55 protein-coding genes and 1 pseudogene (2 of these 56 cut by a window edge) are annotated in these 55,209 nt (G+C 65.3%); 25 read left to right on the forward strand and 31 right to left on the reverse strand.

What is annotated here, in order from left to right; translation table 11 throughout:
* Positions 1-380, reverse strand: the start of a protein-coding gene (locus AO057_RS10400) for an NADPH:quinone oxidoreductase family protein (protein ID WP_057675621.1). 595 nt of this gene lie to the left of the window's left edge; only the first 380 of its 975 coding nucleotides appear in the window; its start codon is at positions 378-380; the stop codon falls past the left edge of the window.
* Positions 381-513: 133 nt separating this feature from the next.
* Here AO057_RS10400 and surE point away from each other — a divergent pair, with 133 nt between their 5' ends.
* The 5 genes and pseudogenes from surE to AO057_RS17505 form a co-directional block, all read left to right on the forward strand.
* Complete coding sequence (gene surE, locus AO057_RS10405; protein WP_057675622.1) at positions 514-1,284, forward strand: 5'/3'-nucleotidase SurE; 771 nt, start codon at positions 514-516, stop codon at positions 1,282-1,284.
* Complete coding sequence (locus tag AO057_RS10410; protein WP_057675624.1) at positions 1,281-2,102, forward strand: protein-L-isoaspartate(D-aspartate) O-methyltransferase; 822 nt, start codon at positions 1,281-1,283, stop codon at positions 2,100-2,102. The genes surE and AO057_RS10410 overlap by 4 nt, the downstream gene beginning before the upstream one ends.
* A gap of 11 nt (positions 2,103-2,113) precedes the next feature.
* A complete protein-coding gene (locus tag AO057_RS10415; protein WP_057675626.1) occupies positions 2,114-2,983 on the forward strand; it encodes a peptidoglycan DD-metalloendopeptidase family protein in 870 nt (289 codons plus the stop codon).
* A gap of 28 nt (positions 2,984-3,011) precedes the next feature.
* Entirely contained in the window at positions 3,012-3,986 is a 975-nt protein-coding gene (locus AO057_RS10420; protein ID WP_082605509.1) for a sigma-70 family RNA polymerase sigma factor, read from the forward strand.
* Positions 3,987-4,164: 178 nt separating this feature from the next.
* Positions 4,165-4,323, forward strand: a pseudogene (locus tag AO057_RS17505) (3'-5' exonuclease); the annotation flags it as partial.
* Between the two features lie 17 nt (positions 4,324-4,340).
* Here AO057_RS17505 and AO057_RS10425 read toward each other — a convergent pair.
* The 17 genes from AO057_RS10425 to AO057_RS10505 form a co-directional block, all read right to left on the reverse strand.
* Positions 4,341-5,426: an HD domain-containing phosphohydrolase gene (locus AO057_RS10425; RefSeq protein ID WP_057675628.1), complete on the reverse strand. Its 1,086-nt coding sequence runs from the start codon at positions 5,424-5,426 to the stop codon at positions 4,341-4,343.
* On the reverse strand, positions 5,416-8,235 hold the full coding sequence (locus AO057_RS10430; protein ID WP_057675629.1) for a PAS domain-containing hybrid sensor histidine kinase/response regulator: 2,820 nt from the start codon (positions 8,233-8,235) through the stop codon (positions 5,416-5,418). Before AO057_RS10430 ends, AO057_RS10425 begins: the two co-directional genes overlap by 11 nt.
* A 51-nt stretch (positions 8,236-8,286) precedes the next feature.
* Positions 8,287-10,041 (reverse strand): methyl-accepting chemotaxis protein, encoded by a 1,755-nt coding sequence (locus AO057_RS10435; RefSeq protein WP_057675631.1) that lies wholly within the window; start codon positions 10,039-10,041, stop codon positions 8,287-8,289.
* The gene (locus AO057_RS10440) at positions 10,038-12,572 is read right to left on the reverse strand and encodes a putative bifunctional diguanylate cyclase/phosphodiesterase (protein WP_057675632.1); all 2,535 of its coding nucleotides are present in this window, start codon (positions 12,570-12,572) and stop codon (positions 10,038-10,040) included. Before AO057_RS10440 ends, AO057_RS10435 begins: the two co-directional genes overlap by 4 nt.
* A gap of 31 nt (positions 12,573-12,603) precedes the next feature.
* A complete protein-coding gene (locus AO057_RS10445; protein WP_057675634.1) occupies positions 12,604-12,792 on the reverse strand; it encodes a hypothetical protein in 189 nt (62 codons plus the stop codon).
* Positions 12,793-12,802: 10 nt separating this feature from the next.
* Positions 12,803-14,335 (reverse strand): methyl-accepting chemotaxis protein, encoded by a 1,533-nt coding sequence (locus AO057_RS10450; RefSeq protein ID WP_057675636.1) that lies wholly within the window; start codon positions 14,333-14,335, stop codon positions 12,803-12,805.
* Between the two features lie 274 nt (positions 14,336-14,609).
* On the reverse strand, positions 14,610-14,999 hold the full coding sequence (locus tag AO057_RS10455) for a roadblock/LC7 domain-containing protein (RefSeq protein WP_057675638.1): 390 nt from the start codon (positions 14,997-14,999) through the stop codon (positions 14,610-14,612).
* A gap of 28 nt (positions 15,000-15,027) precedes the next feature.
* Entirely contained in the window at positions 15,028-15,570 is a 543-nt protein-coding gene (locus AO057_RS10460) for a hypothetical protein (RefSeq protein WP_057675640.1), read from the reverse strand.
* Between the two features lies 1 nt (position 15,571).
* The gene (locus tag AO057_RS10465; protein ID WP_057675641.1) at positions 15,572-16,771 is read right to left on the reverse strand and encodes a globin domain-containing protein; all 1,200 of its coding nucleotides are present in this window, start codon (positions 16,769-16,771) and stop codon (positions 15,572-15,574) included.
* An 8-nt stretch (positions 16,772-16,779) separates the two neighbouring features.
* A complete protein-coding gene (locus AO057_RS10470) occupies positions 16,780-17,181 on the reverse strand; it encodes a roadblock/LC7 domain-containing protein (RefSeq protein ID WP_057675643.1) in 402 nt (133 codons plus the stop codon).
* 91 nt (positions 17,182-17,272) lie between these two features.
* The gene (locus AO057_RS10475) at positions 17,273-17,680 is read right to left on the reverse strand and encodes a hypothetical protein (protein WP_057675646.1); all 408 of its coding nucleotides are present in this window, start codon (positions 17,678-17,680) and stop codon (positions 17,273-17,275) included.
* Between the two features lie 173 nt (positions 17,681-17,853).
* Positions 17,854-18,261, reverse strand: coding sequence for a hypothetical protein (locus AO057_RS10480; RefSeq protein ID WP_057675647.1), 408 nt, complete (start codon positions 18,259-18,261; stop codon positions 17,854-17,856).
* A gap of 56 nt (positions 18,262-18,317) precedes the next feature.
* The gene (locus AO057_RS10485) at positions 18,318-19,667 is read right to left on the reverse strand and encodes a phosphatase domain-containing putative toxin (RefSeq protein WP_057675649.1); all 1,350 of its coding nucleotides are present in this window, start codon (positions 19,665-19,667) and stop codon (positions 18,318-18,320) included.
* Positions 19,664-20,248: a GTP-binding protein gene (locus AO057_RS10490; RefSeq protein WP_156404533.1), complete on the reverse strand. Its 585-nt coding sequence runs from the start codon at positions 20,246-20,248 to the stop codon at positions 19,664-19,666. Before AO057_RS10490 ends, AO057_RS10485 begins: the two co-directional genes overlap by 4 nt.
* A gap of 15 nt (positions 20,249-20,263) precedes the next feature.
* Positions 20,264-20,632 carry a hypothetical protein gene (locus tag AO057_RS10495; protein WP_057675651.1) on the reverse strand — a complete coding sequence of 123 codons (369 nt, stop codon included), beginning with the start codon at positions 20,630-20,632 and terminating at the stop codon, positions 20,264-20,266.
* Positions 20,633-20,950: 318 nt separating this feature from the next.
* Positions 20,951-21,553 (reverse strand): ANTAR domain-containing response regulator, encoded by a 603-nt coding sequence (locus tag AO057_RS10500; protein ID WP_057675654.1) that lies wholly within the window; start codon positions 21,551-21,553, stop codon positions 20,951-20,953.
* The gene (locus tag AO057_RS10505; protein ID WP_057675656.1) at positions 21,550-23,454 is read right to left on the reverse strand and encodes an MASE1 domain-containing protein; all 1,905 of its coding nucleotides are present in this window, start codon (positions 23,452-23,454) and stop codon (positions 21,550-21,552) included. The genes AO057_RS10500 and AO057_RS10505 overlap by 4 nt, the downstream gene beginning before the upstream one ends.
* Before the next feature lie 83 nt (positions 23,455-23,537).
* On the opposite strand from AO057_RS10505, the gene rlmD reads away from it, so the two are divergent.
* Positions 23,538-24,974: a 23S rRNA (uracil(1939)-C(5))-methyltransferase RlmD gene (rlmD, locus tag AO057_RS10510; RefSeq protein WP_057675658.1), complete on the forward strand. Its 1,437-nt coding sequence runs from the start codon at positions 23,538-23,540 to the stop codon at positions 24,972-24,974.
* Between the two features lie 96 nt (positions 24,975-25,070).
* Here the strand turns inward: rlmD and AO057_RS10515 are convergent, their stop codons facing one another.
* Positions 25,071-25,430 carry a hypothetical protein gene (locus AO057_RS10515; protein ID WP_057675660.1) on the reverse strand — a complete coding sequence of 120 codons (360 nt, stop codon included), beginning with the start codon at positions 25,428-25,430 and terminating at the stop codon, positions 25,071-25,073.
* Positions 25,431-25,548: 118 nt separating this feature from the next.
* Complete coding sequence (locus AO057_RS10520; protein WP_057675662.1) at positions 25,549-26,247, reverse strand: Bax inhibitor-1/YccA family protein; 699 nt, start codon at positions 26,245-26,247, stop codon at positions 25,549-25,551.
* 190 nt (positions 26,248-26,437) lie between these two features.
* On the opposite strand from AO057_RS10520, the gene AO057_RS10525 reads away from it, so the two are divergent.
* Positions 26,438-26,845, forward strand: a complete 408-nt coding sequence (locus AO057_RS10525; RefSeq protein WP_057675664.1) for a GlcG/HbpS family heme-binding protein — start codon at positions 26,438-26,440, stop codon at positions 26,843-26,845.
* A 44-nt stretch (positions 26,846-26,889) separates the two neighbouring features.
* Here AO057_RS10525 and hemP read toward each other — a convergent pair whose 3' ends face one another.
* The 8 genes from hemP to AO057_RS10565 all read right to left on the reverse strand — a co-directional run bounded on the left by hemP (position 26,890) and on the right by AO057_RS10565 (position 34,197).
* Positions 26,890-27,096: a hemin uptake protein HemP gene (gene hemP / locus AO057_RS10530; RefSeq protein ID WP_057675666.1), complete on the reverse strand. Its 207-nt coding sequence runs from the start codon at positions 27,094-27,096 to the stop codon at positions 26,890-26,892.
* A 14-nt stretch (positions 27,097-27,110) separates the two neighbouring features.
* Positions 27,111-27,521 (reverse strand): ExbD/TolR family protein, encoded by a 411-nt coding sequence (locus AO057_RS10535; RefSeq protein ID WP_057675668.1) that lies wholly within the window; start codon positions 27,519-27,521, stop codon positions 27,111-27,113.
* 4 nt (positions 27,522-27,525) lie between these two features.
* Positions 27,526-28,236, reverse strand: a complete 711-nt coding sequence (locus tag AO057_RS10540) for a MotA/TolQ/ExbB proton channel family protein (protein WP_057675670.1) — start codon at positions 28,234-28,236, stop codon at positions 27,526-27,528.
* Between the two features lie 22 nt (positions 28,237-28,258).
* Positions 28,259-28,882 (reverse strand): energy transducer TonB, encoded by a 624-nt coding sequence (locus tag AO057_RS10545; protein ID WP_082605511.1) that lies wholly within the window; start codon positions 28,880-28,882, stop codon positions 28,259-28,261.
* 184 nt (positions 28,883-29,066) lie between these two features.
* Complete coding sequence (locus AO057_RS10550) at positions 29,067-30,188, reverse strand: alpha-hydroxy acid oxidase (protein WP_057675675.1); 1,122 nt, start codon at positions 30,186-30,188, stop codon at positions 29,067-29,069.
* Complete coding sequence (locus AO057_RS10555; RefSeq protein ID WP_057675677.1) at positions 30,185-30,868, reverse strand: Fe2+-dependent dioxygenase; 684 nt, start codon at positions 30,866-30,868, stop codon at positions 30,185-30,187. Before AO057_RS10555 ends, AO057_RS10550 begins: the two co-directional genes overlap by 4 nt.
* A 23-nt stretch (positions 30,869-30,891) precedes the next feature.
* Positions 30,892-33,174 carry a TonB-dependent receptor gene (locus AO057_RS10560; protein ID WP_082605512.1) on the reverse strand — a complete coding sequence of 761 codons (2,283 nt, stop codon included), beginning with the start codon at positions 33,172-33,174 and terminating at the stop codon, positions 30,892-30,894.
* A gap of 201 nt (positions 33,175-33,375) precedes the next feature.
* Positions 33,376-34,197 (reverse strand): posphoenolpyruvate synthetase regulatory kinase/phosphorylase PpsR, encoded by an 822-nt coding sequence (locus tag AO057_RS10565; protein WP_057675679.1) that lies wholly within the window; start codon positions 34,195-34,197, stop codon positions 33,376-33,378.
* 216 nt (positions 34,198-34,413) lie between these two features.
* Here AO057_RS10565 and ppsA point away from each other — a divergent pair, with 216 nt between their 5' ends.
* The 12 genes from ppsA to dnaB all read left to right on the forward strand — a co-directional run bounded on the left by ppsA (position 34,414) and on the right by dnaB (position 46,229).
* Positions 34,414-36,804, forward strand: a complete 2,391-nt coding sequence (gene ppsA / locus AO057_RS10570) for a phosphoenolpyruvate synthase (RefSeq protein ID WP_057675680.1) — start codon at positions 34,414-34,416, stop codon at positions 36,802-36,804.
* Positions 36,805-36,999: 195 nt separating this feature from the next.
* Complete coding sequence (locus AO057_RS10575) at positions 37,000-37,296, forward strand: hypothetical protein (RefSeq protein WP_057675682.1); 297 nt, start codon at positions 37,000-37,002, stop codon at positions 37,294-37,296.
* Positions 37,293-37,880 carry a tetratricopeptide repeat protein gene (locus AO057_RS10580; protein ID WP_057675684.1) on the forward strand — a complete coding sequence of 196 codons (588 nt, stop codon included), beginning with the start codon at positions 37,293-37,295 and terminating at the stop codon, positions 37,878-37,880. The genes AO057_RS10575 and AO057_RS10580 overlap by 4 nt, the downstream gene beginning before the upstream one ends.
* A gap of 134 nt (positions 37,881-38,014) precedes the next feature.
* Positions 38,015-38,275, forward strand: a complete 261-nt coding sequence (locus AO057_RS10585) for a DUF4212 domain-containing protein (RefSeq protein ID WP_057675686.1) — start codon at positions 38,015-38,017, stop codon at positions 38,273-38,275.
* A 2-nt stretch (positions 38,276-38,277) separates the two neighbouring features.
* Entirely contained in the window at positions 38,278-40,404 is a 2,127-nt protein-coding gene (locus AO057_RS10590) for a sodium:solute symporter family protein (RefSeq protein WP_057675688.1), read from the forward strand.
* 102 nt (positions 40,405-40,506) lie between these two features.
* Positions 40,507-42,438: a DUF294 nucleotidyltransferase-like domain-containing protein gene (locus AO057_RS10595; RefSeq protein ID WP_057675691.1), complete on the forward strand. Its 1,932-nt coding sequence runs from the start codon at positions 40,507-40,509 to the stop codon at positions 42,436-42,438.
* Positions 42,435-43,085: a 3'-5' exonuclease gene (locus tag AO057_RS10600; protein ID WP_057675693.1), complete on the forward strand. Its 651-nt coding sequence runs from the start codon at positions 42,435-42,437 to the stop codon at positions 43,083-43,085. The genes AO057_RS10595 and AO057_RS10600 overlap by 4 nt, the downstream gene beginning before the upstream one ends.
* A gap of 113 nt (positions 43,086-43,198) precedes the next feature.
* The gene (rpsF, locus tag AO057_RS10605; RefSeq protein WP_057675696.1) at positions 43,199-43,564 is read left to right on the forward strand and encodes a 30S ribosomal protein S6; all 366 of its coding nucleotides are present in this window, start codon (positions 43,199-43,201) and stop codon (positions 43,562-43,564) included.
* 13 nt (positions 43,565-43,577) lie between these two features.
* A complete protein-coding gene (gene priB / locus AO057_RS10610; protein ID WP_082605513.1) occupies positions 43,578-43,877 on the forward strand; it encodes a primosomal replication protein N in 300 nt (99 codons plus the stop codon).
* A gap of 12 nt (positions 43,878-43,889) precedes the next feature.
* Positions 43,890-44,171, forward strand: coding sequence for a 30S ribosomal protein S18 (gene rpsR, locus AO057_RS10615; protein WP_057675697.1), 282 nt, complete (start codon positions 43,890-43,892; stop codon positions 44,169-44,171).
* Between the two features lie 13 nt (positions 44,172-44,184).
* The gene (gene rplI, locus AO057_RS10620; protein ID WP_057675699.1) at positions 44,185-44,637 is read left to right on the forward strand and encodes a 50S ribosomal protein L9; all 453 of its coding nucleotides are present in this window, start codon (positions 44,185-44,187) and stop codon (positions 44,635-44,637) included.
* Between the two features lie 179 nt (positions 44,638-44,816).
* On the forward strand, positions 44,817-46,229 hold the full coding sequence (gene dnaB / locus AO057_RS10625) for a replicative DNA helicase (RefSeq protein WP_057675702.1): 1,413 nt from the start codon (positions 44,817-44,819) through the stop codon (positions 46,227-46,229).
* A 65-nt stretch (positions 46,230-46,294) separates the two neighbouring features.
* Here the strand turns inward: dnaB and AO057_RS10630 are convergent, their stop codons facing one another.
* From AO057_RS10630 to AO057_RS10640, 3 genes are all read right to left on the reverse strand, one after another.
* Positions 46,295-47,980 (reverse strand): PhoH family protein, encoded by a 1,686-nt coding sequence (locus AO057_RS10630; RefSeq protein WP_057675704.1) that lies wholly within the window; start codon positions 47,978-47,980, stop codon positions 46,295-46,297.
* Between the two features lie 182 nt (positions 47,981-48,162).
* Entirely contained in the window at positions 48,163-48,654 is a 492-nt protein-coding gene (locus tag AO057_RS10635; RefSeq protein WP_057675706.1) for a peroxiredoxin, read from the reverse strand.
* Between the two features lie 128 nt (positions 48,655-48,782).
* Positions 48,783-49,157 (reverse strand): Mth938-like domain-containing protein, encoded by a 375-nt coding sequence (locus AO057_RS10640; RefSeq protein WP_057675708.1) that lies wholly within the window; start codon positions 49,155-49,157, stop codon positions 48,783-48,785.
* 89 nt (positions 49,158-49,246) lie between these two features.
* Between AO057_RS10640 and AO057_RS10645 the strand changes: the two genes are divergently transcribed.
* From AO057_RS10645 to moaD, 6 genes are all read left to right on the forward strand, one after another.
* On the forward strand, positions 49,247-50,476 hold the full coding sequence (locus AO057_RS10645) for a pyridoxal phosphate-dependent aminotransferase (RefSeq protein WP_057675711.1): 1,230 nt from the start codon (positions 49,247-49,249) through the stop codon (positions 50,474-50,476).
* Between the two features lie 45 nt (positions 50,477-50,521).
* A complete protein-coding gene (locus tag AO057_RS10650) occupies positions 50,522-51,847 on the forward strand; it encodes a homoserine dehydrogenase (protein ID WP_057675713.1) in 1,326 nt (441 codons plus the stop codon).
* A complete protein-coding gene (thrC, locus tag AO057_RS10655; RefSeq protein WP_057675715.1) occupies positions 51,844-53,259 on the forward strand; it encodes a threonine synthase in 1,416 nt (471 codons plus the stop codon). Before AO057_RS10650 ends, thrC begins: the two co-directional genes overlap by 4 nt.
* Before the next feature lie 65 nt (positions 53,260-53,324).
* Positions 53,325-53,861 (forward strand): molybdopterin-guanine dinucleotide biosynthesis protein B, encoded by a 537-nt coding sequence (gene mobB, locus AO057_RS10660; protein WP_057675717.1) that lies wholly within the window; start codon positions 53,325-53,327, stop codon positions 53,859-53,861.
* Positions 53,858-55,105: a molybdopterin molybdotransferase MoeA gene (glp, locus tag AO057_RS10665; protein ID WP_057675719.1), complete on the forward strand. Its 1,248-nt coding sequence runs from the start codon at positions 53,858-53,860 to the stop codon at positions 55,103-55,105. Before mobB ends, glp begins: the two co-directional genes overlap by 4 nt.
* A protein-coding gene (gene moaD / locus AO057_RS10670) for a molybdopterin converting factor subunit 1 (protein WP_057675722.1) crosses the window boundary here: on the forward strand, positions 55,102-55,209 show its 5' portion. Its footprint extends 144 nt past the window's final position; 108 of the gene's 252 nt are visible here — the first part of the coding sequence; its start codon is at positions 55,102-55,104; the stop codon falls past the right edge of the window. The genes glp and moaD overlap by 4 nt, the downstream gene beginning before the upstream one ends.

Genomic DNA, 55,209 nt, shown 5'->3' on the forward strand with positions numbered 1-55,209 from the left:
GAGGTGGCGTAGGTCATGATGAAGGCCGCCGCATCGGTGAAGGGGAAACCCGCGGGCAGCGGCAGGCACAGCGCAGCCGTCGCCAGGGTGTGGGTGCCGAAGCCGCCGGTGCCCGAGAGGCAGGCCACGTGCTGGCCGACCTTCAGGTTCGTGACGCCCTCGCCCAGGGCTTCGACCACGCCGGCGTACTCAGCGCCCGGCACGAAGGGCAGGGGCGGCTTGATCTGGTACTTGTTCTGCACGATCAGCAGGTCGGGGAAGTTCAGGCTGGCGGCCTTGATCGCCACCAGCACCTGGCCGGGACCGGGCTGCGGGGTGGGTTGTTCCTTCCACTCGAGGGCGTCCACTCCGGTGGGGTCGGTACAAAACCATGCGTGCATTCCGTGTCTCCTGTTTTCGTGCTGAAGTGCGTCGGGCATGATACGTGCAGCGCTATTTTTCGTGTTGTCTCTCGCGTGACGCAAGTCAAGACGGACAGGCCGGCCACCTACAATGGGCCCAGACATGCCAACCATGAAAATCCTGATCTCCAACGACGATGGCTACCAGGCGCCCGGCATCGTGGCGCTCTACGAGGCGCTGAAAGACGTGGCCGAGGTCGAGGTGGTGGCGCCCGAGCACAACAACAGCGCCAAGTCCAATGCGCTGACCCTGCATTCGCCGCTCTACGTGCACCGCGCGGCCAACGGTTTTCGCTACGTCAACGGCACGCCGGCCGACTGCGTGCACATCGCCCTGACCGGCCTGCTGGGCTACCGGCCCGACCTGGTGGTCTCGGGCATCAACAACGGCGCCAACATGGGCGACGACACCATCTATTCCGGCACGGTGGGCGCGGCCATGGAGGGCTATCTCTTCGGCATCCCGGCCATCGCCTTTTCGCAGACCGAGAAGGGCTGGAAGCACCTCGACGCCGCTGCCGCCCGGGCGCGCGAACTGGTCGAGCAGATGATCGCTCACCGCACCGGGGACGCGCAGCCCTGGCTGCTCAACGTCAACATCCCCTGCCTGCCGCAGGCGGAACTCAAGTCCGTCAAGGTCTGCCGTCTGGGGCGGCGCCATGCGGCCGAACCGGTCATCACCCAGACCAGTCCGCGCGGCGAGACCATGTACTGGATCGGTGCGGCCGGCCCGGCCATGGACGAGAGCGAAGGCACCGACTTCCACGCCACCGCCCAGGGCCACGTCTCGGTGACGCCGCTCAAGGTCGACCTGTCCGACCACGAGCGCCTGGGCTACTGGGCGCAGTCCATGGCACAGCGCACGGGCAAGGGGCCGGCATGAATGCGCGTCCGCGCCCCGGCTTCCCGGTGCGGCTGGATCGACCGGCCGCCGCGGCCGCGCGCCCCGCTTTGCCAGCGGCGCAGCGCAGTGCGCCGGCAGCCCTTGCGCCTGCCGCTCAGCCGCGTCCTGGACGTGCTGCCCCCACGCCGCAGGGCCTGGGCCTGGACTCCCAGGCGGTGCGCCTGGCCATGGTGAAGAAGCTGGCGGCGCAGGGCATCACGGATGCGCGCGTGCTCGAGGCCATGGGCCGCATCGAGCGACATCGTTTCGTCGACACGGCGCTGGCCACGCAGGCGTATGAGGACACCAGCCTGCCCATCGGCCTGGGCCAGACCATCTCCAAGCCCGGCGTGGTGGCGCGCATGGCCGAACTGCTGCTGGCCGGCCTGGACCCGCGCAAGGGCGAGCCCATGGGCCGGGTGCTGGAGATCGGCACCGGTTGCGGCTACCAGGCCGCCGTGCTGAGCCTGCTGGTGAAAGAGGTCTACAGCATCGAGCGCCTGCGCGGCCTGCATGAGAAGGCCCGCGAGAACCTGCGCCCGCTGCGTCTGCCCAATGTGCACCTGCTGTTCGGCGACGGCATGGCCGGTTTTGCCCAGGGGGCGCCCTATGCCGGCATCATCGCGGCGGCGGGCGGCGAAGCGGTGCCGCAGGCCTGGATCGAGCAGTTGGCCGTGGGTGGGCGCCTGGTGGCGCCGGTGGCCAGTGCTGCTGGTGGCGCCCAGGCCTTGCTGGTGCTGGACAAGACCGCGGCCGGGGTCCAGCACACCCTGCTTGAGGCAGTGCACTTTGTCCCCCTAAAATCGGGCATCGCATGAAGGAATCATCTATGACGGGCTATTCGCGACGAGCAGGGTTGTTGGGTTTGCTGGTGGCTGGCATGCTCCTGGTGGCGTGCGGCACGAGCCCGACCAGCCGCGCCCCGGTCGAGGAGCGGCGCACCGCCGTGTCCAGGCCGGTGATGGATCCCAATACCGTGGCTGTCAAGCAGCCGCCGGGCTTCGAGAACGCCGGCAAGGTGGGCTACTACACCGTCAAGCCCGGCGAGACGCTGATCCGCATCGGGCTGGAAACCGGGCAGAACTGGAAGGACATCGCCCGCTGGAACAACCTGGAGCAGCCCAACCAGATCGAGGTGGGGCAGGTCTTGCGCGTGACTCCGCCGGCCACGGCCGTGGCCGCCACCACCGAGAGCAATGGTGTCGTGACCCGGCCCATCAGTTCCGCCAGCATCGCTTCGGGCCAGGTCCAGCCTGGCCAGACGTCGAGCGCAGCGGCCAAGCCGTCGGCCGCAGCAGCGGCCGCAGCGGAGCCTGCAGCGGCCGCCGAATCCGGTCTGAGCTGGATCTGGCCGGTGCCTGGCCCGGTGCTGGCGGGCTTCGACGAGCTGAAGAACAAGGGCCTCGACCTGGGGGGCGCGGCTGGCGAACCGGTGCTGGCCGCGGCTGAAGGGCGTGTGGTCTATGTCGGCGCCGGCCTGCGCGGTTACGGCAACCTCATCATCCTCAAGCACAACAACACCTACCTGACGGCCTACGCGCACAACAAGACGCTGCTGGTCAAGGAGGACCAGGCCGTGCGCAAGGGCCAGAAGATCGCCGAGATGGGCAACAGCGATGCCGACCGCGTGAAGCTGCACTTCGAGGTGCGACGCCAGGGCAAGCCGGTCGATCCGCTCAAGTACCTGCCGCCACGGTAGGTCCTATCGCAAGCCGTGAGGAACAGTCATGCCCCGACGCTCCCTCCACGGTAAAGACGACGCGCGCAACGCAGCGTCGCTTGACGGCCGCGCGGCGGCCTCTGCGGCCGACCCCGACGCTCCCGCCCCGGCCGCAGCCGAACTGGCCGCCGATTCCGGCGACGCACTCACCGCCTATCTGCGCCATGTGCGCCGCACCGAGCTTTTCACGCCCGAGCAGGAGTACGAGACGGCCGTGCGTGCGCGGGCTGGCGACTTTGCCGCGCGCCAGAGCATGATCGAGCACAACCTGCGCCTGGTGGTCAGTATCGCCAAGCTCTACCTGGGGCGCGGTGTGCCGCTGTCGGACCTGATCGAGGAGGGCAACCTCGGCCTGATGCACGCGATCGAGAAGTTCGAACCCGAGCGCGGTTTCCGCTTCTCCACCTATGCCACCTGGTGGATACGGCAGTCGGTGGAGCGCGCGCTGATGCAGCAGGGGCGGATGATCCGTCTGCCCGTCAACGTGGTGCGCGAGTTGCAGCAGGTGCTACGCGCGCGCCGCGAGCTCGAGAACGACGCTGCCTTCGTGGCGCGCCGCCCCGAGGGGGTGCGTGTCGAGGACGTGGCGGATTTCCTGCGGCGCGACGTCCATGAGGTCGCCGAGTTGCTGGCCCTGGCCGAGACGCCGCGCTCGCTCGATGCCTCTCTGGATCGCGTGGATGGCGAACAGACCCTGGGCGACACCGTGGTGGACGAGCTGGCCATCGATCCCAGCGGCATCACGCAGGCGCACGAGGTCGAGCGCCTGCTGGAGGACTGGCTGGCGAGCCTGTCGGCGCGCGAGCGCGAGGTGCTGGAAGGGCGCTACGGTCTGCACGACCACGAGCCCGAGACCCTGGACGTGCTGAGCCAGCGTCTGGGCCTGACGCGCGAGCGCGTGCGCCAGGTACAGAACGAGGCCCTGTTCAAGCTCAAGCGCCACCTGGCCCGCCGAGGCATCACGCGCGAAGCCTTGTTGTGAAAGTGCTGGGGTAATATCTCCGCACGGTCTCTCCGGTACTTGTCTTCGACATCGAATCCATCCCCGATATCGCCGGTTTGCGGGCGCTGCGCGACGTGCCCGCCGACAGCACGGACGAGCAGGTCTACGCCAGCCTGGCTGGCCGAGCGCAAGGAAAAGGGGTAGAGCGATTTCATGCGTGATGAACACCTACCTGCTGTACTGCCGCTTCCAGAAGATGCGCGGTGGTCTGCTGGAGGCCGAGTACGACCGTGAGATCGCGCTGGTCAAGGAGACATTGGGGAATCTGTCACCTGTTGAGACTCACTGGGATGAGTACTTCAAGGCTTGGGACTGACCCGACGGGCAACGGCGTCACTGTGGCTCTGCCGGATCGGCATTGGAATCGAGAATGGCAAGGATTTCCGCCAATCGGAATTCGAAATGAGTCACCACGGCGGGATCGAAGTGCCTGCCGGAATTTTCCTTGACGAAAGCCACGGCTTGTTCAACCGGCCATGGTTTCTTGTAAGGTCGGCTGGATGTCAAGGCGTCGAATACATCCGCGACGGCAACGATACGACCAGCCAGCGGAATGTCCTCGCCTGCCAAGCCCCTGGGGTAACCCGTCCCATCCCATTTTTCATGGTGGCTCTGGGCTATGGTGTGTGCGAGGTTGAGCAACTCGGATTCATTCCCGGACATCATGTCGGCACCGATGGTTGTGTGGGTTTTCATGATCTCGAACTCGTCCGGTGTCAGTCTGCCAGGTTTGAGCAGGATGGCATCGGGAATCCCTATCTTTCCGATGTCATGCATCGGGCTGGCGTGCAGCATCAGCTCACACATGGCCTCCGTCCAGCCCATGCTCCTGGCAAGCAGTGCCGACACCTGGCTCATCCGGATGATGTGCAGGCCGGTTTCATTGTCACGGTATTCGGCCGCACGGCCGAGGTGGCGTACGACCTGCAGGCGGGTCTTGCGTAACTCTTCGGTACGGGCGCGAACCATCTCCTCAAGCACCGATTTCTGGTCATGCACCAGGCGATGGGCGAGATGAACGTCGATGAGATTCTTCACCCTCATCAGCAGCTCAAGCCGCTCGAATGGCTTGCCAACAAAGTCGCGTGCACCGCCAGCCAGCGCCCGCAGCAGGTAGTCGCGACCATGCTGCGCGGTCAGGACGACGATCGGTGGAAGTAGAGGGTCGTTCAGCGCCTTGAGCTGTGCCATGACCTGATAGCCATCCAGATGGGGCATGTTGATGTCCAGCAGGATCAGGTCCGGGCGTGCCTCGCGGTAACGGGGGAGGACCTCGCGCGGGTCTTGCACCAGTGTCAGCTGGGTGTAGCCCTGGCTGCTGAGCATCTTGTCCAGTAACTTGAGATTGCTCGGTTCGTCGTCAACGACCAGGATGCGGGCCTGGGCCGCGAGGGACGCGGGCGTCTGTTCAGTTTCCATTGTTTGCTGCGCCTGGCTCGCGCGCCAGGCAACTGTCGATGGCGTTGAGGAACTGCTGCACATCGACGGGTTTGGTGAGGTAGTCGAAAAAACCAGCCGACAGACCACGTTCGATATCGCGGGGCATGGCGTTTGCGGTGATGGCAACAACCGGTATGTCTTTCAGGAACGCACTGGCCTTGAACACCTTCAACACCTGGAAGCCATCCATGCCGGGCATGTTGATGTCCAGCAGCACCAGTGCCGGCCGGTGAGCCAGGGCCAGTTCAATGCCCAGCTCGGGCGTATGGGCGGTGAGCAGACGGACATGTCGGCGCAGACCGAGCATCTGCGTCATCAGTTTGAGATTGGCCGGATTGTCGTCAATGCAGAGGATCAGATGTTCGTGGGCATGGGGATTGGCAAGGTGTGCGCCGTTCGGGCTGGCAGGCGCCGCAGCGGCGCGATGGCGCTCAGCGGCTTCGGACGGCAACTCGATCCAGAAACTGCTTCCCACCCCGACTTCACTGTCGACACCAACAGTTCCCCCCATCAGTTCAACCAGCTGACGGGTGATGGTCAGTCCAATGCCGGTGCCCTCCACAGTGCTGTACTCGGCATCCAGGCGGTTAAAGGGCTGGAACAACTCGGCCATCCGGTCAGCGGGGATGCCCATGCCGGTGTCAGCCACGGCAAGCCGCAAGCGGCCTGCCTCGGCCGGGCGGGCTGTGATGTAGATGCTTCCCGCTCTCCGGTTGTATTTGACTGCATTCGACAACAAATTCAGCAACACCTGCTTCAGCCGAAAGCGGTCGGCGCGAACGACCATGCCCGCAGAGACCCCCAGCTTGAAAGTCAACTGTTGAGTCGTCGCCAGGGGCTGGATCATCTGCCAGGCTTCATGCAGCAGATCCAGCAGATCAACCGACTCCAGAGACAGATCGATGCGTCCGGATTCGATCTTGGCCAGATCCAGCACCTCGTTGATGAGGTTGAGCAAATGTCGCCCGCCCTTGAGGATTTCGCGCACGTTTTCCTGCTGATCCTCATTCATGGACGGGTCGTATTCCAGCATCTGCGCAAAACCCAGAATGGCGTTCATGGGTGTGCGCAACTCATGGCTCATGCTGGACAGGAAGACCGACTTGGCTTGGTTGGCTTGTTCAGCGGCCTTGTTCGCATCCAGCAGCGCGGCTTGAGAAGCCTTCTGCGTGGAAATGTCGCTGTGAATGCCGATCATGCGTATGGGCTTGCCCTCTGCGTCACGGGCGACCACGGTGCCTCGGCAAAGTATCCATTTGTACCCGCCATCCTTGCAGTGCAGGCGAAGTTCAACCACATAGAAGGGAAGCTTGCCTGCCAGGTAATCCTGCAGGTGCTGCTGCACCCGGGCCAGGTCATCCGGGTGGACGCTGGTCACCCAGGCATCGATGGTGGGGGGCAATTCACCCTTTTCATAGCCCAGCATCGCTTCGTAGTGCCCGGAGAACGGCATCTCGCCCGTGCGCATGTTCCAGTCCCAGATGCCGTCGCCTGCGCCTTCCACGGCAAAAATAAAGCGCTCCTCGCTGAGCCGGAGTTTTTCCTGAGCCTCCACGTAGTCGGTAATATCCTGCACCGTGCCTGTCATGCGCAGCACCCGGCCATCGGCATCGATCTCGGCGCGGGCCAGTTCCTGTACATGGCGCACCGTGCCATCAGGCTGGATGATGCGATGTACCACGTCATGGACGCCCGTCTGCTCGGCCCGCTTCTCACTGTCGCTGACCAGCGCCCGGTCATCCGGATGCACCGCTGCATGGAAGGCGGCGACACTGGGTTTGAAGGTGGCGGGATCATGGCCGAAGATGCGGTAGATTTCCTCCGACCAGAAGAGTTCGCCACTCAGTACATCGGCCTGCCAATGACCCAGACGGGCCAGGGACTGTGCCTCGTGCCGACGCTTTTCACTTTCGGCGAGCGCTGTTTCGATCTGCTTGCGCTGGTGGATATCCTGCACCACGCCGAGCATGTGCTGGGGCCTACCGGACGCATCGCGTTGCACGTCACCGCGTTCCAGCAGCCAGCGTACGGTCCCGTCCGGCCACAGCACCCGGTGTTCAATCTCGTAAGGTCCCTGACCCTGCACGCAGGCGTTGACGGCGTCAAGTACGGCCTGTCGATCCTCCGGGTGAATGGCGTTGACGAAATTTTCGTAGGAGGTCTCCAGCGCGCCTGACGCATGACCGAACAGGGGGGCGATCCGATCCGACCAGTACAAGGCCCCGGTCTCGATGTTCCAGTCCCAGGTGCCGATGTTCGCGTACGTCTGTCCGCGTCGCAGGCGTTCCTCGCTCGTGCGCAGGGCTTCCTGGCTCTGCTTCAGGCGGGTGACATCAGTGCGGATGGAGATGTACTGGTAGGGCAGGCCTGTGGCGTCCACAAAGGGAATGATGCTCGACAGCACCCAGTAACGCTGACCGTCCTTGCGCCGGTTGCAGATCTCCCCGTTCCAGATCCGGCCCTGACTGATGGTGTGCCACATCTCGGCGTAGAGCTCGGGCGCATGGTCGCCGGATTTGATGATGCGGTGGTTGTTCCCCAGCAATTCGGCCGAGGTGTAGCCGCTGATGTCGCAGAACTTGTCATTCACATAGGTGATATGGCCTGCCGCGTCGGTGATGCTCACGATGGCGTGGGCATTGATCGCCATGAGATGCTGGTCGCGTTCATAGAACACATCGTGGATGGCCGTCGGCAGATGGATCGGGCAGTCCGGATGGGTGCGGGCCAGCAGTGCGATCTCGCGTACCAGGGCTTCGGTGGGGTGTTGCGGGGGGGGCGGCGACATTTGAAGGCGAAGGGCTGGCAGCAAAAACGGGGGCCGAGAAAAAGTATGGTTTCAGAAGCTTTCCCACTCATCCTGGCCCTGCGGTTGCGAGCCGGGCCGGGGGGGCGCAGTCGGGGCGGGCGCGCTCAGGGCGCGTGGCTGGGCGGCGGCGGGCCGTGACACGGCGAGGCCGGGGCGGCGCCCGGCTGCGATGGCCGGGCGCGGTGGTGTTGCGCTCACGGGCCGGGTTGGCTGCGGCGACGGCGTGGTGCGGCTGCCGGCCTCCTGTGCCAGCTTGAACACGGCCACGGTCTGCACCAGCTCCTGCGCCTGGCCCTTGAGGCTCCCGGCGGCCGCGGCCATCTCCTCCACCAGCGCGGCGTTCTGCTGCGTGACCTGGTCCATCTGCATCACGGCCTCGCCGATCTGGGCCACGCCCTGGCTCTGCTCGGTGCTGGCGGCGCTGATCTCGCCCATGATGTCGGTCACGCGACGGATGCTGCTGACGACTTCGGCCATGGTCGTGCCGGCCTCATCCACCAAGGCTGTGCCCTGTTCCACCCGCTCAACGCTGTTGGTGATGAGGGTCTTGATCTCCTTGGCCGCTTCCGCGCTGCGGCCGGCCAGGTTGCGCACTTCGGCGGCCACCACGGCAAAACCGCGGCCCTGTTCACCCGCACGCGCCGCTTCCACCGCCGCGTTCAGCGCCAGGATGTTGGTCTGGAAGGCGATGCCGTCGATCACGCTGATGATGTCGGCGATCTTCTTCGAGCTGTCGTTGATGCCCTTCATGGTGTCCACCACCTGGGCCACCACTTCGCCGCCCTTGACGGCCACGGTGCTGGCGCTTTGCGCGAGCTGGTTGGCCTGGCGGGCGTTGTCGGCGTTCTGTTTCACGGTGGAGCCCAGCTCCTCCATCGAGGCGGCGGTTTGCTCCAGTGCGCTGGCCTGGCTTTCGGTGCGCGCGCTCAGGTCCTGGTTGCCCTGGGCGATCTGGGCGCTGGCGGTGGCCACGGACTCTGAACCGGAGCGCACGGTGCTGACCACCTTGACCAGGCTGTCCTGCATGGCCGACAGCGCCCTCAGAAGTTTCGCCACTTCGTCCTGACCCCGCACCTGGAAGCGGTGGCTCAGGTTGCCTTGCGACACAGCGTCGGCCGCAGCAATGGCCTCATCCAGTGCGCGCGAGATGCCGCGCACCAGGGCCATGCCGAACAGCACGGAGAACAGGAGACCGGCCGTGATGGCGCTGATCGACACGATGCGGATCATCTGGTAGCGCGCATCTGCGGTGGCGTATTCTGCCTGGGCGACGTCGAGCTGCAGTTTTTTCAGGGCCGCGATGCCGGTCCCGACGGGCCCGTACAGCGGACGGATCTTGTCGGTCACGATCTGCTTGACGCCTTCGACGTCGTTGGCGCGCAGCGCAGCCACGGCCGGCCGCAGGCCTTCCCGCACGAATCGGCCACGATCATCGGCAAATTGCCTGGCGATTTTTCCCTCTTCGGCTGTCAGGGTCGTTGCCATATAGTCATCCCAGGTCTTGGTGATGGCTGCAATATTGGCTTCGATCTCGGCCGTGTTGGCCTGGATGGTCTCGGGCGTCGGGGTCACGATCGAAACCGCAATGGCCAGCCGATTGCGCAGCAGCAATCGCTCGATGTCTGCGACCTGTCCCAAAGGGATGGTGCGATCCTCATACACCGTCTTGAGCCCCGCATTGGATTGGCTGATGCCGAACAGGCCCAGCAGTCCGATGCCGATCAATATGACCGACATCAGGCCGATGAGTATGGTGAGCCGTGTGGATATCTTGAGCTGGTTCATGTCTTCTCCTCCTGGGGTGAATCTGTTTTTTGTTGCCTGAACTGCCGGTTCAGCAGCTCATCGAAATCGTTCAGCGGCAGCGGCCGGTGGAACAGAAAGCCCTGGCAGGTGTTGCAGCCATAGAGCGCCAGGCGTTCGCGCTGTGCCTCGGTTTCCACGCCTTCGGCGATCACGTCCATCCCGAGGTTGCGTGCCATGCCGATGATGGTCTGCACGATGACGTCGTCGTTCGGGTCGTCGGTGATGTCGCGCACGAAGCTCTGGTCGATCTTGATCTTGCTCACGGGCAGGGTCTTGAGGTAGGCCAGCGAGGAGTAGCCGGTGCCGAAATCGTCCAGCGAGACGGTGCAGCCCAGTTCCACCAGGGCCCTGAGTTGCTCCAGCGCCTGGCGCGGCTGGGTCATGGCCACACTTTCGGTGATTTCCAGTTCCAGCCAGCAGGCGTGGGCACCGGTGCGCGCCAGGGCCGTGCGCACCTTGTCGCCGAACTGGCCCTGGTGCAGCTGATGCGCTGAAACGTTGACGGACAGGCGCAGGGGCGTGCCGGCACGCTGCCAGGCGGCAATCTGTCGGCAGGCGCTCTCCAGCACCCAGTCCGACAGCGGCAGGATCAACCCTGTCGCCTCGGCCAGGGGGATGAAGCGGTCCGGTCCCACCACGCCCAGCACCGGGTCGTTCCAGCGCAGCAGGGCCTCGGCCCCCTCCAGGCGGCCATCGCGCAGATCGACCTGGGGCTGGAAATGCAGGTTCAGCAGCTGCTCGCTGATGGCGGTCTTGAGCCGTGCGTGCAGCAGCATGTCTTCGTGGGCGCGGCGGTCCATCTCCTGCGAGTAGCAGGCGTAGGCGCCGCGCCCGGCCTGCTTGGCCTGGTACATGGCCATGTCGGCGTAGCGCAGCAGCGTGTCGCTGTCGCGCGCGTCGTCGGGGTAGTAGGCCAGGCCGATGCTGGCGCCGCTGAAGACCTGCTGGTCCGGCAGCCCGAAGGATTCCTGCAGGCACGACAGGATCTTGAGCGCGACGCTGACCGCCTCGTCGGCCTGGTTCACGTCGGGCAGCATCACGGCGAATTCATCGCCGCCCATGCGTGCCAGCGTGTCGCTGGCACGCAGCAGGCCCTGGATGCGACGGCTGGCCTGCACCAGCAGCGCGTCGCCCGTGGCGTGGCCGAAGGTGTCGTTGATGGTCTTGAAGTGGTCCAGGTCGATGAACAGAACGGCTACGCGCTGCCCGCTGCGTTCGGCACGCAGCAGCGCCTGTCTGAGCTGCAGCTGGAACAGCCAGCGGTTGGGCAGGCCGGTCAGCTCGTCGTGCGTGGCCTGGTGACGCAGCGATTCCTCCAGCTTCTTGCGCTCGCTCAGGTCGCGGATGTAGGCAATCGCGTGCGGGGCGCCGCCGACTTCCCAGTAGCCCAGCGAGATGTCCACCGGCTGCAGGTCACCGTCCTTGCGGTACAGCTTCAGGTCCATGATGCCCATGGGACGGCTTTGCGGCGCGTGGAAGTAGTCGAGCATGGACTGGGCGTGCCGCTCGCGCAGGTGCGGAGGCAGGAAGATGGACACGTTCTGCCCCAGCAGCTCCCCAGGCGCGTAGCCGCTGAGCGGCTGCATGGCCGGGTTGGCCAGCACGATCTGCCCTTGCTGGTCCACCCACATCACGCCATCGGGCGCCGCCCTGAGCGTGGCAGTCTCACGCTGGTAGAGCATCTCCAGGCGCTCCAGCGGACGGCGCAGGGCCTCGTTGAAGGTGGCGTGGAAGAGGAAGAGGTAGGCCGCCAGCTGGTAGACATGACCCAGCGCGTAGGGGCCGGCGTGTGTGCGGCCGGCCGAGAAGGTGAAGAACCCCTCGGCCACCACACTCAGGGCCGCGGCGAAGACCAGGGCCATCAGGCATTCGCGGCCCAGCACCTCGCGACGCAACCAGAACACCGCCAGGCTGCACAGGTGCAAGGCGAACAGGCAGGCTTGCAGGCCCACCAGCACCGTGCTGGCCGTGCCTTGCGGGTCGCGCAAGGTCGGTAGCGTATCGGCGTTCGCCAATACCAGGTTGGCGCAGGCAAGGACCAGCAACAGCACGACGCCGATGGCCAGCCGCTTGCGCCCTTGCGTGATGTCGGGCACGGACGGCAGGGCGGCGTACACCAGCAGCGCCATGGCGGCCAGCAGACGGGCCGCCATGGCGAACCAGAGCGAGGCCTGTGCCGTGGCGGCCGGTGCGCCTTCGAGCAGATCGGCGTGGCTGCACAGGTGCAGGAATTCCAGCACGCCGACGCCCAGGAAGACCACGCCCAGCCACACCACGGCGCCCTTGCGCGGGGACATGATGGAGCGGTAGCCGGTGATGAAGATCAGCAGGGCGATCACCACTGTGATCAGGTCGGCGGCGATCTGCCAGTACGGCAACCAGGGCGGCGCGGCGGGCAGGCTGGTCTGCGACAGAAGCCACGCCAGCGGGATGGCCAGGCCCATCAGCGCCAGTCCCAGGCTGAACTGGTAGGGGTGGTGGTGCGGCTGCAGGGCGGGCGGCGTGCTCATGGGGAGGTGAAGGACGTGCTGCGGGCCGGCATCAGCCGGTGCGGGACTGCCGGATCAGCGCCTCGGCCAGTTGCCGGGCCTGCTCCCGGCTGGCCTCATCCGTTTCCTCCAGGTGGTCGCGCAGCAGCAAGGAGGCCTTGATCAGTTCGTCGCGGGCTTTCTGCATGGCCGCAATCATTTCGGCCAGCTTCTGCGGCGGGATGGAGGGCTGGGTGTCCACGGCGTTCGGCTCAGACGGAGAAGACGCGGATGGCGTCCATCAGGCGCTGGGCCTGATCACGCATGCTGCCGGCCGCGGCACTGCTCTGTTCCACCATGGCGGCGTTCTGCTGTGTCATCTCATCCAGCTGCGACACGGCCTGGCCCACCTGCGAGATGCCGATGGCCTGCTCCTTCGACGCAGAGGTGATTTCGGCGATCAGGTCGTTGACGCGCCGCACCTGGCCCACCACTTCGTTGATGGTCTGTCCCGCCTGGGCCACCAGATGCGAGCCGGTATCGACCTTGCTGACCGAATCGGCGATCAGGGCCTTGATCTCCTTGGCCGCGTCGGCACTGCGACCGGCGAGTGAGCGGACTTCTGCCGCCACGACGGCAAAACCCCGGCCCTGTTCGCCGGCGCGTGCGGCCTCCACCGCGGCGTTGAGCGCCAGGATGTTGGTCTGGAACGCAATGCCGTCGATGACGCCGATGATGTCGGCGATGCGCCGGCTGGCATCGGAAATCAGGTCCATGGTGGAGACCACGTTGGCGACGGCCTGACCGCCACGGCTGACAGCCTCGGTGGTGGCGCCGGCGAGCTGGCTGGCCTGCTGGGCGGTGTCCGAGTTCTGCCGCACGGTGGCGGTCTGCTGCTCCATGGCGGCGGCGGTCTGCTCCAGGCTGGAGGCCGTCTGCTCGGTGCGGCTGGACAGGTCGTTGTTGGCGGTGGCGATTTCCTGGCTGGCCACATGCAGTCCGGAGACCTGCTCGTTGACGTCCGAGACCAGCGACTGCAGGTTCAGCCCGGCCTGCGTGATGGCGCGCGCCAGCAGGCCGATGTCGTCACAGCGGTCCAGGCTCGGATCGGTGGCCGCCTCGCCGCTGGCCACCTGCTGGGCCGTGCCGCGCACGCGCGCCAGCGGGCGGGTGACCTGCGCTTCGATGAACAGGTCCGCCAGCAGCAGGCCGAGCGCCAGCCCGGCACCCAGGCCGGCCTGGCCCGCGACCACCAGCAGGGGAACCAGGAGTGCGGCCAGTGCCAGCAGCGGCAGGCGCACGCGCCAGGCCGTGGGCAGAAGCTGCAGGGCGCTGGTCCAGCGCAGCCAGCCGGTGCGCACCACCAGGCCGCGATGGAAGGCCAGGCCCCCGGCCTTGCCTTCGCGAAAGCGCCGGTACAACTCTTCCGCGGCCTGTATCTCTTCACGCCCGGGCTTGGTGCGCACCGAGAGGTAGCCCGCCACTTCGCCGTTGCGGCGCATGGGCGCGGCGTTGGCGCGCACCCAGTAGTGGTCGCCGTTCTTGCGCCGGTTCTTGACCAGGGCGGTCCAGGACTGGCCATCCTTGAGGGTGCGCCACATGTCGGCAAACGCCTCCACCGGCATGTCGGGGTGGCGAACCAGGTTGTGGGGCTGGCCGATCAGTTCATCGACGCGGAAACCGCTGGTGCGGATGAAGGCCGCATTGGCGTACTGGATGTGGCTGGAGGTGTCGGTGACCGACAACAGCGTTTCGCTGCCGGGGAATTCGTATTCCCGCTGGGAGATGGGTAGATTGGTACGCATGAGGCCCTCTAGCTGGTTCCTGGGAGTCGAAAACACATCCCGCGCAGGGCGCCGGATGAGGGTTCAACAAGGCAGGGTCAGGGCCTCATGAGTGGACGGCCATTCGCACGGCCAGTCCTGTTTATTTTTATAGCACGATACCTTGATCGGTATCAATCAAAAAACAGTGTGAAACACCCGATCCCGGGCTTATTAACCACGAATGATCCCGGCCGCCAGTTCGGCCAGCATGCGCCGCGGTTCGAAGGCGCCTGGCGTGCGAGATGCTGCTGGATCATGGGGATGCCGTCAGCCAGCGATTGAGTTGCCGGGCGGTGGTCTGTCCTGCCAGCCGTACTGCTCCGGCGTGAACGGTCTGCCGGCTGCCGATGAGCAGCAGGTGACCGGTGGCCAGGTGACTGAGGTACCACAGCATGTCGTCGCCAAAGATCAGCAGTTCTTCCCGACCGATCGCATGCGGGCCGGCCACCAGCGGTTGCAGGTCGTCCTGCAGGTGCACCGACAGGCTGGCGGCGCAGGCCGCGGGCGTGTCACCCTGGTAGTCACCGACGGCGGCCAGTACCAGGCCGTCGCGGGTGGCGACCACCGCACCGGCCAGCGCCGGGCAGATGGACTCCAGTCGGCCCAGCACATCCAGGAGGGCGGTTTCGTTGATGGAGTCCATGAGGGCAGGCGTTTGCGGGCGGGCTGGCTCAGGCGTGCAAGGGCAGGCTGACCAGCCGGCGTACCAGTCGCAACAGGGCCGGGCTGTCCGCATCGATACGGGTGCGCGAACACAAGTGCAGGACGGTGGCGCCAAGATGCAACGGCGCCACGAGTGCGAACCCCGCATCGGCACCATCGTGACAGCGCGCTGCCTGGTGCAGGCAGGTGTCTTCGGACAGTCCCTGCTGGGCCAGGCACAGGCCGTCGGTGCCCGCCAGCATGAGTTCGGGTGACCCCGGGGCCAGGCTGCGCAGATCTTCGCAGATCAAATCAAATTCATAACGGAAATCGCCCGCGTGGTCGCACGCACGGTCGGTGACCAGCAGGCTCTGGCGCCGGTTCAGTTCGAACAGGGCACGCGAGAGATCGGGCAGTTCCAGGCCGAATTGATCGGCCAGCCGGGCCGGGATCAGCGCAACGCTGTGCGGCAGCCGCAGCAGGCCGGAAAAGACCTTCTGTGCCGGCGACGTGGGCGGACGACCCAGCCACTCCAGCAGGCCTTGCGCTTGGACTTCCAGGTAGCGGCTCACATCAATTCGCGGAAACGGCCGGGCTGGTGCCAGCGGGCGAGGGCGCACGCAAGCCGGAAGCACAGCCCGAGCAGCCGATCTTGCCCAGGCGCCGGTGAAACAGCACCCGGGTTCCGGAGAGGATTTCCTCGCCGCAGTAGTCACACACGCTGTCGACCAGCAAATCCTCTTCGTCAAAGCCTTCGCGCATCACATCGACGCCGCCGATGCGCCGTGGCCAGGGCTCTGACTTCACCATGTCGGGGCGGAAGACTTCCTCGTAGCGCGTCCAGCGGGCGATCTGCTCCGCGCTCAGGCCGTGCGAGCGCAGGGTTTCCTCCATGAGCTGCTGGCGGTAGTCGAACAGCTCGTTGGAGATGATCATCCAGTGGTGCGCGTTGCGTGGCCGGTCGCCCATGTAGACCTTCTCGCCGGTCATGCACTGCTTGAGGAAGGAGAACTGCTTGTCGATGGAGCGGTCCAGGGTCACGCCCTCGAAGAAATGGCGCAAACGCTCGTCCTCGTAGACGCGGGCGTAGAACGCCTCCAGCACCTGCCGTACGACCCGGCCGTCGCCGAGTTCGGCCCACAGGGCGGGATCAGCCGGCGGAGGGCGGATCTCGTTGGCGCCGGTGGCGGCCGCCGGCGCGGGGAAGGGCCCGCGGACATCGAATTCATGGCCGAAGGCCGGTCCGCCGGCGGCCAGCTGCGCGCTGCCTAGCCAGTCCGGGCAGTAAGCCGCCTCGCCCGGAAGCAACTCGGCTTGCAGCAGGAAATCGCCCTCCGCCGGATGGCTGCTCAGTTCGAACTCGGCCTCGCGCGCGCCGGGTGCACCGACCAGGCGCAGACGGTCGCCCCGCTGGTACTTGATCTCGCTGGCCGCTTCAAACTGCAGCACCACGCGCCCGTCCCGGCTCACGCCGGCCTCGGTCAGCATGCAGCGCGTCACCATGTCTGCGGGCCGGCGCGGCTCCAGTTGCGCGTCGGCCTGCGGCTGGTACTTGCAAGCCAGCACATAACCGGCCTGGACCAGATGGTCGGGCAGGCCCTTGCGGGCTTCGGCTGGAGGCGTGGTGTCGCTGCATCGGACCATGCAGGTATGACAGGAGCCGCCCTTGCAGGAGAAGGGGATGTCGGCCCCGACGCGCAGCAGCGCGTCCAGCGCGGTCTCGCCGGGTTGCAGCGCCACGGCATGGGACTTGTAGCGTATCGTCGGATTCATGTCTTTTCTCAGGCGGCAGCGGACAGCATCGCCAGATCAGCCGCTGTCTTGCGCGTGTCCAGGATGACCTTGCCCAGGTTGGCCTTCGGCGCTGCGGCCACGGCCAGCACGCCGGTTTTGCCAGCCCGTGTGAGCAGCAGCGGGCCGTGTTCGCCGTCCAGGATGATCTGGCGCAGTTCGCCGCGCTGGACCTCGCTCGCCGCACGTGATGCCAGTGCGAGCAGGGAAGCGCACATGGCGCCAAAACGGTCGGCGTTGGCTTCGCTGGACAGCACCGCGGCCAGCGTCAGACCATCATGCGATACCAGGGCCGAAGCCTCGATATGGTCAGACGTTGATTGCAGCGCGCGCAGCATGCCGCGCGCCTTGCTCATCAGGGCATCGGAACCTGCCAGTGCTGAAGAATTCATGCTCACCTCCTTCGCTTGTATTTATTTTTCTGGTTGGGCGGGAGTTCATGGCCAATCCACGCTGTGGATGGCCACGAACTCCGGGGCGGCATCAGAGTGCCGCTTCGATCTCAGGCATGGCCAGGCGCGACTTGGTCAGCACCATGCCCAGGTTGGCGCTCTTGCGGCAGACGAAGCAGGCCACCTGCTGTTGACGCTTGCCGCGGATGAAGACGTGGATCAGGTTGTCGCTGTTGACGATGATTTCCTGGAAATAGTGGTGGTCGTTGTTCTCGGGCAGGCCGCGCGCCTTGCGGAAGATCTTCTCGATGGCCGACACGTTGGGCCCCTGGAACAGGTCGGTGGTGGCGGCAGCCAGCAGCTCGAACACCTCGGTCGGATGGGAGTCCACCGTCTTGATGCTCAGCACCATGCCCGAGGACAGGTCCACGTAGCCGGCGGCCACACAGTCGGGGATGGAAGTCACTGCCTTTTGCAGCATGTTGTCCAGATTGCTCATTCGCGAAACTCGGTAATTTGATTTTTAAATTTTTGCCCCGGCATGGGCCGGGGGCTGCATGGTTCATGCATGAAGTGGGGAAGAAATACTCGGTTCAATCCATAGGCATATTCACACTTTCCAACGACGTTCTTTCTCTTGATGACGGTTTGTGATTTGCGGGGTGTGCGCTTTCAGAGCGCGGCTTCGATCTCAGGCATGACCAGGCGCGACTTGGTCAGCACCATGCCCAGGTTGGCGCCCTTGCGGCAGACGAAGCAGGCCACCTGCTGTTGACGCTTGCCGCGGATGAAGACGTGGATCAGGTTGTCGCTGTTGACGATGATTTCCTGGAAATAGTGGTGGTCGTTGTTCTCGGGCAGGCCGCGCGCCTTGCGGAAGATCTTCTCGATGGCCGACACGTTGGGCCCCTGGAACAGGTCGGTGGTGGCGGCAGCCAGCAGCTCGAACACCTCGGTCGGATGGGAGTCCACCGTCTTGATGCTCAGCACCATGCCCGAGGACAGGTCCACGTAGCCGGCGGCCACACAGTCGGGGATGGAAGTCACTGCCTTTTGCAGCATGTTGTCCAGATTGCTCATGTTGTCTCCTCAGTCTTGTTGAATCACACTTGCACACAAAACCCTGCTCGTTGGCCTCACAGGGCGAATTCAGTTGTCACCGGCTGGGAACGCGCCGGCATGGCTTTGAGCCGGTCGGCAAAATCCGCCAGGAAATCGACCTGGGCCTGGGACTGGATCATTCCGGGCTCCAGGCGCCGCACGAACTCAATGGCCTCAACGGCCGAAGCGGCCGTCCCGGCGCGCCACAGCCGGTAGGCGGCCAGAACGGTCCCCGTGCGTCCCAGTCCGGCCTTGCAGTGCACGGCGATCACTTCCTCGTTGGCCACGAAGTGGTCCATCTCCTGGCACAGGCGCAGCATCTGATCGTCCGCGGGGGCATGCATGTCCGGGATCGGGCTGGCGTGGCAGGCGATGCCATAGCCCTCGGCCAGTTCGGAAGGAAATGGGTTTTCTGTCAGGGAAACCAGCCGCGTCACACCCACTTCGCGCAAGGCGGCCAGGTCGTAATCCACATCGCGCACGATGCCGGGCAGCGGGGCGCCCGCAACCCGGCCTTTGATGAGCCAGACAAAACCGCGCGGTCCGTACGAGGCTGGCTTGGCGTCCGGCCGGTCGGCCAGCGGAGCAGGCAGTGCCTGGATTGACGGTGAGGCACCGCCTGCGTCCTCGTCCTCGCTGGCGGCCGTGCCGTCTTCGGGGCAGGAGCCGGTGCGGATGTAGTTGCGTGCTGCCTCGCTGCTGGGGGCCTGGAAGAAGTGCGGCGTGTCACTGCATTCCTGGGTGACGCCGTTGGCAATCAGTACGACCCGGTCAGCCATCTTGCGGGCGTAGGCCTGGTTGTGCGAGACCACCAGCAGGGCGCGGTCCTGCGCCAGTTCGTGGATCATCTGGTGCAGGGGTGGGACTTCGCCTTCGGGCAGGCCGGTGGTCGGCTCGTCGATCATCAGCAGAGCGGGTTCGCTCAGCGCCTGTCGCAGGATGGCGATACCGCGCTGCTGGGCTGCCGAGTACCGCACAACCTTTTCATCGAGCTTGTCCAGCAGGTGTGCCTGGCCGGTGCGATGCAGCAGGGCCGCGATCTTCTCGCGCTGCTGCAGCCGGGTCAGGCGGGCGCGGTCCTTCATCTCGAACACCAGGTTGTCCCACACGGTGGAGATCAGGAACTGGGATTTCTGCATCACCATGGTCGGCCGGTTGTCGTTGCCGAGTTCCTGGCCGCGGTAACGCGCCTGGCCCCAGGTTCGCAGGGAGGGGTTGTTGCTGTTGTAGCCGGCCAGCGTGCGCAGCAGGGTGGACTTGCCCGTGCCGGCGGGACCAAGCAGCGCCATGCAACCGCGCGCCGGCACTTCGAAATCGATGTCGCGCAGCACGACCTTGTCGCCGTAGGCTACGCCAAAGTTGACCAGTTCGAGGACGGCGCTCAAGCGGTTACCCCCTTGCGCTGCCGGATCGGAAAGCGCTCTGCCATTTCAAGCAGCCCTGTGAGGGCCGCCAGCAGCCCGCGTACCTGTGTGCGTTCGCGTGCATCGACCTGAAAGACGGGTGGCAGGATGTCCATGAACTTGCACGGGTGCTGCCGCAGATGGTCGCGGTAGCGGTCCAGCGGGACCAGCGGGTTCTTGTCGACATGCGTGATGCCCACGACCATGGGCATCTTTTGCGTGGTGAGGCGCGTTTCCAGCGCTCTCAGGTAGTGGTCGAGGTCGGCGACTGGATCAGGGTTGGCGTGATTGACGAACAGCACCAGGCCCCGGCATTGCATGAGCAGGATGTCCCACATGAAATCGAAGCGGTCCTGCCCGGGGGCGCCACACAGGCGCAGCTTGTCGTTGTCGGAAAGGTGCAGCACCCCGACGTCCATGGCCACGGTCGTATGCGATTTCAGCCGGGCTGTCTCGTCGGTGGCCGCTGCGTCGGTATCGACCACCCCGATGTCGGAAATGCTGCGGATGGCGCAGGTCTTGCCTGAACCCACCGAACCCATGAAAAGTACGCCCCATTCCACGCTATACGCCCCGTTTCAGTTCTTCGCAGCCAGGCGCTGCCAGATTTTGGTGATGAAGGAATCGTGTGGCGATTCCGTGAGTTCCGCGGGGCGACTGTCGTTGGCGGCTGGTGCCTGGGCGGTCGGTTGCCCCCCGGGCTGGGCCTGCAGGTTCAGGCAGCCTTGCGCGTGCAGCAACAACAGGATGTCCAGCACCCTTTCCTTGGGCAGTTCCAGGATGCGCGCGATGATGACGCCTGCGGTGGCACGCCAGGAGAGCAGCGCGCAGATGCGCGCCATGTCCACCATGTCTTCGGGCGGCAGTTGTGGAATGTTCGGCCAGTTCGTGAGGCGCAACAGAGAGAACTGGATCTCGTGCGCGCTGGTCGGTGCCGTTGCATTCATGCGCGCAGCCTCCCGGCCTGCCCGGCCAGATGGGGGCGCCGCGCGCGGGCGGATCGCGCGCTCCGGACTTGTCCGGTGATGTTCTGGTGCGTCATGTCCCCGAGTGCTTCCTGCGTACGCAGGCCGGAAATTCCGGCTTGCTTCGTTCATTCCAGCCGGCACATTCAGATGCGCCGGCGTGTCATGTTGCGAGGCAGGTTCGGGGCCTCAAGAAAATGCGACCTGTACCAATGTCAGAGTCGTATCAGTGCTTATTATTCAATTCGGTAACAATCAGTCAACCCCTTGGGGTATTTTGATACGTTAAGTTACGTGCTGTTACATGCGGGTCGGCTGCACGGCCCGGATGATGTCGGCCGCCAGCTCGGCCAGCTTGCGGCGCTGGGTGCGCGCCGTCTTGCGCAGCAGCTCGAAGGCCTGAGGTCGCGGCAGTTGTTGCTGCGCCATGATGATGCCGACCGCCACGCTGATGTCTCGCTCGGAGTCCAATGCAGCCTGCAGCTGCGCCCGCGTTTCCCGCAGTTCCTGCAGTTCATCGGCACGGGACAGGGCGGCCTGGATGGCGGGCAGGAGTTGCGAAATGTCCAGCGGCTTGACCAGATAGCCCAGGGCGCCGAGGTGGTTGGCCTGGCCGATCATGTCCGGTTCGCTGTAGGCGCTGAGCATGACAAAGGGGATGTGGTCCAGTTCACGCAGTCGCCGTGCCAGGGTCAGGCCATCCCGCCCGCTCATGCGGATGTCCACGATGGCCAGGTCGGGGCGCTGGCCGCTGGCCAGCAGCACTTCGGCTTCTTCGGCGGATTCGGCCATGCTGACAAGGTAGCCCGCATGCTGCAGACCCCTGCTCAGGGTCGAAAGCACGAGCCGGTCGTCGTCAACCAGCAGGAGGTGAATGGGCGCGGGCTGGTCGGGGGCGGTCATGCCGGGTTCTTTTCCAGATGAAGTACCGGAGGGGAGATTGCCAGCCGGGTGAGAACTTCGTTTTCACGCTGTTCCCGGGTCAGCCGGGCGCCCTCGCGCGGCATCAGTGAGGCCACCAGTTGCAAGCCGGCGTGGTGCGCGGTCGGGCGATCGGTGTTGGAGCGCAAATGGCCCGAGTTTCGGATGTCTACCTGGATGGTCTCGGGCTCTTCGCCTTTTCGCAGCGTCACGCTGACGTGGCCGTGGGTCTTGCCGCCATGCTTGACGGCGTTGACCAGCAGTTCATTGAGCACCAGGGCGATCGGGACGGCCTCTTTTTCGGTAACGATGCCGGGAGTCCAGCAGGCCGGGATATCGACGGCGATGGGTGTCTGCCAGACCGACTGGACATCGGCGGCGATGGCGCTGGTCAACTCGCACAGGCGCACGGTGTCCATGGAGGCGTGGCCCTGCAGGCCATGCAGCACGGCAATGCTGCGGATCTGGCCCATGACCTGGTTGATGGCCTCGGTCGTCTGCGGGTTGTCCTGCGCAAACAGGCGCAGCAGGCCGGAAATGCCCTGCAGGTTGTTCTTGATGCGGTGGTGAACCTCCCGCACCAGCGCATCACGCTGGGCCAGCTGGGCCACCTGGGCGGCCGCCTCCTGGGCTTCCCGCTCTTTGCGGTAAGAGATATCGGTGTGCGTGACGACGTAATTGGTGATGACGCCGTCTTCGTTCTTCACGGCGGTGCAGGTCAGCCATTGCGGGAAGACCTCGCCATTTTTGCGCCGGTGCCAGACCTCGTCGTTCCAGACGCCACGTTCTTGTCCGGTGCGCCAGGCATTTTCGTAGAAGCTGCTTGGATGCCGGTCCGAGCGCATGAAGGCGGTGGTCTGGCCCACCACTTCTTCATTGCGGTAACCCATGATGCGCGTGAAGCTCTGGTTGGTGCGCAGGATGCGCATCTGGGCGTCGGTGACGATCATGCCTTCCTGGCATTCGAAGGCGGTGGCAGCGATGCGCAGGTCGGACTCGGCATGCCTGTAGCCCTTGATGAGCAGGGCCAGAAACATGATCATCAGCCAGCTGAAGGTCACGAAGAACCAGCCATCGACCAGCCGGGTTTGGACGTCCGGATGGGCCAGGAACCCCGTGTTGTCATGGATGCTCAGCATGGCTTGTACGCTGATCGTGCACAGGACCAGGATGGCGCCATGCGGCCCCAGCCGGACGGCCGCCCAGAAGGCCATGGGCAGCAGCCAGTAGCCCTTGAGGACAAAACTGTCGAGTTCCTGGGTCAGCCATCCCTGGAACACGAGCTGGCCCGCCAGCAAGGTCAGGCCCAGGAGCAGGGCGGCTTCGGTCCAGCGCCGCCTGTCCTTCAACTCGCCAGGGTCTTGCCGCCATATCAGCAGCAGGGGAGTGACGAGCATGATGCCGAGCGCATCACCGATCACCCACTGCACCATGTTTCGGCCCAGGTCGCTGGAGGACAGGCTGCCCGTGGCGGTCATGCTGCCGATGCCGGCGAGGGCACTCAGCGCGCTGGCCGGAATGGCTGCCCATACCGTCAGGCGGGCGTAGTCGCCCAGGGTGTCGAGGTCAGGGTTGAATCTGGCATCGCGCCGCAGCAACCAGTTGCCCAGCAGCGCACCCAGGGTGGCGCCGCCTGCGCTCGCTGCGGCTGCAGGCAGGGCAAGGCCCAGCATCAGCTCGGAGACGAGTGCACCCGCAAAAATCCCCCAGGCCAGGCGGGTGCCACCCAGAAGCAGGACGGCCAGGGCCCAGCCGCTGGCGGGCCAGAACGTGCCAATGACCCCGGCAAGGGAAAAGAACTTCAGAGCCAGCTGGGCCAGCACGGTGTAGACCGCAGCGACGCCCAGCAGCCTGAGTGCAAAGGGGAGATTCTGTATCTTCAAGCCTGCTCCGGGGCCATGTCTTGTGATCGATGAAGCAGCAAAGCCTGCCGCTTTTGCAGTTTAACCTCGGGGACAATAGCGGCATGAGTGAAGAATCCAGGAACAACGTGAATATCCCGCCGGATGGCTTGTTGATCGAGTCCCTCGACATCGAGGCCCAGGGCATCGCCCACCGGCCCGACGGCAAGGTGGTGTTTGTCGAAGGCGCACTGCCTTTCGAGGTGGTCAGCGCCAGCGTCAACCGCAGCAAGAACAACTGGGAGCAGGCCACGGTCACGGCCATCCACCGCGAGTCATCGCAGCGCGTGCGGCCCGGCTGCCCGCATTTCGGGCTGCACACGGGCGCCTGCGGCGGCTGCAAGATGCAGCACCTGCACCCGGGGGCGCAGGTGGCGGTGAAGCAGCGCGTGCTGGAGGACAACCTCTGGCACCTGGGCAAGGTGCGCGCCGAGACCGTGCTGCGCCCGATCGAAGGGCCGGCCTGGGGTTACCGCTACCGCGCCCGCCTGTCGGTGCGGCATGTGCGCAAGAAGGGCACGGTGCTGGTGGGTTTCCACGAACGCAAGAGCCGCTACGTGGCCGACATGGAGATCTGCCCGGTGCTGCCTCCGCACGTGAGCGCCATGCTGATGCCGCTGCGCGCCCTGATCGGCTCGCTCGACGCCATCGAGACCTGTCCGCAGATCGAGCTGGCCTGCGGCGATGCGGTCACGGCGCTGGTGCTGCGGCATCTGGAGCCGCTGAGCGCGGGGGACCTGGCCAAGCTGCGGGCCTTTGCCCAGGAACACCCCGTCGTGCAGTGGTGGCTGCAGCCCAAGGGGCCGGACACCGTGCACCTGCTGGACGACACGCCGGATGCTCTGCCGCTGAGCTACGTGCTGCCCGAATTCGGCATCACCATGCCTTTCAAGCCTACCGATTTCACCCAGGTCAATCCGCACATCAACCGCGTGCTGGTCGCGCGTGCGCTGCGCCTGCTGGAGGCGCAAAAGGACGAGCGGGTGATCGACTGGTTCTGCGGCCTGGGCAATTTCACCCTGCCCATTGCCACCCAGGCGCGCGAGGTGCTGGGCATCGAGGGCAGCGAGACGCTGGTGGCGCGCTCACGCGAGAACTACGCAGGGAACCAGGCCGTCCGTCCCGCCGGCCAGGCCCTGGCGCCGACGGCTTTCGTGGCACGTAATCTGTTCGAGATGACCCCCGAGCTGCTGATCCAGGATGGCAATGCCGACAAGTGGCTGGTCGACCCGCCGCGCGAGGGGGCCTTCGCCCTGGCCAAGACCCTGGCCGACCTGCATCAGCAGAAAGTGGATCCCGCCAACCACCCGGCCACGCCGGGGGCGCAGGGCTGGACGCCGCCGCGGCGCATCGTCTACGTGAGCTGCAACCCGGCCACGCTGGCGCGCGACGCGGGCCTGCTGGTGCATCAGGCAGGTTACCGCTGCACGGCGGCGGGGGTGGTGAACATGTTCCCGCACACCGCGCACGTCGAGAGCATGGCGGTGTTCGAGCGGGCCTGAGCCTATGGAGGCTTGCGGAATCCAAGACAACTTCCGTTCGGGCTGAGCCCGTCGAAGCCCTTCGACAAGCTCAGGGCGAACGGGGGGACTCTCGGGTCAGGAGGCTTTCTTGTCGGCCACGGCCGGCTTGATGGCCGGGGCCGGCTTTTTCTCGGCGGTGGCCGGTTTCTTGTCTTCAGCCGCTTCCCTGGCCTCGGGCGTGGGCTGGCCCTCGATCTTGTTTTCCCGCATGTACTGGTCCATCTCGCGCCAGCCCTCGAAGACGGCGGTCTTCAGGGCCTTGGGGTTGAGTTGGTAGCACTCCTCGATGCCGCGCACGGCGTAACGGCAGGCGCCGCCGATAGCCTTGCCTTCGGCCTCACGCTGCGCGATGCGCGGGTCCGGGCCCAGCCCGGGGATATCGCAGGCGGCCAGCAGCAGGGCGAGGGCGGGGATGAGCAGGAGGCGCAGCGTCATGGGTTTGCAGGGAAGCGTTACTGACCTTATCGGCAGTTGCCAGGATAGATTGAGTGTCGCATGGCCGCCAGAATGGGAAAAAGGCCCCGCAGGGCCTTTTTCAGGGGCTGTTCTGCCCTTACTCGCGTTCGCCGCCGAAGATGCCCAGCAGGGCCAGCAGGCTCTGGAACACATTGAGGATGTCCAGGTACAGGGCCAGGGTGGCGCTGATGTAGTTGGTTTCGCCGCCGTCGATGATCTGTTTGATGTCGTACAGCATGTAGGCGCTGAAGATGCCGATGGCCAGCATGGAGATCACGATCATGCCGGTGCTCGAACCGACAAAGACGTTGATGATGCCGCCCACCATCAGCACGATGGCGCCGACAAACAGCCACTTGCCCATGCCCGAGAGGTCACGCTTGATCACCGTGGCCAGGCTGGCCATGACGAAAAACACGCCGGCGGTGCCCGCGAAGGCGGTCATGACCAGGTCGGAGCCGTTCTTGAAGCCCAGCACCATGGCGATCAGGCGCGAGAGCATCAGGCCCATGAAGAAGGTGAAACCCAGCAGCACCGGCACACCGGCGGCAGAGTTCTTGGTCTTCTCGATGGCGTAGATGAAGCCGAAGGCACCGCCCAGGAAGACGATCAGGCCGACGAAGCCGGTCAGGCCGGCGGTGATGCCGGTGGCCACGCCGATCCAGGCACCCAGCACGGTGGGCAGCAGGCTCAGGGCCAGCAGCCAGTAGGTATTGCGCAGCACCTTGTTGCGTTCGCTCGGCGAGAGCACCTGGCCGTAGCTGGTGGGGTCGAGAGTTTGAACTTGCTCGCTCATGTCTTCATCTCCTTGTAAGCCTGGGAACAGAGGTCACCCAGTTGCGGTCATTCTAGGCGGATTCAAGTCGCCCGCTGCAATCCACCACACACCCTGTGTATTTGTCATGGCAGTTTTGCGACGCCAGGCGGCCGAAACCCCGGGTTCTGGGGCTATGCTCGCAGTTGTCATTTCCTTGCCATTTCCCACCATGCAAACCAAATCCATCCTCCAGCTCGCAGACCTCAAGAAAATCGCCGCCGCCGCCGAGGCCGAGGCGCTGAAGAACAACTGGGCTGTCAGCATCTCCATCGTCGACGACGGCGGCCACCTGCTGTGGCTGCAGCGCCTCGATGGCGCCGCCCCGATTTCCGCGCAGATCGCACCGGCCAAGGCGCGCACCTCGGCCCTGGGCCGTCGCGAGAGCCGCATCTACGAAGAGATGATCAACGGCGGCCGCGTGTCCTTCCTCAGCGCCCCGGGCCTGGACGGCCTGCTCGAAGGCGGTGTGCCGATCATGAAGGACGGCCAGTGCCTGGGCGCCGTGGGCGTCAGCGGTGTGAAGTCGGTGGAAGACGCGCAGATTGCGCGCGCCGGCATTGCCGCCATCGGCCTGTAAACGGCGCTCGCCATCAGGAGCCAGGGGCCCATCCGGGCCCCTTGTCATTTGGTGAGGATCAGCTTGCCCTGGCGTGTGGCCTGCAGGCGGTAGAACTCGCCGTTGTGGCGGATCGTGACCGCCTTGCCGCCCTGCAGCAGGGTGGCGCTGTCCAGCGGCACGCCCGGCGGTATGCACGCGGTGGCTTCCCTGGCCGTGCCCCGTTCAGCAGGCGCGAGCGGGGGCGGGGCGTTGTTCGTCGCTGCGCTCATGCCGGCATCCCGACTCAGCGCTTGGGCTCGGAGACGAAACCGATCTTGCGCAGCCCGGCCTGGTGCGCCATGGCCATGGCCTGCGCCACGCGCTCGTAGCGCACGGCCTTGTCGCCGTTGATGTGCAGTTCGGGCTGCGGGGTGCGCGCGCCCTCGGCCTGCAGCAGCGCCGGCAGGGCTTCTTCGCTGACGGCGGTGCCGTTGAGGTAGTAGGCGCCGGCAGCGTCGACCGACAGGCGCAGCGTTTCCGGCTTGATTTCCTCGCGCTGGCTCGTGGCCTGCGGCAGGTCCACGTTGACGGCGTGTTTCATCACCGGCACGGTGATGATGAAGATGATGAGCAGCACCAGCATGACGTCGACCAGCGGCGTCATGTTGATCTCGTTCATCACCTCGTCGGTGTCGTCCTGGGTTCCGAAGGCCATGGCATCAGGCTTTCTTCATGGGCACGACCTTGGCTTCGCCGCCGCCCACGCGGGCACCGGTGACGAAGTAGGCGTGCAGGTCGTGGGCGAAGCTGTTGAGCTTGCCCTGGACGGACTTGTTGCCGCGCACCAGCGCGTTGTAGCCCAGCACGGCGGGGATGGCCACGGCCAGTCCCAGGGCCGTCATGATCAGCGCCTCGCCGATGGGGCCGGCCACCTTGTCGATGGTGGCCTGGCCGGCCACGCCGATGCTCAGCAGCGCGTGGTAGATGCCCCAGACCGTGCCGAACAGGCCGACGAAGGGGGCGGTGGAGCCGACCGAGGCCAGCACGGCCAGACCGCCCTGCAGGCGCGCGTTGGCATGGTCGATGCTGTTGCGCAGGCAGCGCGTGACCCAGTCGCTGATGTCCAGGCTGTCGTGCAGTTGCGCTTTGGTGTTGCGGTGGTGCGCCGCAGCCTCACGGCCTTCCTCGGCGAGATTGCGGAACGGGTTGTCTTCCTGCGGGCCCAGGCGGTTCAGGCCCTCGGCAAAGTCCGCGCTGTGCCAGAAGCCCTCGGCCTGGCGCGCCAGTTTCTTGTAGCGGATGAGGTCCATGGCCTTGAACAGGATCACCATCCACGAGGCCAGCGACATGCCCAGCAGCAGCAGGGCGACGCCGCGCGTGACCCAGTCACCCTGGGCCCAGACGTTGAACAGACCAAATTGCGATTCCATAAGAGACTCCGGAAAACAAGAATTATTCGAGGACGAAATTGATGGGGACGTTGAACCACATGGCCTCGGCCATACCATTGCGCCGGCCCGGCACGTAGCGCCAGCTGCGCACCGTGGCCAGCGCGGCCTGGTCCAGCCGGTCGTAGCCGCTGGAGCTGCGGATCTCGGCCTGCTGGGCCGTGCCGTCCACACCGATCAGCACACGCACCACCACCTTGCCCTGTTCGCCCAGGCGGCGGCTCAGCGGCGGGTAGGACGGCTTGGGATTGTTCAGATAGGCCGCATCGCTGGAGGGCAGCTCGATGCGTGCCGGCGCCGGCGGGGCGGCCGGCGCCGCCGCCACGGTGCTGGCCTCGATGGCCGCCGGGGCCGCCTGCGCCACGGCTGGCGCAGGCGCCGTGGCCGTCACGGGCTGAGGTGTCGGCGGCTGTACCTGTGCTTTGGGCGGGGCCGGTTCGGGCTTGCGCGGCGGGGCCGGTGTCTGCGGTTTCTGGGCCTCGGGAGCGGGGGGGCTGATGAATTCGCTGAGGATTTCGCCGGGGATGATGACCTCGACGGCGCGGCGCATCAGGCCGCTTTGCAGCGCCCACAGCACGCCCACGTGCAGCAGCACCACGCTGGCGGCGATGAGCAGGCGTCGGTTCATGGTCGGCTGGAAGAGTGCTGGCTGGGCAAGGTTCATATTGTCGGGCTTCGTCCCCTGCCTACTTGCGGAAGATCCAGCCGCTGGCCAGCGTGACCAGTGCGAGGCTGCCGAGGAGGATCAGGGTGGACATGATGGTGTCGATTATAAATGAGAATTATTCGTATCTGATGGGTGGCAACACTTTTCACGATGACGGCCAGAGCAGGTCGGGCGGGATCTGTTCCAGCGTCCTGCAGCCGCACAGGGCCATGGCCACTTCGAGTTCGTCGCGCAGCAGGCGCAGCACGTGGGCCACGCCCAGGGCGCCGGCGTTGGCCAGACCGTAGACGTAAGGCCGGCCGACGAGGACGGCCGAGGCGCCGAGCGCCAGGGCCTTGAGCACATCGGTGCCACGCCGGATGCCGCCATCGACCAGCAAGGGCAGCGTGCCGCCCAGCGCGTCGGCGATGCGCGGCAGCACGGCGGCGGTGGTCGGCGCGGTGTCCAGCGTGCGCCCGCCATGGTTGGACACCACCAGACCGGCGACGTTCAAGCCAGCGGCCTGGCGCGCGTCTTCGGGATGCAGCACGCCCTTGAGCAGGATAGGCAGGCGCGTCTGCGTCTGCAGCCAGGCCAGGTCATCCCAGGTCGGGGCCCGGCGCAGCAGGCCATCGAAGAGGGCGCTCTGGCCCGGCATGAGCCTGGGTTGCGTGGCCGGGGGCTGGCCTTCCAGGTTGACGGCGCGCACACCCGGGGGCAGGGCAAATCCGGCGCGGCGCTCGCGGTCACGCGCGCCGTGTACCGGCGCGTCCACGGTGAGCACCAGGGCTTCGTAACCTGCGGTTTCGGCACGCTGCACCAGTTCACGTGTGCAGCCACGGTCGTCCTGCAGGTAGAGCTGGAACCAGAGCGGGCCGCGGCTGGTTTCGTCCCGCACGGCACGGGCCACGGTTTCCAGCGGGATGCTGGCCTGGGTGCTGAGGACCAGGCCGGCCCCGAGCGCGGCCGCGGCGTGGGCCGTGGCGAGTTCGCCGTCCGGGTGCGCCATGCGCTGGAAGGCCACTGGTGCCAGCAGGATGGGGTGGGCCAGGGTGCGGCCCAGCAGTTGCACGCGGGTGTGGCCGCCGCTCAGGGGCCGTAGTACCCGCGGCAGCAGTTGCAGCGTGTCCCAGCTGCGGCGGTTGGCCGCCAGCGTGAGCTCGTCGGCCGCGCCGCCGCTGAAATAGGCCCAGGCCTTGTCGTCCAGCCGCGTGCGGGCATGGGCCTCGTGGTCGGCCAGGCTGACGAGCCCGGCGGGCAGGGCGTCGAGAGAGGGTGACCCTGTCATGTGTCGGCCCACATGCGCAGCAGGTTGTGGTACGTACCGGTCAGCGCGGTGGTCTCGGCGCCTTCGCCATGCTGCTGGCGCAGGCGCAGCAGGTTCATGTCGAGTTCGTAGAGCAGGCGGCGCTGCTCGTCGCTGCGCACCATGCTTTCGATCCAGAAGAAGCAGGCCAGGCGGTGGCCGCGCGTGACGGGGCGCACCTGGTGCAGGCTGGTGCCGGGGTAGAGCACCATGTGGCCGGCCGGCAGCTTGACGGCCTGTTCGCCATAGGTGTCGCTGATGCAGAGCTCGCCGCCCTCGTAGGCGTCGGGCTCGGCCAGAAAAACGGTGCAGGAGATGTCGGTGCGCACGCGCTGGCCGCTGTCGGGCAGCGCGCGGATGGCGTTGTCGATGTGGTTGCCGTAGTGGTTGGCCTCGCCGCCGTAGCGGTTGATGCGCGGCGTGAAGACCTTCTTGGGCAGGGCGGCCGAGAAGAACTGCGGGCTGCGGTCCAGCCCGCGCAGCACCATGGCGCGGATCTGGCTCGCCGCCTCGCAGTCGTGCGGCAGCTGTTCGTTGTTCTTCACCTGCGCGGCCTGCGTGCCGGCGCTGTGCCTGCCGTCGGTCCAGGGCGCGTCGGCCAGCAGCGCGCGGGCGCGCTGGAGTTCGTCGGCGTTCAGGATGTCGGGGATGTGCAGCAGCATGGCAAGCGCAGGTCAGGTAGGTTTCAGAGCTTGGCGGACAGGGTCAGTTGCACCAGTCGGCCGGCACCGGGGATGTAGTGGCCGTCGTACAGCTGGTCGGCATACAGGCGGTCGGTGACGTTGCTGATGTTGCCCTTCACGCTGTAGCGTTCGCTGAACTTGTATTCGGCCATCAAGTCCAGCGTGGCGTAGGCCGGCACTTTCCAGCCCGGGTTGCGCAGCGGTGTCTGTTCGCCGCGGAAGTTCACGCCGGCCCCCAGGCGCAGGGGCTGGGTGACCTGGTAGGTGTTCCACAGCGTGCCGGAATAGATGGGCGTGAGCGAGGGGCGCTGGCCCTGGCCCTCGGCACCCTGGGCGCCCACGTCGATCATGGCGTCGGGCAGCCACATGAAGGAGCCGAAGACCTCCCATTTCGGCACCGGCCGGCCCGTCACGTCGGCCTCCAGGCCGGAGACGTGGCGACGTCCGGAAAGGACCGCGATATTGAGCAGCGGGTCGGTGTTGCGCTCGTTGAACTTCACGGTGTGGAAGGCTGCCAGGCGCGTGGTGTAGCGCTTGTCGGACGAGTCCAGCTTGGCGCCGAGCTCGAGGTTGTAGCTCTGCTCGGGCGCCGTGTCCACGTTCTGCGCGCTCAGCGAGTAGGTGTCGCCGGAGGTGTTGAAGGACGAGCCGGCGGAGACATGGTAGGAGTCCAGCGCATTGGGCTGGTAGAGGGCGCCCAGGCGCTGGCTCCAGCCGGCCACGGTCATCTGGTAGTTCGTGGCGGTTTCCGGGCCTGCCGCATTGGTGGGGATGGCGTAGGTGACGTAGTTGCCGATCATGTGGTCGAAGCGCAGGCCGCCCAGCAGCTTCCACTTCGGCGCGACCTGCACCAGGTCCTGCACATAGGCCCCCCAGCCCACGGAGTCGTACTGGTTGTTGATGCGCAGCACGCGCGAGGCCTCGTTGACCGTGGCGCCGTCGTCCGGCGAGCCGACCGTGGTGGTGGGCTTGGTCAGCGTGACGCCGCCCTGCGTGGCCGAGCGGGCCGCGTAGACCGTCTTGGTGTCCATGACCGTGTCGATGCCGGTGAGCAGTTCATGCTTGAAGCCCAGGGCTTCGAACTTGGTGCTGTAGTCGCTCTGGGCCACGACGTTGTTCAGGTCCTGGATCTTGAGCTGGGTGCCGCGGGTCAGGACTGTGGCGTCGCTGAAGTTCTGGAGATTGGTCGTCGTCGGCGTGGCGTTCGAGTTGCCCTGGATGCGCACGGTGCCGGCGCGCTGGTCGCGCGTGTAGACGCCGCGGCGCACCTGGGTCTTGAGCTCGGCGCCATCGTCGAAGCGGTGCAGGTGCGACAAGGTCAGGCTGTTGGCCGTGCCCTTGTTGTAGTCGCTCGCCGTGCCGTAGTAGCTGTTCGGGTTGACCGGCAGCGTGGTCGTCTCGGAGGCGGGCGCGCCCGCATAAGGGCGTATCCACGGCATGCCGTAGTTGATGCCATTGTTGTTGGTCAGGTGGTACAGGCCCACCGAGTATTCGTTGCGTTCGCCGATGCCCCAGCGGTAGGTGCCGGCCACACCGTACTTGTCGATGCTGCTGCCCGCGCCATTGTTGTCGGCCTTGGTGTCCATCACGTTCAGGCGCAGCGCCGCGCTGTCGTCCGTCTTGAGGTTGAAGTCGCCCACCACGCGGCGGTAGTTGTAGCTGCCCACCGTGACGTCGACCTGGTGCTCGTCGATCAGGCGCGGCACCTTGCTGACCTGGTTGACGGCGCCGCCCGTGGAGCCGCGGCCGAACAGCATGGAGGCCGAGCCGCGCAGCAGCTCCAGGCGGTCCAGGTTGAAGGTGTCGCGGTCGTAGAAGGCCGGGTCGCGCATGCCGTCGATATAGATGTCGCCCGTGGTGGCCAGGGAAAAGCCGCGCAGGCGGATGTCTTCCTCGCCACCTTCAGCGGCCTGGAAGCTGATGCCGGCGGTGTTCTTCAGGGCTTCCTTCAGGGTGTCGAGGTTGCGGTCGTCGATCAGCTTTTCGGTCACCACCGTCACCGACTGCGGGATGTCGCGCAGTTGCTGCCGGCCCTTGCCGATGCCGGTTTCGGTGGCGCGGTAGGCGTCCTTGCCCTCCGGTGCTTCGGCCTGTTCCTTGACGATCACGGTCCCCAGGGTCTTGCTGCCGTCGGTTTCAGCCGTCTGGGCCAGTGCGCTCATGGAGCCGGCCAGCAGCATGGCGCCCAGCGGCAGCAGCGCGGCCGATGCCAGGGGCTGGGTCGTGGCGGCCCGCAGTTCGCGGGCGGGGAGGGTTTTCTTGAGGGGGTGTTGTCGTTGGGTCATGGTTGTAGCGCCTATGGGTTGAAGAAGCGATGGCTGGCTACAACCGTCCCGGGCCCTAGGGCCCGGCAGCGTGGCTTGCTACACAAGATGTACGGAAGTATACACAAATACAAATCATTCGCATTACGTTTATTGCTATGGATGTAAAAAAACCGGCCAGGCAGGGATGCCGGCCGGTTTTCGGGGCAGGAAAGCGCAGGTTCAGTAGCTCAGCCGCTCGGGCCGGATCTCCTGCAGGATGGTGGTGGCGATCTCCTCGATCGACTTGGTGGTGGTCGAGAGCCAGCGGATGCCGGCGCGCCGCATCATCGACTCGGCTGCGGACACTTCCATGCGGCAGTTCTCCAGTGAGGCGTATTTGGAATTGGGGCGCCGCTCATTGCGGATCTCGCACAGGCGATCGGGGTTGATGGTCAGGCCGAAAATCTTGGCCTTGTGCGGCGCCAGGGCCGGGGGCAGGTGCTGGCGCTCGAAGTCTTCGGGGATCAGCGGGTAGTTGGAGGCCTTCAGCCCGTACTGCATGGCCAGATACAGCGAGGTCGGCGTCTTGCCGCTACGGCTCACCCCGACCAGAATCACGTCCGAGCTGGCCAGGTCGCGGTTGGACTGGCCGTCGTCGTGCGCCAGCGAGAAGTTGATGGCCTCGATGCGGTCGTGGTAGGCCTGGCTCTTGCTCACGTCGCTGAAGCGGCCGATGCGGTGGTGCGACTTGATGCCCAGTTCTTCCTCCAGCGGGTTCACGAAGGTGCCGAACATGTCCAGCATCATGCCCTGGCAGCCCTCGTTGATGATCCGGTGAACCTCTTCGTTGGCCAGGGTGGTGAAGACGATGGGCTTTTTGCCTTCGACCTCGGCCGTGTGGTTGATCTGGCGCACGGCCTGGTGCGCCTTGTCCACGGTGTCGATGAAGGGCAGGCGCACGTGGTGCAGATCGACCTCGAACTGGGCCAGGATGGCATTGCCGAAGGTCTCGGCCGTGATGCCGGTGCCATCGGAAATGAAAAAGACGGTGCGGTTGGGCATGGCGAGTGACGCTGGGTGGATGGAAATTGTTATCGAGTTACATGCAAAAACAGCATGGTTTCCGCTGGGGGGGAATAAAATTGCGTATTCACCCATAGATTCTTCCATGCAACGCAACGCCCCACCAGAAAAAGAGCAAAGGCTGGCCGTTGGCATGGGCGCAAGCGGCATCGCGCCGGCTTGTTCACCCCGGTTTTTAAACTCTGGAGCTTTCCCATGTCTGCACTTTTCAGCCCGACCGCCCTGGTCGTACCGTTTGAAAACCTGAGGATGACCGACGTCGAGGCGGTTGGCGGCAAGAACGCCAGCCTCGGCGAAATGATCTCGCAACTGCCCCAGGGCGTGCGTGTGCCCACCGGCTTCGCCACCACGGCCCACGCCTTCCGTGAGTTCCTGAAACACGGCGGCTTGGCCGACCGCATCAACGCCAAGCTCGACGCCCTGGACACCGAGGACGTGCGTGCCCTGGCCACGGTCGGCGCCGAGATCCGCGCCATGGTCGAGGCCCAGCCCTTCCCGGCCGACCTGGAAAAGGCCATCCGCGAGGACTACGCCAAGCTGGCCGCCGGCAACCCGCAGGCCACCTTTGCCGTGCGTTCCTCGGCCACGGCAGAAGACTTGCCGGATGCATCGTTTGCCGGCCAGCAGGAGACTTTCCTGAACGTGCACGGCATCGACGAAGTGCTGCACAAGATGAAGGAGGTCTTCGCCTCCCTCTACAACGACCGCGCCATCAGCTACCGCGTGCACAAGGGTTTTGCCCACGCCGACGTGGCCTTGTCGGCCGGCGTGCAGCGCATGGTGCGCTCCGACCTGGGCGCCGCTGGCGTGATGTTCACCATCGACACCGAGTCCGGTTTCGAGGACGTGGTCTTCATCACCTCCAGCTATGGCCTGGGCGAGACGGTGGTGCAGGGCGCCGTGAACCCCGACGAGTTCTACGTGCACAAGCCCATGCTCAAGGCCGGCAAGCGCGCTGTGGTGCGTCGTAACCTGGGCTCCAAGCTGATCCAGATGGTCTTCTCCACGCCCGAGGAAAAGAAGGCCGGCGGCAAGCTGGTCAAGACCATCGACGTGCCCACCGAGCAGCGCAACCGCTACTCGCTGAGCGACGCCGACGTCGAGCAGCTCGCCAAGTACGCCCTGGTGATCGAGCAGCACTATGGCCGCCCCATGGACATCGAGTGGGGCAAGGACGGCACCGACGGCCAGCTCTACATCCTGCAGGCCCGCCCCGAGACCGTGAAGAGCCAGGCCGCCGGCACCGCCGAGATGCGCTACAAGCTCAAGGGCCAGAGTGCCGTGCTGGCCGAAGGCCGCGCCATCGGCCAGAAGATCGGTACCGGCCCGGTGCGCCTGGTGCACAACATCAGCGAGATGGACAAGGTCCAGCCCGGCGACGTGCTGGTGACCGACATGACCGACCCGAACTGGGAGCCGGTGATGAAGCGCGCTTCCGCCATCGTCACCAACCGCGGCGGCCGCACCTGCCACGCGGCCATCATTGCGCGCGAACTCGGCATCCCGGCCGTGGTCGGCTGCGGTGACGCCACCGAGAAGCTCAAGGACGGCACGCTGGTGACCGTGAGCTGCGCCGAGGGCGACACCGGCCACATCTACGACGGTCTGCTCGAGATGGAAGTGACCGAGGTGCAGCGCGGCGCCATGCCCGAGATCGATGTCAAGATCACCATGAACATCGGCAACCCGCAGCTGGCCTTCGACTTCGCCCAGTTGCCCAACCACGGCGTGGGCCTGGCGCGCCTGGAGTTCATCATCAACAACAACATCGGCGTGCACCCCAAGGCCATCCTGGACTACCCGAACATCGACGCCGACCTGAAGAAGGCCGTCGAGTCCGTGGCCCGCGGCCACGCCTCGCCGCGCGCCTTCTACGTCGACAAGGTCGCCGAGGGCGTGGCCACCATTGCCGCGGCCTTCTGGCCCAAGCCGGTCATCGTGCGCCTGTCGGACTTCAAGAGCAACGAGTACCGCAAACTCATCGGCGGCAGCCGCTACGAGCCCGAGGAAGAGAACCCGATGCTGGGTTTCCGGGGCGCCGCGCGCTATCTCTCCGCCGACTTTGCCGGGGCCTTCGCCATGGAGTGCGAGGCCATGAAGCGCGTGCGCGAGGAGATGGGCCTGACCAACGTCGAACTCATGGTGCCCTTCGTGCGCACCCTGGGCCAGGCGAAGAAGGTGATCGACCTGCTGGGCAAGCATGGCCTCAAGCGCGGCGAGAACGGCCTGAAGATCATCATGATGTGCGAGGTGCCCAGCAACGCCATCCTGGCCGACGAGTTCCTCGAGTACTTCGACGGCTTCTCCATCGGCTCCAACGACCTGACCCAGCTCACCCTGGGCCTGGACCGCGACTCCGGCATGGAACTGCTGGCGGCCGATTTCGACGAGCGTGACCCGGCCGTGGAAGCCATGGTGGCGCGCGCCATCGCGGCCTGCCGCAAGCAGAACAAGTACGTGGGCATCTGTGGCCAGGGGCCCAGCGACCACCCGGACTTCGCCAAATGGCTGGTCGAGCAGGGCATCACCTCGCTCTCGCTGAACCCCGATTCAGTGGTCGAGACCTGGAAGAACCTGGCGAAATAAGGCCAGCGCCCCTCGCGGCGATTCATAAGCTGCAGCCATAAAAGCGGGCCGCTCCCACGGGGCGGCCCGCTTTTTTATTCAATTCCGGGAAAACCCTGTCAGGGTTTGACCTTGAAAAGTCAGCCCGAGGTCAGTCCTGTAAGAAAGTCGTAAGCGCCACCCTAACAATGCCCTCAATTGCATTGATAGGTCCCCATGCTCGCTGTTGCGTCCACCATCAAACTGATTGCTGAAATCGCCCTCCTGGCCCTCTTGGGCCAGTGGCTGCTGGGCCTGCTGGCCGGCGCGAAGAAAGAACAGAACCTGTTCTATCAAATCCTGCAGATCATGACCCGGCCCTTTGTCTCCGTGGCCCGGCTGCTGACCCCCAAACTGGTGCTGGACCGCCACGTGCCCCTGGTGGCCTTCCTGCTGCTGATCTTCATCTGGCTGGGCGCCACGATCTACAAGATCCAGACCTGCCTGCAGATCGGCGTGGAGCTGTGCAAATGAACGCCACCCTGAGCTACCTCTCCCTCAAGCTGCAGGCCATCGCGCTGCTGGTGTTCAACCAGAAGGCGTCGGCGCTCGATCGCTTCGAACAGATGCTGGCCTTGCGCCCCGATGACTTCTACGCCCTGGCCAGCCGGGCCCATGTGCTGGCCCAGCAGGGCCTCAAGGCCGAGGCCCTGGCCGCGCAGGAGCAGCTGGCGGCCCGCCATGCGGACAATCTGGCGGCCTGGTTCAACCTCGGCTACATGCTTGAGGAAGCCGGCCAGCACGCACGCGCCGAGGAAGCCTTTCGCCGCGTCATCGGGATCGACCCCAAGATGGACCGCGCCTGGTATGGCCTGGCCCTGGTCCTGATCCAGACGCGCCGCTTCGACGAAGCCGTCGCGGCCCTCAAGACCAATACAGAACTGCAGCCCATGAGCCCGTTCGGCTGGTATCAGCTGGCGCGGGTTCATGTGGACCGGCACGAGCCCGACGAGGCGGTGAAGATCATTCGCCACCTCAAGGGTTTCGAGCCGAAAGTGGCCGCCCAGCTGGAACGCGAGACCGGGTTGCGAGCAACCCCGGCCACGTCGACCAGCTGAGCGGGTACTTGATGGCCCCGGTGCAAGCCGGGGCCGGATAACGATAAGCCGCGATCCGGCTTGCAGGCCACGACGTGAGACACGTGGTGATCGCGAAATGCCCGAGAGGGTGACTTTGTTGGAGGTAGGTAAACATGCAGTTGACCGAAAGCCACCGCCATTACTGGCGCAAGAACCTGAATATCACCGGCATCCTGCTGGCGATCTGGTTCGTCGTGACGTTCGTCGTGAGCTATTTCGCCCGCGACCTGAATTTCAATTTCTTCGGCTGGCCGTTCAGCTTCTGGATGGGAGCGCAGGGTTCGCTGATCATCTATGTGCTGATCATCGGCTACTACGCCCGTTACATGAACAAACTGGACATCGAGCACGATGTTCATGAAGGGGAGGAGTAATCATGGCTGGAATGTTTGGTTCTGACTCTGACGGCACCTCCAGTGCTGCCGCCACCAAGGCGTTCAAGCAAAACCTGAACAAGGTTTACAAGTGGTACACCGGTGGTTTCCTGGTGTTCGTGGTGGCCCTGGCCATCCTCGAGCAGATGGGCCTGCCGCGTAGCTGGATCGGCTTCATCTTCCTGCTCGCCACCATCGGCCTGTATGCCGGTATCGGCATCATGAGCCGTACCACCGACGCCGCGGAATACTACGTGGCCGGTCGTCGTGTGCCTGCCGTCTACAACGGCATGGCCACCGGCGCTGACTGGATGTCGGCCGCCTCCTTCATCGGCATGGCGGGTACCCTGTACCTGACCGGTTATGCGGGCCTGGCCTTCATCATGGGCTGGACCGGCGGCTACTGCCTGGTGGCCCTGTTCCTGGCGCCCTATATGCGCAAGTTCGGCCAGTTCACCATCCCTGACTTCCTGGGCGAGCGTTATGGCGGCAACGTGCCGCGCTTCCTGGGCATCCTGGCGGCCATCCTCTGCTCCTTCACCTACGTGGTGGCGCAGATCTACGGCGTGGGCCTGATCACCGCCCGCCTGACCGGCGTGGCTTTCGAGATCGGGATTTTCCTGGGCCTCGGCGGTATCCTGGTGTGTTCCTTCCTCGGCGGCATGCGCGCCGTGACCTGGACCCAGGTGGCGCAGTACATCATCCTGATCGTGGCCTACATGATCCCGGTGGTGTGGCTGTCCGTGAAGCAGACCAATGTGCCGATCCCGCAGGCCATCTACGGCTACCAGCTGGAGAAGGTCACCGCCAAGGAAAAGCTGCTGACCAACGATCCGAAGGAAATCGAAGTCCGCGAGATCTTCAAGCAGCGCTCCGCCGCCCTGGCCGAGAAGCTCAAGGATCCCGCCGCTGCGCTGGCTGCCGACAAGGCCGTTGCCGCGCAGAAAGTGACGGATCTGAAGGCCGCCAATGCACCGGGGGCCGACATCACGGCCGCCGAGAAGGCCCTGGCTGCCCTGCCCAAGGACGCTGCTGCTGCCAAGGCAGCCTGGACCGCTGCCAAGGCTGGTGCCGACGTCAAGTCGCGCCCGCTCAACGGCATGCCCCCCCACGCGGCCCAGTTCTCGGGTGACCCCAAGGGTGATGCCGCAGCCCAGAAGGCCTACGACGTTTCGCGTCGTAACTTCCTGGCGCTGATCTTCTGCCTGATGGTGGGTACTGCCGCGTTGCCGCACATCCTGATGCGCTACTACACCGTGCCCAGCGTGCGCGAAGCCCGTGAGTCGGTGACCTGGTCGCTGTTCTTCATCTTCCTGCTGTACTTCACGGCGCCGGCCCTGGCCGTGCTGGTGAAGTTCGAGGTGTTCAACGTGTTGATCGGCACACCGTTCGACCAGCTGCCGCAATGGGTGCAGTCCTGGAACCGGGTCGACCCGACGCTGCTGTCCGTGGTGGACATCAACAAGGACAACATCCTGCAGCTCAACGAGATGTCCATCGGTGGCGACATCGTGGTGCTGGCCACGCCGGAAATCGGCGGCCTGCCCTACGTGATCTCCGGCCTGGTGGCCGCTGGCGGCCTGGCTGCTGCGCTGTCGACTGCCGACGGCCTGCTGCTGACCATTGCCAACGCGCTGTCGCACGACCTGTACTACAAGATGATCGACCCGAACGCTTCCACCGCCCGCCGCGTGACCATTTCCAAGGTCCTGCTGCTGGTCGTGGCCCTGTGTGCGGCCTACGTGGCGGCGCAGAAGCCGGCCGACATTCTGTTCCTGGTCTCCGCGGCGTTCTCGTTCGCGGCGGCTGCGTTCTTCCCGGTGCTGGTCCTCGGCATCTTCTGGAAGCGCGCCAGCAACATCGGCGCTTCGCTGGGCATGATCGCCGGCCTGGGCACGACCGTGTACTACATGGTCATGACCCAGCCCTGGCTGCGTGGCATGTTCGGCATCACCTCGCCCATCCAGTTGTGGTGGGACATCCAGCCGATCTCTGCCGGTCTGTTCGGCGTGCCGGTCGGTTTTGCCGTGATCATCCTGGTCAGCCTGGTGACGCCGGCCCCGAGCCAGAAGGTTCAGGAACTGGTCGACCACGTCCGTTACCCGAACCTGGGTGGCAGCAAGGCCTGATGACGATCTGACGCAAGTCAGGACATGAAGCCCGGCAACGCAAGTTGCCGGGCTTTTTTCATGGCATTTGCGCTAAGCTAACCAAGGAGGAGGCAGCCGCCCATGGCAGTACCCAATACGACGAATCAGGCGAGTTCCGGCTCTGTGACTTCAGTGGCCGCCCAGGTACCTTCGGGCAGCCTGCTCGCGAACCTGCGCCAGGAGCTGGCGCGCTACACGCCGTTCTCGCAGATGGCAGCGCCGGAACTTGATTTTTTCCTCGCCCATGCCGAACAGCTTTACTTCGCACCAGGCGAGACGCTGATCGAGCCCGCCAGCGGCGAGGTCACCCAGCTCTTTTTCATACGCCAGGGCGCGGTCAGCGGCAAGCGTGGCTTGGCCGATCTCTCGGGCGGCGCCTTCCAGTTCGAAACCGGTGACCTGTTTCCCATCAGCGCGGCGATCGCCAGGCGCGCCGTGACGGCGACCTACGAGGCCACGGCCGATACCTTCGTCCTGGCACTGCCCGTGGGCGACATGCAGGCGCTGGCGCTCAAGAGCGTGCCTTTCGCTGATTTTCTGAACCGGCGCGTGCTCAAGTTTCTTGAGCTTTCGCGCCAGGCCCTGCAGGTGGCCTATTCCTCGCGCACCCTGGCCGAGCAGTCGCTGGAGACGCGTCTGGGCGATCTGACGCCGCGTACGCCCGTCACCTGCCGGCCCCACACGCCGCTGCGCGAGGCGCTGACCGAGATGCACCAGCGCCGCATCGGTTCCATGCTGGTGACCAGCGAGCGCGGCGAGCCGCTGGGCATCCTCTCGCGCGACGACATCCTCGGGCGGATCACGCTGCAACAGGTGCCGCTGGAGACGCCGATCGGGGAGGTCATGGTGCAGCCGGTGCACCATCTGACGCACGAGCACACGGCCGAAGACGCGGCCCTGCTGATGAGCCGCCACACCATCCGCCACGTGCCCATCACACGCGATGGGGTGGTGGTGGGCATCGTCTCGGAGCGGGATCTTTTTGCCATGCAGCGCCTGAGCCTCAAGCACGTCAGCACCTCGATCCGCGGTGCCGCCGACGTGGACACGCTCAAGCTGGTGGCGCAGGACATCCGCCGTTTTGCGCGCAGCCTGCTGAGCCAGGGCGTGCAGGCGCGCCAGCTCACCGCTCTCATCAGCCACCTCAACGATGTTCTGACCGAACGCCTGCTGGAGCTCAAGGCGGCGCAGCACGGCATCGAACTGGGCCGCCTGTGCTGGCTGGCGCTGGGTTCGGAAGGGCGCAGCGAGCAGACCATCGCCACCGACCAGGACAATGCCCTGATCCTGCCGGACGACATCACGCCCGCACAGCGCCAGCAGGTGCTGGTTTTCGCGCGCGACGTCAACCAGGCGCTGGACGCCTGTGGTTACCCGCTGTGCAAGGGCGGCATCATGGCCGGCAACCCGGACTGCTGCCTGACGCTGCGCGAGTGGCGCGAACGTTTTTCGCACTGGGTCGAACACGGCGCCCCGCAGGACCTGCTCAACGCCAGCATCTATTTCGACTTCCGCCCCTTGGCGGGAGACGCCTCGCTGGCCCAGGCCCTGCGATCGGAGGTCAACCGGTCGGCACAGCGGGTGCCGCGCTTCCTCAAGCAGATGGCGCTCAACGCGCTCACGCGCACGCCGCCCCTGAGCTGGGTGGGCGGCATCGCGGCCGACGATCAGGGCCTGATCGACCTCAAGCTGCAGGGCACGGCCCTCTTCGTCGATGCGGCACGCCTTTATGGCCTGGCGCAGGGGCTGGCGGCCACCGCCACGCGCGAGCGTCTGGAAGCCGTGGGGCCGGTGCTGGGCGTCGAGGCCGCCGAGTACGAGGCCTGGGTGCGTGGCTTCGAGTTCCTGCAGATGCTGCGCCTGCAGATCCAGCTGGAGGGAACGGCCACCGGCGACCAGCCCAACCACATCCGGGTCGACAGCCTCAACGACATTGACCGCCGCATCCTCAAGGAAGCCTTCCGTGTGGCGCGCACCCTGCAGCAGCGCATCCAGCTGGACTACGAACGATGAGCCTGCTGGACTGGCTGCCCGGAGCACGGGCCCGTACCCCGGTGAACGAGGCGCGCTGGGTCATGCTGGACGTGGAAACCAGCGGGCTGGATCCGCACCATGATCGCCTGTTGGCCATCGCCGCCATTGCCCTGCGCGTGGACTGGAAGCGCCGCCGCCTGAGTGTGGACCTGGGTGACAGCTTCGAGGTCGTGCTGCGCCAGGAGCAGGTGACGGAGGCCAAGGACAATATCCTGCTGCATGGCATCGGTGTGCAGCGCCAGCGCGAGGGCATGGCGCCCGACGCCGCCCTGGAGGCCTTTGCCGGTTTTGTCTGGCAGTCGCCTCTGCTGGCCTTCCACGCGGCCTTCGACCAGGCCATGATCACCCGTCACATGCGCCACTACCTCGGGCGCACGCTGCCCAACCCCTGGGTGGACATCGAGCACCTGTGCGCCGTCACGCACGAAAAGGTGCGGGCCCGCTCCCTGGACGAGTGGATGCGGCACTTCGGCATCGAATGCGCGGTGCGTCACCAGGCCGCGGCCGACACCCTGGCCGAATGCGAGCTGTTGCTGCGCGTCTGGCCGCGCGTGGCGGCCCAGTGCGCCGACTGGCGCGGGGTGCAGCGCCTGGCCCGCCAGCAGAGCTGGATCGCCCGCGCCTGAGCGGCTCCCATGGCCGGCTGGCCACGGCTGCGCAGATGGGCTATAATGCTTGGTTCCCACCTTGCCGTACCCCAGTAGACGCCGGGGATGGCTTCAATCCACAAGGAGTATCAATGCGTCATTACGAAATCATCCTCATGATCCATCCGGATCAGAGCGAGCAGGTTCCCGCCATGCTCGAGCGTTACAAGGGCATGATCACCACCGGCGGTGGCAAGATCCACCGCGTTGAAGACTGGGGCCGTCGCCAGATGGTCTACATGATCAACAAGCTGGCCAAGGCCCACTACCTGTGCCTGAACATCGAGGCCGACCAGGCTGTGATGGCTGAACTGGAGCATGCCTTCAAGTTCAACGATGCCGTGCTGCGTCACCTGACGGTTCTGAAGAAGAAGGCCGACACCGGCCCGTCTTCCATGATGAAGACCGTCGAGCGTGAAGACGCCCGCAAGGCACAGCAGGCTGAATTCCAGGCCTGATCGTCAGCGAGGAGTGAACCCCGGCACCAACCAGCTGGACCTGAATGCTTCGATCGCAGAGCTGAGTGCCATGCGATATACCCCGGCCGGCGTGCCGGCCCTGGATCTGAGACTCGAACACGAGTCGCTGCGCCAGGAAGCAGGACAGGAACGGCAGGTGAAAGCCAGCGCCAAGGCGGTTGCCTTTGGCGCGCTGGCCGAGCGGCTTGCGAAGCAGGCGGTCGGCAGCAGCTGGAGGTTCCAAGGCTTTGTCGCCACTCCCCGCAACGGCAAGAACCTGGTGTTTCACATCCAAGATTTCAGTCAAGATTAAACAGGAGGCCCCATGGCCACGTTCAAGAAATTCAACAAAGACAAGCGCCCCAAGCGCAACACCCAGTCGCTGCTGTTCAAGCGCAAGCGCTTCTGCCGCTTCACCGTCGCTGGCGTCGAGGAAATCGACTACAAGGACATCGACACGCTGCGTGATTTCGTCGCCGAAAACGGCAAGATCATCCCGGCCCGTCTGACCGGCACCCGCGCCATCTACCAGCGCCAGCTCAACACCGCCATCAAGCGCGCTCGCTTCCTGGCGATGCTGCCGTACAGCGACCAGCACCGCATCTAAGGAAGACCAGACCATGCAAATCATTCTGCTCGACAAGGTCGTGAACCTGGGTAACCTCGGCGAAATCGTCAAGGTGAAAGACGGCTACGCCCGCAACTTCCTGATCCCCTCCGGCCGCGCCCGTCGCGCTACCGAAGCGGCCAAGAAGGACTTCGAAGTCCGCCGCGCCGAACTGGAAAAGGCTGCTGCCGCCAAGCTGGCCGAATCCCAGGCCCTGGGCGAGAAGCTGGCCGGCACCACCCTCAAGCTGACCCAGAAGGCCGGCGTGGACGGTCGCCTGTTCGGCTCCGTCACCAATTTCGACATCGCCGAAGAGCTGGTCAAGGCCGGCTACCAGGTGAGCAAGGCAGCCGTGCGCATGCCCAACGGCCCGATCAAGATGGTCGGCGACAGCACGGTCAGCGTGGCCCTGCACACCGATGTGGTCGTCGAGATCACCATCTCCGTGTACGGCGAAACCGCCTGATCCGGCTGATCTCCTGAAAAGCCGCCGGGCCCTGGCCCAGGCGGCTTTTTTATTGCCGACGGAGTTGTCCTTGCAAGTCCACAGCCTGCCCACAGTTATTCAGTGGGTTGTCCACAGCATTTCACTCGACGCTGGGCGCGCCGCGTCGTAGGATAGAAAACCACAAGGAACACCACTGAATGTCAGCCGTATTGACCGCCGTAGACGATAGCTACGGCCCGGACCGCCAGATCGCGCAACTGCGTGTCCCGCCGCACTCCATCGAGGCCGAGTCCAGCGTGCTGGGGGGGCTGTTGCTGGACAACGCCGCCTGGGACCGCGTCAACGACCTGCTGGGCGATGGTGACTTCTACCGTTACGAGCACCGCCTGATCTACAGCGCCATCGGCCAGCTGATCAACGGCAGCCGCCCGGCCGACGTGATCACCGTCTTCGAACAGCTGCAAAGCCAGGGCAAGGCCGAGGAAACCGGCGGCCTGGCCTACCTGAACGCCCTGGCGCAGTACGTTCCCAGCGCCGGCAACATCCGCCGTTACGCCGAGATCGTGCGCGAGCGCGGCATCCTGCGCAAGCTGGTGGCGGCCAGCGACGAGATCGCCACCAACGCCTTCAACCCGCAGGGCCGGCCGGTGGCGACCATCCTGGACGAATCCGAACAGAAGATCTTCAACATCGGGGAAGAAGGCTCGCGCATGAAGCGCGGCTTCCAGTCCATGGATACCCTGGTGGTGGACCTGCTGGACCGCGTGCAGGAGATGGCCGACAACCCCAACGACATCACGGGCGTACCCACCGGCTTCTATGACCTGGACCGCATGACCTCCGGCCTGCAGCCGGGCGACATGATCGTGCTGGCCGCGCGCCCCTCCATGGGCAAGACGGCCTTTGCCATCAACATTGCCGAGCACGTGGCGCTCAACGAGCAGTTGCCGGTGGCGGTGTTCTCCATGGAAATGGGCGCGGCCCAGTTGGCGGTGCGTATCGTGGGTTCCATCGGCCGCATCGACCAGGGCCATCTGCGTACCGGCAAGCTGACGGATGAAGAGTGGCCGCGCCTGACCGAGGCCATCGAGAAGCTGCGCACCATCTCCCTGCACATCGACGAGACCGCCGGCCTGACCGCCAGCGAGCTGCGCGCCAATGCACGCCGCCTGGCGCGCCAGTGCGGCGGCAAGCTCGGTCTCATCGTGGTCGACTACCTGCAGCTCATGAGCGGTTCCTCCGGCAACGACGAGAACCGCGCCACCGAACTCGGCGAGATCTCGCGCGGCATGAAGATGCTGGCCAAGGAGCTGGGCTGCCCCCTGATCGCGCTCTCGCAGCTCAACCGCAGCGTGGAGACCCGCCCCGACAAGCGACCCATGATGAGCGACCTGCGTGAGTCCGGTGCCATCGAGCAGGACGCCGACATCATCATGTTCATCTACCGCGACGAGTACTACACCAAGGACGCCTGCAAGGAACCGGGTGTGGCCGAGATCATCATCGCCAAGCAGCGTAACGGCCCGACGGGCGTGGTGAAGCTGGCTTTCCTCAAGAACCTGACGCGTTTCGAGAGCCTGGCCGGTGGTTACGGCAGCGGCGACTTCTGAGCCGCCTCGACAATGAGAAAAGGGGCCTGAGGGCCCCTTTTTAATGGGTCATTGACCCGCAAGCTTCAGAGAACCTCGCTCGCGAAATCAGCCAGCCGCGAGCGTTCGCCGCGCGCCAGCGTGATGTGCCCGCCGTGCGGCCAGCCCTTGAACTTGTCGACCGCGAAGGTCAGGCCCGAGGAGCCTTCGGTCAGGTAGGGCGTGTCGATCTGTGCCAGGTTGCCCATGCAGATGATCTTGGTGCCGGGGCCGGCGCGCGTGATCAGGGTCTTCATCTGCTTGGGCGTCAGGTTCTGCGCCTCGTCGATGATGACGTACTTGTTCAGGAAGGTGCGCCCTCGCATGAAGTTCATGCTCTTGATCTTGATTCGGCTGCGGATCAGCTCGCTGGTGGCGGCACGCCCCCATTCGCCGGCGCCGGTGTCGGTCTTGGAGAGCACTTCCAGGTTGTCGTCCAGCGCGCCCATCCAGGGGCCCATCTTCTCCTCCTCGGTGCCGGGCAGGAAGCCGATGTCCTCGCCCACGCTCACGGTGGCCCGGGTCACGATGATCTCGGTGTAACGGCGCTCGTCCAGCACCTGGGTCAGGCCGGCGGCCAGGGCCATCAGCGTCTTGCCGGTGCCGGCCGTGCCGGTCAGGGTGACGAAGTCCACCTCGGGGTCCATCAGCAGGTTCATGGCGAAGTTCTGCTCGCGGTTGCGCGTGGCCACGCCCCAGACGGCGTGCTTGAGGTGGGTGTAGTCCTTGAGCGTCTTGAGCACGGCGCTTTTGCCGCGGATCTCGGTCACGCGGGCGTAGAAGCTCGGTTCACCCGGTGCTTCGAAGTAGACAAACTGGTTGATCAGCAGGCTGGGCACGACGGGCCCGGTGATGCGGTAGAAGGTGTGCGGGCCCTGCTGCCAGCTTTCCACGCTCTGGCCTTCGGTGGTCCAGAAGTCGGGCGGCAGCGCCAGCGAGCCGGAGTAGAGCAGGTCGCCGTCTTCCAGGGTCTTGTCGTTCTGGTAGTCGTCGGTGGCCAGGCCCAGGGCGCGCGCCTTGACGCGCATATTGATGTCCTTGGAGACCAGCACCACCTCGCGCGGCGCGTACTGCACGCGCAGTGCCTCCACCACGCCCAGGATCTGGTTGTCGGCCTTGCCCTGGGGCAGGCTGGTGGGCAGGGTGTAGTTGAGAGGTTGCGTCTGGAAGAAGAGCTTGCCGCCGGCTTCGCGGTGGCCGGTGCTGTCAAGCTTGAGGCCGGTGGTCATGTCGGCACCCTGGGCGCCGGCCAGCGCGTCCAGCGAGCGGCTGGTCTGGCGGGCGTTGCGCGCCACCTCGGTCATGCCCTTCTTGTGGCCGTCGAGTTCCTCCAGCACGATCATGGGCAGGAAGATGTCGTGCTCCTCGAAGCGGAACAGGCACATGGGGTCGTGCATCAGCACATTGGTGTCGAGCACGAAGAGCTTGGCCGGACCGGTCGGGGTGGTCTTTTTCGAGCGCGGTCGGTCCTGTGGTTTCTCCTGGGCGCTGGGGGCGGGGCGGGGCGGCGTGCGCCGGGTCTCCACCTGGATGGCAGGGCCCAGGGCGTCGGCGCCCAAGCTCGCGCCATGTTCGAACAGGTCGCGCGCCTGAGCCTTGTTCAGGGATTCGGGGGCGCCGTCGAAGGAGGCCGAGGTCTTGCGGCCGCTACGTGGCTTGCCACGGGCCGGGGCTTCGAAGGCTTCAGGAGAGAGGAGGGCGGCGCGTTTGGTGGGGGCGGGAGGCAGGGGCATGGGTGGTGGGGCTGGAGGAGAGTGGGGTGGTTGCCGTGCGGAAAACAAAAAAGCCGCCCGGTAAACCTGGGCGGCTTTGTTTGGCGTGAGCAGTTGCAAACCTCAACGGCATGAATTCATTATGCATGAGCCGTCTGAAAGTACATGCCCCTGTTGCTCAAAAGCATCAGGGCCGGTCAAGCTCAGGCGGTAGCAGCGGCGGCGGCTTTCTTCAGGGCCTTGACGGCCTTGAGGACCTCGTCCACATGGCCGGGGACCTTGAGGCCGCGCCATTCCTGCTTGAGGATGCCATCGGCGCCGATCAGGAAGGTGCTGCGCTCGATGCCCTTGACCTTCTTGCCGTACATGATCTTGTTCTTGACCACGCCGAACATGTGGCACATCTTTTCTTCGGTGTCGGCGATCAGCTCGAAGGGGAGTTCCAGCTTGGACTTGAACTCGTCGTGCGACTTCATGTTGTCGCGCGAGACGCCAAAAACCATGGCGCCGGCCTTGACGAAATCCTTGTATTTGTCGCGGAACTGCATGGCTTCCGTGGTGCAGCCCGGGGTGTTGTCCTTGGGATAGAAATACAGGACCAGGGTCTGACCGAGATGGGAGGTGTTGGAAACCCGGATGCCACTGGTGGCGTTGGCTTCGAATTCCGGAATCGGTTTGTTGACAACAATCGCCATAGGACTCAAATCTTGTGTGACAGCAGCTGTCGGAAAAGGGTCGGGATGCTTGCCGTGACAGCGGGGCTCGGGGTCCGACTCAACCCGGTGATTTTACCCTGAAATCCATGCCCTGGCGCCACCCAGGGCTAGGGAGTTTCCAGTAACAGCGCGGCCACCACGTGCCGGCCTTCGCCGGCGAGGATGTTGTAGGTGCGGCAGGCGGCCGCCGTGTCCATGGTTTCCAGCCCGATGCCCAGGGCCACCAGGGTCTGCAACCATTCGGGGCGGGGGAAACGCAGGCGCGCGCCGCTGCCAAAGAGCACCAGTTCCGGGCGCATTTCGGCCAACGTGGCGAAGTGCACGGCCTGCAGGTCTTGGTAGCGGCGGCATTCCCAGACCTGGCGCTCGCCGCGCGAACCGAGCACGAGGCTGGTGCTGAATTTTTCAGCATCCACGGCAATCCAGCCCGGACCGTAGCCGTTGATGGTCTGGACCGTGGGTTTATCAGGCTGGAGTTTCATGAAAGGACTTGGTTCTGTGGTCAAATTATAGGTTTCGCTTCGTCTAAAGGCTGGCTGTTGCATGCCAGCCTGTGTATCCCGGAGGGACTTTGAAAACCATACGCAAATCGGAAAAGCTGGCCAACGTCTGCTACGACATCCGCGGCCCCATCATGGAGCGCGCCAAGCAGATGGAGGAGGAGGGCCACAGCATCATCAAGCTCAACATCGGCAACCTGGCCGTGTTCGGTTTTGATTCGCCCGAGGAAATTCGCCAGGACATGATCCGCAACCTGCCCAATGCGGCAGCGTATTCCGACAGCAAGGGCATCTTCGTCGCGCGCAAGGCGGTGATGCAGTACACCCAGGAGCAGGGTATCAAGGGTGTTTCGCTCGATGACATCTACCTGGGCAACGGCGCCAGCGAGCTCATTGTCATGGCCACCAACGGCCTGCTCAACGACGGCGACGAGATGCTGCTGCCCGCGCCCGACTATCCCTTGTGGACGGCGGCCGTCAGCCTCTCGGGCGGCACGCCCGTGCACTATCTGTGCGACGAGGCCAACGGCTGGATGCCCGACCTCAAGGACATCCGGGCCAAGATCACGCCGCGTACCAAGGGCATCGTGGTCATCAACCCGAACAACCCGACCGGCGCGCTGTACTCCGACGAGTTGCTCAAGGGCATCGTCGAGATCGCCCGTGAGCACAACCTGGTCATCATGGCCGATGAGGTCTACGACAAGGTGCTGTACGACGGCGTCAAGCACACCGCCCTGGGCAGCCTGTCGGACGATGTGCTGACGCTGACCTTCAACTCGCTCTCCAAGAGCTATCGCTCCTGCGGCTACCGCGCCGGCTGGATGGTGGTCTCGGGCGACAAGAAGCCGGCCAAGGACTACATCGAGGGGCTGAACATGCTGTCCTCGATGCGCCTGTGCGCCAATGTGCCGGGCCAGTCCGCCATCCAGACCGCGCTGGGCGGGTACCAGACCATCAACGACCTGGTGCACGAGGGCGGCCGCCTGCGCCGCCAGCGCGACATCGCGTACGAGCTGATCACCGCCATCCCCGGCGTCTCCTGTGTCAAGCCGCAGGCCGCCTTGTACATGTTCCCGCGGCTCGACCCCAAGGTCTACCCGATCGAGGACGACAAGCAGTTCATCCTGGAACTGCTGGAGGAGACGCGCGTGCTGCTGGTGCAGGGTTCGGGTTTCAACTACCCGGACAACCAGCATTTCCGCATCGTTTTCCTGCCGCACGAGGACGATCTGCGCGAGGCCATCGGCCGTGTCGCCAAATTCCTCGAGAGCTACCGCAAGCGCCAAGCGCACGCCTGAAATCTGCAAGAAGGCGCCCGTACGGCGCCATGGACTGAGTCAAAGATGAAAGCTATACAAGTAGGCCTGCTGGGCATCGGCACCGTCGGCTCGGGCACGTACAACGTGCTCAAGCGCAACCAGGAAGAGATCAAGCGTCGCGCCGGCCGCGGCATCGAGATCACCATGGTGGCCGACCTCGACGTGGCGCGTGCCCAGTCCCTCGTGGGCCCGGGCGTCAAGGTCGTCAACGACGCGCGTGCCGTCATCGCCAACCCCGAGATCGACATCGTGATCGAACTCATCGGTGGTTACGGCATCGCCAAACAGCTGGTGCTCGAAGCCATCGCGGCCGGCAAACACGTGGTCACGGCCAACAAGGCCTTGCTGGCCGTGCACGGCACCGAGATCTTCGCCGCGGCTTCGGCCAAGGGCGTGATGGTGGCTTTCGAAGCGGCCGTCGCCGGTGGCATTCCCATCATCAAGGCCCTGCGCGAAGGCCTCACGGCCAACCGCATCCAGTGGATCGCCGGCATCATCAACGGCACCACCAACTTCATCCTGTCCGAGATGCGTGACAAGGGCCTGGATTTCGACGTGGTGCTCAAGGAGGCGCAGCGCCTGGGCTACGCCGAGGCCGATCCCACCTTCGATATCGAGGGTGTGGACGCCGCGCACAAGGCCACCATCCTCTGCTCCATCGCCTTCGGCGTTCCGGTGCAGTTCGACAAGGCCTATGTCGAGGGCATCACCAGGCTGGCCGCGCAGGACATCCGCTACGCCGAGCAACTGGGCTATCGCATCAAGCTGCTGGGCATCACCAAGCGCACGGCCAAGGGCATCGAGCTGCGTGTGCATCCCAGCCTGGTACCGTCCAAGCGCCTGCTGGCCAATGTGGAGGGCGCGATGAACGCCGTGGTGGTCAACGGCGACGCCGTCGGCACCACGCTGTACTACGGCAAGGGTGCGGGTTCCGAGCCCACGGCCAGTGCCGTGATCGCCGACCTGGTGGACATCGCCCGCCTGCACACGGCCGACCCGCTGCACCGCGTGCCGCACCTGGCCTTCCAGCCCGATGCCATGAGCAACCTGCCCGTGCTGCCCATGAGCGAGGTGGTGACCAGTTATTACCTGCGCCTGCGCGTGGCCGACCAGGCCGGCGTGCTGGCCAAGGTCACCGGCATTCTGGCCGAGTCCGGCATCAGCATCGACGCCGTGCTGCAGCGCGAGGCCGATGAAGTGGGCGGCGAAGGCTCCACCCAGACCGACCTCATCATCCTCACGCACGATGCGCGTGAAGGCACCATGAACGACGCCCTGGCCAGGCTGCAGGCCCTGCCCACCGTGTTGGCGCCCATCGTGCGCATCCGCAAGGAAGAGCTGGCCGGATGAAATATCTTTCGACCCGCGGCCACGCCGACCGCAAGCGCTTCTGCGAAATCCTGCTCGAAGGCCTGGCGCCCGATGGCGGCCTCTACCTGCCCGAGTCCTACCCGAAGGTGGACGAGGCCACGCTCGCCCAATGGCGCGGCTTGCCTTATGCCGACCTGGCCTTCGAGATCCTCTCGCTCTACATCGACGATATCCCGGCCGTTGACCTGCGCGCCATCTGCCGCAAGACCTATACCGAGGCGGTGTTCGGTACCAAGGAGATCGTGCCGCTCAAGAAGCTGGAGAACGGCGTCCATCTCGAAGCCCTGTCCAACGGCCCCACGCTGGCCTTCAAGGACATGGCCATGCAGCTGCTGGGTAACCTGTTCGAGTACGAACTGGGCCGCCGCGGCGAGCAACTCAACATCCTGGGCGCCACCAGCGGTGACACCGGCAGCGCGGCCGAGTACGCCATGCGCGGCAAGCAGGGCGTGCGCGTCTTCATGACCAGCCCGCACGGGCGCATGAGCCCTTTCCAGCAGGCCCAGATGTTCAGCCTGCAGGACGCCAACATCCACAACCTGGCGGTCAAGGGTGTGTTCGACGACTGCCAGGACATCGTCAAGGCCGTCTCCAACGACCTGGACTTCAAGCGCCAGTACAAGATCGGCACCGTCAACTCCATCAACTGGGCGCGCCTGGTGGCCCAGGTGGTGTACTACTTCGCCGGTTATTTCCAGGCGACGAAGAGCAATACGGAGAAGGTCAGCTTCACCGTGCCCTCGGGCAATTTCGGCAACGTCTGTGCCGGCCATGTGGCGCGTTTGATGGGCCTGCCCATCGAGCGCCTGGTGGTGGCCACCAACGAGAACGACGTGCTCGACGAGTTCTTCCGCACCGGCGTCTACCGCGTGCGCGGCAGCGCCGACACGCACGAGACCTCCAGCCCGTCCATGGACATCTCCAAGGCCAGCAACTTCGAGCGCTTCGTGTTCGACCTGCTGGGCCGTGATGGCGAAAAGGTCAAGTCCCTGTTCGGTGAGCAGATCGGCAAGAGCGGCCGTTTCGACCTCAGCGCCGATCCGGCGTTTGCTTTGGCCCGCAGCCGTTATGGTTTTGTCAGCGGCAAGAGCACGCATGCTGACCGTCTCGCTACCATCCGTGACACCTGGGAGCGTTTCGGCGTGATGATCGACACGCACACCGCCGATGGCGTCAAGGTGGCGCGCGAGCACTTGCGGCCGGGTGTGCCCATGATCGTGCTGGAGACGGCGTTGCCCATCAAGTTCGCGGCGACCATCGTCGAGGCGCTGGGGCGCGAGCCCGAGCGGCCGGCCAGGTTCGAAGGCATCGAGCAATTGCCCAAGCGCGTGGTCGTGATCGCGGCCGATGTGCAGGTGGTCAAGGACTACATCGTCCGGCACTGCGCCTGAGTTGTCGTTCCGCTCCGGGGTCAATTTGTGTGCTATCAAAAACATAGCTTTGGAGTGATCATTTCATGAAAGTGGTGGGTTTCGCCGGTTACTCCGGTTCGGGCAAGACCACCCTGGTCGAGCAGCTCATCCCCGCGCTCAAGCTGCGCGGCCTGCGGGTGTCCGTGGTCAAGCACGCCCACCACAAGTTCGATATCGACCACCCGGGCAAGGACAGCTGGCGGCACCGCGAGGCCGGTGCTTTCGAGGTGGTCATTGCCTCCAACCGCCGCCTGGCTCTGATGCGCGAGTTCGAACAGGAGCACGAGCCCAAGGTGCACGAGCTGATCGCCGAGCTGTATGACGGGGTGGACTGGGTGCTGGTCGAAGGTTTCAAGAACAGCGACCTGCTCAAGGTCGAGGTCTGGCGCGCCGAGGTCGGCAAACCTGTACGGTACCCCGAGGACGCCTTCATCGCCGCCGTCGCCACCGACGACGCCAGCCGGCTGCCGGTGCCCACAGGCCTGGACCTGCTGGATCTCAACGACCCCGACGCCGTGGCCGGATGGCTGGTGGCCCATGGCGAGCGTTTCGAATACAGCCCCGAGGTTTACACCGCATGAATGCGCCGCGTGCTCCGCTGAAGTCGCTGGATGAGGCGCTGGCGGCGCTGCTGGCCCACGCCACGCCGCTGGCGGGCACGCAGACGGTGAGCACCTTTGATGCCGACGGCCGCGTGCTCGCCCAGGACCTGGTCTCGGCCCTGCACGTGCCGCCGCAGGACAACAGCGCCATGGACGGTTATGCCCTGCGCTGCGCCGACGTGCCCGCTGCCGGCACCGTGCTGCAGGTCACGCAGCGCATCCCGGCCGGCCACCACGGCCACGCCCTGGAGCCGCAAGCCGCCGCGCGCATTTTCACCGGCGCGCCGGTGCCGCCTGGGGCCGATGCCATCGTCATGCAGGAAGACTGCGAGGTGGTGGAGGAGGGTAGCGTGCGCGTGAACACCGTGCCCCGCAGTGGCCAGTGGATCCGCCGGGCCGGCGAGGACGTCACGCGCGGCGCCGTGGTGCTGGCGCGCGGCCAGCGCCTGGGCCCCGCCGCGCTGGGCATGGCCGCCGGTATCGGCCTGAGCCAGCTGACCGTGGTGCGCCGCCCGCGCGTGGCCCTGTTTTCCACTGGCGACGAACTGGTCATGCCGGGTGAGGTGCCGCCCGAGCAGATGGCGCCCGGCGCCATCTACAACTCCAACCGCTTCTTCCTGCGTGCGCTGCTGCAGCGCCTGGGTTGCGAAGTCACCGACTACGGCATCGTGCCGGACCAGCGCGAGGCCACCCTCCAGGCCCTGCAGGGTGCGGCCCAGAACCACGACCTGGTGCTGACCAGCGGCGGTGTGTCGGTGGGTGAGGAAGACCACATCAAGCCTTCCGTGCAGCAACTCGGCGAGCTCGATCTCTGGCAGATCTCCATGAAACCAGGCAAACCGTTTGCCTACGGCAAGCTCTACCGCGGCGGCCCGCAGGACGCCTGCCACTTCGCCGGCCTGCCCGGCAACCCGGTCTCCAGCTACGTCACCTTCATGCTGCTGGTCCGGCCTTTCCTGCTGCGCCTGCAGGGCGTGGCCGATGTGACGCCAGTGCGCATGGCCTTGCCGGCGCACTTCGACCTGCCGCGCGGTGACAAGCGCCGTGAGTTCCTGCGTGTGCGCCGCAACGCCGCCGGTGGCCTGGATCTGTTCCCCAACCAGAGCTCGGGTGTGCTGACCTCGGCCGCCTGGGGCGACGGCCTGGTCGACAACCCGGCCAACACGACGATCGCCCAAGGCGATATCGTGCAGTTCATATCCTTTGCGGAGCTGATGGGATGAAGGTCAACGTCAAATACTTCGCTTCCATCCGCGAGAGCGTGGGCACGGGCAGCGAGCCGCTGCAGACCACGGCGACCACACTGGGTGCGCTGCGCGACGAGCTG

Source organism: Curvibacter sp. PAE-UM (genome assembly GCF_001432305.1).
Taxonomy (GTDB): Bacteria; Pseudomonadota; Gammaproteobacteria; order Burkholderiales; family Burkholderiaceae_C; genus Hylemonella.

What these genes read in the sequence shown, in the direction of transcription:
- surE (WP_057675622.1), top strand. Translation starts at nt 514, where the DNA reads ATGAAAATCCTGATCTCCAACGACGATGGCTACCAGGCGCCCGGCATC.
- AO057_RS10410 (WP_057675624.1), top strand. Translation starts at nt 1,281, where the DNA reads ATGAATGCGCGTCCGCGCCCCGGCTTCCCGGTGCGGCTGGATCGACCG.
- AO057_RS10415 (WP_057675626.1), top strand. Translation starts at nt 2,114, where the DNA reads ATGACGGGCTATTCGCGACGAGCAGGGTTGTTGGGTTTGCTGGTGGCT.
- AO057_RS10420 (WP_082605509.1), top strand. Translation starts at nt 3,012, where the DNA reads ATGCCCCGACGCTCCCTCCACGGTAAAGACGACGCGCGCAACGCAGCG.
- AO057_RS10425 (WP_057675628.1), bottom strand. Translation starts at nt 5,426, where the DNA reads ATGGAAACTGAACAGACGCCCGCGTCCCTCGCGGCCCAGGCCCGCATC.
- AO057_RS10430 (WP_057675629.1), bottom strand. Translation starts at nt 8,235, where the DNA reads ATGTCGCCGCCCCCCCCGCAACACCCCACCGAAGCCCTGGTACGCGAG.
- AO057_RS10435 (WP_057675631.1), bottom strand. Translation starts at nt 10,041, where the DNA reads ATGAACCAGCTCAAGATATCCACACGGCTCACCATACTCATCGGCCTG.
- AO057_RS10440 (WP_057675632.1), bottom strand. Translation starts at nt 12,572, where the DNA reads ATGAGCACGCCGCCCGCCCTGCAGCCGCACCACCACCCCTACCAGTTC.
- AO057_RS10450 (WP_057675636.1), bottom strand. Translation starts at nt 14,335, where the DNA reads ATGCGTACCAATCTACCCATCTCCCAGCGGGAATACGAATTCCCCGGC.
- AO057_RS10455 (WP_057675638.1), bottom strand. Translation starts at nt 14,999, where the DNA reads ATGGACTCCATCAACGAAACCGCCCTCCTGGATGTGCTGGGCCGACTG.
- AO057_RS10465 (WP_057675641.1), bottom strand. Translation starts at nt 16,771, where the DNA reads ATGAATCCGACGATACGCTACAAGTCCCATGCCGTGGCGCTGCAACCC.
- AO057_RS10470 (WP_057675643.1), bottom strand. Translation starts at nt 17,181, where the DNA reads ATGAATTCTTCAGCACTGGCAGGTTCCGATGCCCTGATGAGCAAGGCG.
- AO057_RS10475 (WP_057675646.1), bottom strand. Translation starts at nt 17,680, where the DNA reads ATGAGCAATCTGGACAACATGCTGCAAAAGGCAGTGACTTCCATCCCC.
- AO057_RS10480 (WP_057675647.1), bottom strand. Translation starts at nt 18,261, where the DNA reads ATGAGCAATCTGGACAACATGCTGCAAAAGGCAGTGACTTCCATCCCC.
- AO057_RS10495 (WP_057675651.1), bottom strand. Translation starts at nt 20,632, where the DNA reads ATGAATGCAACGGCACCGACCAGCGCGCACGAGATCCAGTTCTCTCTG.
- AO057_RS10500 (WP_057675654.1), bottom strand. Translation starts at nt 21,553, where the DNA reads ATGACCGCCCCCGACCAGCCCGCGCCCATTCACCTCCTGCTGGTTGAC.
- rlmD (WP_057675658.1), top strand. Translation starts at nt 23,538, where the DNA reads ATGAGTGAAGAATCCAGGAACAACGTGAATATCCCGCCGGATGGCTTG.
- AO057_RS10515 (WP_057675660.1), bottom strand. Translation starts at nt 25,430, where the DNA reads ATGACGCTGCGCCTCCTGCTCATCCCCGCCCTCGCCCTGCTGCTGGCC.
- AO057_RS10520 (WP_057675662.1), bottom strand. Translation starts at nt 26,247, where the DNA reads ATGAGCGAGCAAGTTCAAACTCTCGACCCCACCAGCTACGGCCAGGTG.
- AO057_RS10525 (WP_057675664.1), top strand. Translation starts at nt 26,438, where the DNA reads ATGCAAACCAAATCCATCCTCCAGCTCGCAGACCTCAAGAAAATCGCC.
- hemP (WP_057675666.1), bottom strand. Translation starts at nt 27,096, where the DNA reads ATGAGCGCAGCGACGAACAACGCCCCGCCCCCGCTCGCGCCTGCTGAA.
- AO057_RS10535 (WP_057675668.1), bottom strand. Translation starts at nt 27,521, where the DNA reads ATGGCCTTCGGAACCCAGGACGACACCGACGAGGTGATGAACGAGATC.
- AO057_RS10540 (WP_057675670.1), bottom strand. Translation starts at nt 28,236, where the DNA reads ATGGAATCGCAATTTGGTCTGTTCAACGTCTGGGCCCAGGGTGACTGG.
- AO057_RS10545 (WP_082605511.1), bottom strand. Translation starts at nt 28,882, where the DNA reads ATGAACCGACGCCTGCTCATCGCCGCCAGCGTGGTGCTGCTGCACGTG.
- AO057_RS10550 (WP_057675675.1), bottom strand. Translation starts at nt 30,188, where the DNA reads ATGACAGGGTCACCCTCTCTCGACGCCCTGCCCGCCGGGCTCGTCAGC.
- AO057_RS10555 (WP_057675677.1), bottom strand. Translation starts at nt 30,868, where the DNA reads ATGCTGCTGCACATCCCCGACATCCTGAACGCCGACGAACTCCAGCGC.
- AO057_RS10560 (WP_082605512.1), bottom strand. Translation starts at nt 33,174, where the DNA reads ATGACCCAACGACAACACCCCCTCAAGAAAACCCTCCCCGCCCGCGAA.
- AO057_RS10565 (WP_057675679.1), bottom strand. Translation starts at nt 34,197, where the DNA reads ATGCCCAACCGCACCGTCTTTTTCATTTCCGATGGCACCGGCATCACG.
- ppsA (WP_057675680.1), top strand. Translation starts at nt 34,414, where the DNA reads ATGTCTGCACTTTTCAGCCCGACCGCCCTGGTCGTACCGTTTGAAAAC.
- AO057_RS10575 (WP_057675682.1), top strand. Translation starts at nt 37,000, where the DNA reads ATGCTCGCTGTTGCGTCCACCATCAAACTGATTGCTGAAATCGCCCTC.
- AO057_RS10580 (WP_057675684.1), top strand. Translation starts at nt 37,293, where the DNA reads ATGAACGCCACCCTGAGCTACCTCTCCCTCAAGCTGCAGGCCATCGCG.
- AO057_RS10585 (WP_057675686.1), top strand. Translation starts at nt 38,015, where the DNA reads ATGCAGTTGACCGAAAGCCACCGCCATTACTGGCGCAAGAACCTGAAT.
- AO057_RS10590 (WP_057675688.1), top strand. Translation starts at nt 38,278, where the DNA reads ATGGCTGGAATGTTTGGTTCTGACTCTGACGGCACCTCCAGTGCTGCC.
- AO057_RS10595 (WP_057675691.1), top strand. Translation starts at nt 40,507, where the DNA reads ATGGCAGTACCCAATACGACGAATCAGGCGAGTTCCGGCTCTGTGACT.
- AO057_RS10600 (WP_057675693.1), top strand. Translation starts at nt 42,435, where the DNA reads ATGAGCCTGCTGGACTGGCTGCCCGGAGCACGGGCCCGTACCCCGGTG.
- rpsF (WP_057675696.1), top strand. Translation starts at nt 43,199, where the DNA reads ATGCGTCATTACGAAATCATCCTCATGATCCATCCGGATCAGAGCGAG.
- rpsR (WP_057675697.1), top strand. Translation starts at nt 43,890, where the DNA reads ATGGCCACGTTCAAGAAATTCAACAAAGACAAGCGCCCCAAGCGCAAC.
- rplI (WP_057675699.1), top strand. Translation starts at nt 44,185, where the DNA reads ATGCAAATCATTCTGCTCGACAAGGTCGTGAACCTGGGTAACCTCGGC.
- dnaB (WP_057675702.1), top strand. Translation starts at nt 44,817, where the DNA reads ATGTCAGCCGTATTGACCGCCGTAGACGATAGCTACGGCCCGGACCGC.
- AO057_RS10630 (WP_057675704.1), bottom strand. Translation starts at nt 47,980, where the DNA reads ATGCCCCTGCCTCCCGCCCCCACCAAACGCGCCGCCCTCCTCTCTCCT.
- AO057_RS10635 (WP_057675706.1), bottom strand. Translation starts at nt 48,654, where the DNA reads ATGGCGATTGTTGTCAACAAACCGATTCCGGAATTCGAAGCCAACGCC.
- AO057_RS10640 (WP_057675708.1), bottom strand. Translation starts at nt 49,157, where the DNA reads ATGAAACTCCAGCCTGATAAACCCACGGTCCAGACCATCAACGGCTAC.
- AO057_RS10650 (WP_057675713.1), top strand. Translation starts at nt 50,522, where the DNA reads ATGAAAGCTATACAAGTAGGCCTGCTGGGCATCGGCACCGTCGGCTCG.
- thrC (WP_057675715.1), top strand. Translation starts at nt 51,844, where the DNA reads ATGAAATATCTTTCGACCCGCGGCCACGCCGACCGCAAGCGCTTCTGC.
- mobB (WP_057675717.1), top strand. Translation starts at nt 53,325, where the DNA reads ATGAAAGTGGTGGGTTTCGCCGGTTACTCCGGTTCGGGCAAGACCACC.
- glp (WP_057675719.1), top strand. Translation starts at nt 53,858, where the DNA reads ATGAATGCGCCGCGTGCTCCGCTGAAGTCGCTGGATGAGGCGCTGGCG.